The organism is Streptomyces sp. NPDC090106 (assembly GCF_044747265.1).
GTDB lineage: Bacteria > Actinomycetota > Actinomycetes > Streptomycetales > Streptomycetaceae > Streptomyces.
Window position 1 is genome coordinate 1 of the sequence record NZ_JBIVDS010000022.1, and the last position, 55,207, is coordinate 55,207.

Annotated in this window: 58 protein-coding genes and 7 pseudogenes (1 of these 65 cut by a window edge); 37 read left to right on the forward strand and 28 right to left on the reverse strand. The window is 67.9% G+C overall.

The window, feature by feature from the left end; genetic code table 11:
- The 4 genes and pseudogenes from ACIPSE_RS43445 to ACIPSE_RS43460 form a co-directional block, all read right to left on the reverse strand.
- A pseudogene (locus tag ACIPSE_RS43445) lies at positions 1-378 on the reverse strand (MerR family transcriptional regulator); the annotation flags it as partial.
- Positions 379-461: 83 nt separating this feature from the next.
- Complete coding sequence (locus ACIPSE_RS43450) at positions 462-839, reverse strand: GntR family transcriptional regulator (RefSeq protein ID WP_401674843.1); 378 nt, start codon at positions 837-839, stop codon at positions 462-464.
- On the reverse strand, positions 836-1,549 hold the full coding sequence (locus tag ACIPSE_RS43455) for a hypothetical protein (RefSeq protein ID WP_401674846.1): 714 nt from the start codon (positions 1,547-1,549) through the stop codon (positions 836-838). The genes ACIPSE_RS43450 and ACIPSE_RS43455 overlap by 4 nt, the downstream gene beginning before the upstream one ends.
- 446 nt (positions 1,550-1,995) lie before the next feature.
- Complete coding sequence (locus ACIPSE_RS43460; protein ID WP_401674848.1) at positions 1,996-2,445, reverse strand: hypothetical protein; 450 nt, start codon at positions 2,443-2,445, stop codon at positions 1,996-1,998.
- A 199-nt stretch (positions 2,446-2,644) separates the two neighbouring features.
- On the opposite strand from ACIPSE_RS43460, the gene ACIPSE_RS43465 reads away from it, so the two are divergent.
- Positions 2,645-2,830: a hypothetical protein gene (locus tag ACIPSE_RS43465; protein ID WP_401674851.1), complete on the forward strand. Its 186-nt coding sequence runs from the start codon at positions 2,645-2,647 to the stop codon at positions 2,828-2,830.
- Positions 2,831-3,146: 316 nt separating this feature from the next.
- Positions 3,147-4,169 carry a GNAT family N-acetyltransferase gene (locus ACIPSE_RS43470; RefSeq protein WP_401674853.1) on the forward strand — a complete coding sequence of 341 codons (1,023 nt, stop codon included), beginning with the start codon at positions 3,147-3,149 and terminating at the stop codon, positions 4,167-4,169.
- Between the two features lie 1,201 nt (positions 4,170-5,370).
- Here the strand turns inward: ACIPSE_RS43470 and ACIPSE_RS43475 are convergent.
- The gene (locus ACIPSE_RS43475; protein WP_401674855.1) at positions 5,371-5,958 is read right to left on the reverse strand and encodes a hypothetical protein; all 588 of its coding nucleotides are present in this window, start codon (positions 5,956-5,958) and stop codon (positions 5,371-5,373) included.
- Between the two features lie 228 nt (positions 5,959-6,186).
- Complete coding sequence (locus ACIPSE_RS43480; protein WP_401674857.1) at positions 6,187-6,414, reverse strand: hypothetical protein; 228 nt, start codon at positions 6,412-6,414, stop codon at positions 6,187-6,189.
- Between the two features lie 32 nt (positions 6,415-6,446).
- On the opposite strand from ACIPSE_RS43480, the gene ACIPSE_RS43485 reads away from it, so the two are divergent.
- The 6 genes from ACIPSE_RS43485 (at position 6,447) to ACIPSE_RS43510 (ending at position 15,587) form a co-directional block, all read left to right on the forward strand.
- Positions 6,447-7,340 (forward strand): S-4TM family putative pore-forming effector, encoded by an 894-nt coding sequence (locus ACIPSE_RS43485; protein ID WP_401674860.1) that lies wholly within the window; start codon positions 6,447-6,449, stop codon positions 7,338-7,340.
- Positions 7,337-9,964 (forward strand): AAA family ATPase, encoded by a 2,628-nt coding sequence (locus ACIPSE_RS43490; protein WP_401674862.1) that lies wholly within the window; start codon positions 7,337-7,339, stop codon positions 9,962-9,964. Before ACIPSE_RS43485 ends, ACIPSE_RS43490 begins: the two co-directional genes overlap by 4 nt.
- Before the next feature lie 907 nt (positions 9,965-10,871).
- On the forward strand, positions 10,872-13,076 hold the full coding sequence (locus ACIPSE_RS43495; protein WP_401674864.1) for an ATP-dependent nuclease: 2,205 nt from the start codon (positions 10,872-10,874) through the stop codon (positions 13,074-13,076).
- Between the two features lie 228 nt (positions 13,077-13,304).
- On the forward strand, positions 13,305-13,436 hold the full coding sequence (locus tag ACIPSE_RS43500) for a hypothetical protein (protein WP_401674866.1): 132 nt from the start codon (positions 13,305-13,307) through the stop codon (positions 13,434-13,436).
- Between the two features lie 38 nt (positions 13,437-13,474).
- Entirely contained in the window at positions 13,475-14,449 is a 975-nt protein-coding gene (locus tag ACIPSE_RS43505) for a hypothetical protein (RefSeq protein ID WP_401674868.1), read from the forward strand.
- A gap of 298 nt (positions 14,450-14,747) precedes the next feature.
- Entirely contained in the window at positions 14,748-15,587 is an 840-nt protein-coding gene (locus ACIPSE_RS43510; protein WP_401674871.1) for an IS5 family transposase, read from the forward strand.
- A 36-nt stretch (positions 15,588-15,623) separates the two neighbouring features.
- Here the strand turns inward: ACIPSE_RS43510 and ACIPSE_RS43515 are convergent, their stop codons facing one another.
- Positions 15,624-16,385, reverse strand: coding sequence for an SMI1/KNR4 family protein (locus tag ACIPSE_RS43515; protein ID WP_401674874.1), 762 nt, complete (start codon positions 16,383-16,385; stop codon positions 15,624-15,626).
- Positions 16,386-16,449: 64 nt separating this feature from the next.
- Between ACIPSE_RS43515 and ACIPSE_RS43520 the strand changes: the two genes are divergently transcribed.
- The 3 genes from ACIPSE_RS43520 to ACIPSE_RS43530 all read left to right on the forward strand — a co-directional run bounded on the left by ACIPSE_RS43520 (position 16,450) and on the right by ACIPSE_RS43530 (position 18,195).
- Positions 16,450-16,941: a hypothetical protein gene (locus ACIPSE_RS43520; protein ID WP_401674877.1), complete on the forward strand. Its 492-nt coding sequence runs from the start codon at positions 16,450-16,452 to the stop codon at positions 16,939-16,941.
- Between the two features lie 181 nt (positions 16,942-17,122).
- Complete coding sequence (locus ACIPSE_RS43525) at positions 17,123-17,470, forward strand: hypothetical protein (protein ID WP_401674880.1); 348 nt, start codon at positions 17,123-17,125, stop codon at positions 17,468-17,470.
- A gap of 236 nt (positions 17,471-17,706) precedes the next feature.
- Positions 17,707-18,195 carry a hypothetical protein gene (locus ACIPSE_RS43530; RefSeq protein WP_401674882.1) on the forward strand — a complete coding sequence of 163 codons (489 nt, stop codon included), beginning with the start codon at positions 17,707-17,709 and terminating at the stop codon, positions 18,193-18,195.
- Between the two features lie 75 nt (positions 18,196-18,270).
- Here ACIPSE_RS43530 and ACIPSE_RS43535 read toward each other — a convergent pair whose 3' ends face one another.
- Positions 18,271-19,233, reverse strand: a complete 963-nt coding sequence (locus tag ACIPSE_RS43535) for a hypothetical protein (RefSeq protein ID WP_401674885.1) — start codon at positions 19,231-19,233, stop codon at positions 18,271-18,273.
- A gap of 54 nt (positions 19,234-19,287) precedes the next feature.
- On the opposite strand from ACIPSE_RS43535, the gene ACIPSE_RS43540 reads away from it, so the two are divergent.
- Entirely contained in the window at positions 19,288-19,566 is a 279-nt protein-coding gene (locus tag ACIPSE_RS43540; RefSeq protein ID WP_401674888.1) for a hypothetical protein, read from the forward strand.
- Between the two features lie 498 nt (positions 19,567-20,064).
- Here ACIPSE_RS43540 and ACIPSE_RS43545 read toward each other — a convergent pair.
- A protein-coding gene (locus ACIPSE_RS43545) for an IS5 family transposase (protein ID WP_401674890.1) occupies positions 20,065-20,897 on the reverse strand; the annotation gives its coding sequence in 2 pieces (ribosomal slippage) (positions 20,065-20,550 and positions 20,553-20,897; 831 coding nt in all).
- 370 nt (positions 20,898-21,267) lie between these two features.
- On the opposite strand from ACIPSE_RS43545, the gene ACIPSE_RS43550 reads away from it, so the two are divergent.
- From ACIPSE_RS43550 to ACIPSE_RS43560, 3 genes are all read left to right on the forward strand, one after another.
- On the forward strand, positions 21,268-23,259 hold the full coding sequence (locus tag ACIPSE_RS43550; RefSeq protein ID WP_401674892.1) for a serine/threonine protein kinase: 1,992 nt from the start codon (positions 21,268-21,270) through the stop codon (positions 23,257-23,259).
- A gap of 276 nt (positions 23,260-23,535) precedes the next feature.
- A complete protein-coding gene (locus ACIPSE_RS43555; protein WP_401674895.1) occupies positions 23,536-23,937 on the forward strand; it encodes a transposase in 402 nt (133 codons plus the stop codon).
- Entirely contained in the window at positions 23,841-24,344 is a 504-nt protein-coding gene (locus ACIPSE_RS43560) for a transposase (RefSeq protein WP_401674897.1), read from the forward strand. The genes ACIPSE_RS43555 and ACIPSE_RS43560 overlap by 97 nt, the downstream gene beginning before the upstream one ends.
- 214 nt (positions 24,345-24,558) lie before the next feature.
- On the opposite strand, the gene ACIPSE_RS43565 is transcribed toward ACIPSE_RS43560, so the two are convergent.
- Positions 24,559-25,134: a class I SAM-dependent methyltransferase gene (locus tag ACIPSE_RS43565; RefSeq protein ID WP_401674900.1), complete on the reverse strand. Its 576-nt coding sequence runs from the start codon at positions 25,132-25,134 to the stop codon at positions 24,559-24,561.
- Between the two features lie 71 nt (positions 25,135-25,205).
- On the opposite strand from ACIPSE_RS43565, the pseudogene ACIPSE_RS43570 reads away from it, so the two are divergent.
- Positions 25,206-25,394: pseudogene (locus ACIPSE_RS43570) on the forward strand (IS5/IS1182 family transposase); the annotation flags it as partial.
- 36 nt (positions 25,395-25,430) lie between these two features.
- Here the strand turns inward: ACIPSE_RS43570 and ACIPSE_RS43575 are convergent.
- Positions 25,431-26,414 (reverse strand): phosphotransferase family protein, encoded by a 984-nt coding sequence (locus ACIPSE_RS43575; RefSeq protein WP_401674902.1) that lies wholly within the window; start codon positions 26,412-26,414, stop codon positions 25,431-25,433.
- 978 nt (positions 26,415-27,392) lie between these two features.
- On the opposite strand from ACIPSE_RS43575, the gene ACIPSE_RS43580 reads away from it, so the two are divergent.
- Together ACIPSE_RS43580 and ACIPSE_RS43585 are read left to right on the forward strand one after the other, a co-directional pair.
- Positions 27,393-28,310, forward strand: coding sequence for a hypothetical protein (locus ACIPSE_RS43580; RefSeq protein WP_401674905.1), 918 nt, complete (start codon positions 27,393-27,395; stop codon positions 28,308-28,310).
- Between the two features lie 522 nt (positions 28,311-28,832).
- Positions 28,833-28,955 (forward strand): hypothetical protein, encoded by a 123-nt coding sequence (locus ACIPSE_RS43585; RefSeq protein ID WP_401674907.1) that lies wholly within the window; start codon positions 28,833-28,835, stop codon positions 28,953-28,955.
- Here the strand turns inward: ACIPSE_RS43585 and ACIPSE_RS43590 are convergent.
- The 5 genes from ACIPSE_RS43590 to ACIPSE_RS43610 all read right to left on the reverse strand — a co-directional run bounded on the left by ACIPSE_RS43590 (position 28,937) and on the right by ACIPSE_RS43610 (position 33,006).
- Positions 28,937-29,521, reverse strand: a complete 585-nt coding sequence (locus ACIPSE_RS43590) for a YrhB domain-containing protein (protein WP_401674909.1) — start codon at positions 29,519-29,521, stop codon at positions 28,937-28,939. The genes ACIPSE_RS43585 and ACIPSE_RS43590 overlap by 19 nt on opposite strands.
- Before the next feature lie 328 nt (positions 29,522-29,849).
- Positions 29,850-30,530, reverse strand: a complete 681-nt coding sequence (locus ACIPSE_RS43595) for a transposase (RefSeq protein ID WP_401674912.1) — start codon at positions 30,528-30,530, stop codon at positions 29,850-29,852.
- A complete protein-coding gene (locus ACIPSE_RS43600; protein ID WP_401674914.1) occupies positions 30,422-31,279 on the reverse strand; it encodes an ISL3 family transposase in 858 nt (285 codons plus the stop codon). Before ACIPSE_RS43600 ends, ACIPSE_RS43595 begins: the two co-directional genes overlap by 109 nt.
- Before the next feature lie 448 nt (positions 31,280-31,727).
- Positions 31,728-32,039, reverse strand: a complete 312-nt coding sequence (locus ACIPSE_RS43605; RefSeq protein ID WP_401674917.1) for a hypothetical protein — start codon at positions 32,037-32,039, stop codon at positions 31,728-31,730.
- A gap of 262 nt (positions 32,040-32,301) precedes the next feature.
- The gene (locus tag ACIPSE_RS43610) at positions 32,302-33,006 is read right to left on the reverse strand and encodes a hypothetical protein (RefSeq protein WP_401674919.1); all 705 of its coding nucleotides are present in this window, start codon (positions 33,004-33,006) and stop codon (positions 32,302-32,304) included.
- Between the two features lie 104 nt (positions 33,007-33,110).
- Here ACIPSE_RS43610 and ACIPSE_RS43615 point away from each other — a divergent pair, with 104 nt between their 5' ends.
- The 4 genes from ACIPSE_RS43615 (at position 33,111) to ACIPSE_RS43630 (ending at position 35,931) form a co-directional block, all read left to right on the forward strand.
- Positions 33,111-33,641 carry a hypothetical protein gene (locus tag ACIPSE_RS43615; protein ID WP_401674921.1) on the forward strand — a complete coding sequence of 177 codons (531 nt, stop codon included), beginning with the start codon at positions 33,111-33,113 and terminating at the stop codon, positions 33,639-33,641.
- Between the two features lie 134 nt (positions 33,642-33,775).
- Complete coding sequence (locus tag ACIPSE_RS43620) at positions 33,776-33,955, forward strand: hypothetical protein (RefSeq protein WP_401674924.1); 180 nt, start codon at positions 33,776-33,778, stop codon at positions 33,953-33,955.
- 140 nt (positions 33,956-34,095) lie between these two features.
- Complete coding sequence (locus ACIPSE_RS43625; protein WP_401674926.1) at positions 34,096-34,740, forward strand: hypothetical protein; 645 nt, start codon at positions 34,096-34,098, stop codon at positions 34,738-34,740.
- Between the two features lie 864 nt (positions 34,741-35,604).
- Entirely contained in the window at positions 35,605-35,931 is a 327-nt protein-coding gene (locus ACIPSE_RS43630) for a nucleoside triphosphate pyrophosphohydrolase (RefSeq protein ID WP_401674928.1), read from the forward strand.
- A gap of 80 nt (positions 35,932-36,011) precedes the next feature.
- Here ACIPSE_RS43630 and ACIPSE_RS43635 read toward each other — a convergent pair whose 3' ends face one another.
- Complete coding sequence (locus ACIPSE_RS43635) at positions 36,012-36,416, reverse strand: hypothetical protein (RefSeq protein ID WP_401674930.1); 405 nt, start codon at positions 36,414-36,416, stop codon at positions 36,012-36,014.
- 74 nt (positions 36,417-36,490) lie between these two features.
- Here ACIPSE_RS43635 and ACIPSE_RS43640 point away from each other — a divergent pair, with 74 nt between their 5' ends.
- The 3 genes from ACIPSE_RS43640 (at position 36,491) to ACIPSE_RS43650 (ending at position 38,710) form a co-directional block, all read left to right on the forward strand.
- Positions 36,491-36,955 (forward strand): DUF2199 domain-containing protein, encoded by a 465-nt coding sequence (locus ACIPSE_RS43640; RefSeq protein ID WP_401675060.1) that lies wholly within the window; start codon positions 36,491-36,493, stop codon positions 36,953-36,955.
- A complete protein-coding gene (locus tag ACIPSE_RS43645; RefSeq protein ID WP_401674933.1) occupies positions 36,955-37,617 on the forward strand; it encodes a hypothetical protein in 663 nt (220 codons plus the stop codon). The genes ACIPSE_RS43640 and ACIPSE_RS43645 overlap by 1 nt, the downstream gene beginning before the upstream one ends.
- 226 nt (positions 37,618-37,843) lie before the next feature.
- Positions 37,844-38,710 (forward strand): hypothetical protein, encoded by an 867-nt coding sequence (locus ACIPSE_RS43650; protein ID WP_401674936.1) that lies wholly within the window; start codon positions 37,844-37,846, stop codon positions 38,708-38,710.
- 855 nt (positions 38,711-39,565) lie between these two features.
- Here ACIPSE_RS43650 and ACIPSE_RS43655 read toward each other — a convergent pair.
- Both ACIPSE_RS43655 and ACIPSE_RS43660 read right to left on the reverse strand, forming a co-directional pair.
- Positions 39,566-40,006 carry a GNAT family N-acetyltransferase gene (locus ACIPSE_RS43655; RefSeq protein WP_401674939.1) on the reverse strand — a complete coding sequence of 147 codons (441 nt, stop codon included), beginning with the start codon at positions 40,004-40,006 and terminating at the stop codon, positions 39,566-39,568.
- A gap of 31 nt (positions 40,007-40,037) precedes the next feature.
- Positions 40,038-40,532: pseudogene (locus ACIPSE_RS43660) on the reverse strand (ISKra4 family transposase); the annotation flags it as partial.
- Between the two features lie 161 nt (positions 40,533-40,693).
- Between ACIPSE_RS43660 and ACIPSE_RS43665 the strand changes: the two are divergent.
- Positions 40,694-41,077 carry a hypothetical protein gene (locus ACIPSE_RS43665; protein WP_401674942.1) on the forward strand — a complete coding sequence of 128 codons (384 nt, stop codon included), beginning with the start codon at positions 40,694-40,696 and terminating at the stop codon, positions 41,075-41,077.
- An 83-nt stretch (positions 41,078-41,160) separates the two neighbouring features.
- Here the strand turns inward: ACIPSE_RS43665 and ACIPSE_RS43670 are convergent, their stop codons facing one another.
- Complete coding sequence (locus ACIPSE_RS43670) at positions 41,161-42,231, reverse strand: protein kinase family protein (RefSeq protein WP_401674944.1); 1,071 nt, start codon at positions 42,229-42,231, stop codon at positions 41,161-41,163.
- A gap of 205 nt (positions 42,232-42,436) precedes the next feature.
- On the opposite strand from ACIPSE_RS43670, the pseudogene ACIPSE_RS43675 reads away from it, so the two are divergent.
- Both ACIPSE_RS43675 and ACIPSE_RS43680 read left to right on the forward strand, forming a co-directional pair.
- Positions 42,437-42,706: pseudogene (locus ACIPSE_RS43675) on the forward strand (hypothetical protein).
- Positions 42,707-42,779: 73 nt separating this feature from the next.
- Positions 42,780-42,989, forward strand: coding sequence for a DUF6207 family protein (locus tag ACIPSE_RS43680; protein WP_401674946.1), 210 nt, complete (start codon positions 42,780-42,782; stop codon positions 42,987-42,989).
- 97 nt (positions 42,990-43,086) lie between these two features.
- Here ACIPSE_RS43680 and ACIPSE_RS43685 read toward each other — a convergent pair.
- Positions 43,087-43,563, reverse strand: a pseudogene (locus tag ACIPSE_RS43685) (HNH endonuclease family protein); the annotation flags it as partial.
- On the opposite strand from ACIPSE_RS43685, the pseudogene ACIPSE_RS43690 reads away from it, so the two are divergent.
- A pseudogene (locus ACIPSE_RS43690) lies at positions 43,559-43,711 on the forward strand (ATP-binding protein); the annotation flags it as partial. The pseudogenes ACIPSE_RS43685 and ACIPSE_RS43690 sit on opposite strands and share 5 nt — an antisense overlap.
- 14 nt (positions 43,712-43,725) lie before the next feature.
- On the opposite strand, the gene ACIPSE_RS43695 reads toward ACIPSE_RS43690, so the two are convergent.
- Complete coding sequence (locus ACIPSE_RS43695; protein ID WP_401674948.1) at positions 43,726-44,109, reverse strand: YybH family protein; 384 nt, start codon at positions 44,107-44,109, stop codon at positions 43,726-43,728.
- A 197-nt stretch (positions 44,110-44,306) separates the two neighbouring features.
- Entirely contained in the window at positions 44,307-45,515 is a 1,209-nt protein-coding gene (locus ACIPSE_RS43700) for an MFS transporter (RefSeq protein ID WP_401674951.1), read from the reverse strand.
- Positions 45,516-45,569: 54 nt separating this feature from the next.
- Between ACIPSE_RS43700 and ACIPSE_RS43705 the strand changes: the two genes are divergently transcribed.
- Positions 45,570-46,313 (forward strand): AraC family transcriptional regulator, encoded by a 744-nt coding sequence (locus ACIPSE_RS43705; RefSeq protein ID WP_401674953.1) that lies wholly within the window; start codon positions 45,570-45,572, stop codon positions 46,311-46,313.
- 96 nt (positions 46,314-46,409) lie between these two features.
- Here the strand turns inward: ACIPSE_RS43705 and ACIPSE_RS43710 are convergent, their stop codons facing one another.
- Together ACIPSE_RS43710 and ACIPSE_RS43715 are read right to left on the reverse strand one after the other, a co-directional pair.
- On the reverse strand, positions 46,410-46,628 hold the full coding sequence (locus ACIPSE_RS43710) for a hypothetical protein (protein WP_401674956.1): 219 nt from the start codon (positions 46,626-46,628) through the stop codon (positions 46,410-46,412).
- 25 nt (positions 46,629-46,653) lie between these two features.
- Complete coding sequence (locus ACIPSE_RS43715) at positions 46,654-46,974, reverse strand: STAS domain-containing protein (RefSeq protein WP_401674958.1); 321 nt, start codon at positions 46,972-46,974, stop codon at positions 46,654-46,656.
- A 481-nt stretch (positions 46,975-47,455) separates the two neighbouring features.
- On the opposite strand from ACIPSE_RS43715, the gene ACIPSE_RS43720 reads away from it, so the two are divergent.
- From ACIPSE_RS43720 to ACIPSE_RS43730, 3 genes are read left to right on the forward strand one after another with little or no spacing between them, the layout of a single operon-like run.
- Complete coding sequence (locus ACIPSE_RS43720) at positions 47,456-47,896, forward strand: DUF6313 family protein (RefSeq protein WP_401674961.1); 441 nt, start codon at positions 47,456-47,458, stop codon at positions 47,894-47,896.
- Positions 47,893-48,207: a hypothetical protein gene (locus ACIPSE_RS43725; RefSeq protein WP_401674963.1), complete on the forward strand. Its 315-nt coding sequence runs from the start codon at positions 47,893-47,895 to the stop codon at positions 48,205-48,207. Before ACIPSE_RS43720 ends, ACIPSE_RS43725 begins: the two co-directional genes overlap by 4 nt.
- Positions 48,208-48,229: 22 nt before the next feature.
- Positions 48,230-48,892 (forward strand): pentapeptide repeat-containing protein, encoded by a 663-nt coding sequence (locus tag ACIPSE_RS43730; RefSeq protein ID WP_401674965.1) that lies wholly within the window; start codon positions 48,230-48,232, stop codon positions 48,890-48,892.
- Between the two features lie 215 nt (positions 48,893-49,107).
- Here the strand turns inward: ACIPSE_RS43730 and ACIPSE_RS43735 are convergent, their stop codons facing one another.
- From ACIPSE_RS43735 to ACIPSE_RS43745, 3 genes and pseudogenes are all read right to left on the reverse strand, one after another.
- Positions 49,108-49,767, reverse strand: coding sequence for an MSMEG_1061 family FMN-dependent PPOX-type flavoprotein (locus tag ACIPSE_RS43735; RefSeq protein WP_401674968.1), 660 nt, complete (start codon positions 49,765-49,767; stop codon positions 49,108-49,110).
- A gap of 60 nt (positions 49,768-49,827) precedes the next feature.
- Positions 49,828-50,460, reverse strand: a complete 633-nt coding sequence (locus tag ACIPSE_RS43740; RefSeq protein ID WP_401674970.1) for a molybdopterin-dependent oxidoreductase — start codon at positions 50,458-50,460, stop codon at positions 49,828-49,830.
- 184 nt (positions 50,461-50,644) lie between these two features.
- Positions 50,645-50,863, reverse strand: a pseudogene (locus ACIPSE_RS43745) (molybdopterin-binding protein); the annotation flags it as partial.
- A 264-nt stretch (positions 50,864-51,127) separates the two neighbouring features.
- On the opposite strand from ACIPSE_RS43745, the gene ACIPSE_RS43750 reads away from it, so the two are divergent.
- From ACIPSE_RS43750 to ACIPSE_RS43765, 4 genes are all read left to right on the forward strand, one after another.
- Positions 51,128-52,393 (forward strand): methyltransferase domain-containing protein, encoded by a 1,266-nt coding sequence (locus tag ACIPSE_RS43750; protein WP_401674973.1) that lies wholly within the window; start codon positions 51,128-51,130, stop codon positions 52,391-52,393.
- A 137-nt stretch (positions 52,394-52,530) separates the two neighbouring features.
- Positions 52,531-53,739, forward strand: coding sequence for a molybdopterin molybdotransferase MoeA (locus ACIPSE_RS43755; RefSeq protein ID WP_401674976.1), 1,209 nt, complete (start codon positions 52,531-52,533; stop codon positions 53,737-53,739).
- A gap of 299 nt (positions 53,740-54,038) precedes the next feature.
- Positions 54,039-54,656: a nucleoside deaminase gene (locus ACIPSE_RS43760; protein WP_401674979.1), complete on the forward strand. Its 618-nt coding sequence runs from the start codon at positions 54,039-54,041 to the stop codon at positions 54,654-54,656.
- Positions 54,657-54,717: 61 nt separating this feature from the next.
- On the forward strand, positions 54,718-55,207 hold the 5' portion of the coding sequence (locus tag ACIPSE_RS43765) for a M24 family metallopeptidase (RefSeq protein WP_401674981.1). It continues 203 nt past the right edge of the window; 490 of the gene's 693 nt are visible here — the first part of the coding sequence; it begins with the start codon at positions 54,718-54,720; the stop codon falls past the right edge of the window.

Here is a 55,207-nt window from a genome sequence, read left to right on the forward strand (position 1 = left end):
CAAGCATTCACCAAGCCCGGCCCCGCGACTTCCCCGTGAACCCACGGGTCCATCCCCTGACATCAGGGCGACAGACCCGTGAGTTCCCGCCGAAGCTCCTTGAGCTATCGCAAACTTACGGGCCGCGTCAGCCCGCAACGACAACACGCCGCAAAGGTCAGTAATGGCTCGTTTGTCGGTGTCGGTGTGCCCGGCGTCCCAGCACGGAAGGTGTTCGGTGATCCTCTGGCTGGTGGGACCGGCGGCGTACATCCGCTGGAAGAAGCGGACCAAGGGGACGGCGTCCTGCCGGTAGAGGCGCTGGCCGGAAGGGCTGCGTTCGAGGGCGAGCAGTCCCTGTTCCTCGTGGTAGCGGACGCCGCGAACCGAGACGCCGGCGCCTCGGTTGACGTGGTTGCGCCGGTGTAGCCTGTTTCGGTCCGGTGCGGCGGTGGCCGTCGTGCGCGCTTCCCGTGGGGCGGCTAATCGTGCAGTGCGTCGCGTACGGCCTGCTGTACGGTTTCGCGGTCCGCGCCCAGGCTTCGGGCTTCGGCTACGAAGCGGGAAGCCAGCTCCGCGAGTTGGGCCGCGGTCGGTGTCCGGGCCGGTGTCGGTAGCGGTGCCACCCGTGTTCCCGCTCCACGGCGGGTGCGGATCAGGGATGCCGTCTCCAGTTCACGGTAGGCCCTGGCCACCGTGCCCGCGGCCAGGCCCAGGTCGGCCGCCAGTTGGCGCACCGTGGGCAGGCGTTCCTCCTCGCGGAGGCGGCCTGTGGTGATCAGTGTGGCCAGTTGGGCGCGGATCTGCTCGTAGGGCGGGACGGGGCTCGCGGTGTCGACGCGGATGGCGGGAGCGTTCACCGGCGCACCCCGGCCTTGGGCGCGAGCAGCGTGAACAGGCACCACGGCACGGTGATGAGAGCGACCAGAGCTGTGGGCCACAGAACCCAGGTGGCTAGGCGCCCCACCATGCCGTCGCAGTCGGTGTCCATCAGTGCGCCCGACGCGGTCGAGGTGGCGCCGAGGAGCGGGGTGGAGACCAGCAGGCCCCATGCGGCGACCGTCGCCAGCGACCGGTTGTGGCGGGTCTGCTCGTTGCCGGGGCGGCGGGCGATCCTGGCCAGCGACCAAGCGCACGCGGCGGTGGAGACTGCGAGAGCGGCGAGGATTGGCAGGCTGTAGAAGAGGCCCGGCCAGGGACTTGAGCTCGTTGTTCTGTCGCCTGGGCAGGTTATGGTCAGAGAGCGCCCGGCGCGGCCCATGTCGTCGGGTGAGGCGACCGCGGCGGCCACCGTCAGCACGACGACTAGGGCGGCGGCCTCGGCGAGCAGCAGCGCGGTCATGCGGGGTGGCACGTAGTCGCGCATGCGGCGTGGCGTGAGACCGGCTGTGCGGACGGTTCCCCGCGGCGGCGCTGTCAGCGCGTCGCCGACCAAGACCCCGGCGACCGCGCAGAGCCCGAACACAGGGATGGCGTAGAGCATGCCGACGCCGAGGCCGTCGTTCGAACTGACCATGCGGGCGGCGAGAAGTCCCACGAGCAGCCCGGTCCAGCGCGCACAGCGATCCATGGCGGTGGGGCGTGGACCGGTGCGGAGTTCGTGCATGAGTAGCCCCCCGTGTGCTCGCATCTTGTACTCACCACTTGTATCAAGTGGTGAGTACAAGATGCAGCCCAGTGCAAGTTTGTGTCAAATCATTGATACAAATTGCGCGTCGGGCACTCCTTCGGCCATCGCCACTCCTAACCGTCCCCGGCCAAAACCGTGTCCGAAGTGTCGTGGGACTGGAAGGCACGGTTCACCGGCTGCGCGCGCCTTCACCTTCCACCTTTAGGAAGTCCTTGACGGCGATCTGGCTGCCACCTGGTTCACCCACGACGCTGCCCGCACGGTGATCGACTATCTCGACTCCACCCCATCTGCGGTCAGCCCGGAACGCAGGTCGGCGCCGACAGTGCTGGTGACGATCTCCGTCGTGCATCTCAAATGTTGGGGTCCGGGCCGATGGCTTCGGGTCAGGTCCGCTTGCGGCTCGCGATCTCGTCAGTGAGCTGCTGCACGTGGGCGGGGTCCGCGTCCCGGGCAAGGGCGACGTAGTGGTCCATGACGGCTGGCCTGTAGCGCACGGGGAATGTCTGTCCTGGGGCGAGTTGGGTGAGCTCGGTGATGGTGAGGTCTTCGTCTGCGATACCGCGGAACGAGATGCCGTCGGCAGTGTCCACGTCCAACATCAGGACCACGCGTGGATTGCTGTTGACTTCCCGCCAGTCGACGAGAACGCCTAGCGCAAGCGCCCCCGTGCGCAGTTCCGCGTTGCGCTTCCGTGCATCACTGCTCAGGAGCGGGTTCGGGGCGACGCCCGGGAAGCTGGGCCCGACGCCGAGTGATTCCCGACTCAGGTCGGGCCTGAGCTGCGCCATCAGATCGTTGGGAGATGTCCTGCGCTTCTTCTTCCAACCAAACATCCTGGCCCTTCCCTGACGCCGGTGCCGGAATCTCGGCTGGGCGCCTCGCTTTCACCGCGATTGAGTATCGCGGCCATTGCTCACCTCCGTTGCATCGCCGGCCCCGGTGAGGTCGCCGTAAGCGGTTCGCGGACGGGCCCGGTCGGTGCGCCTGTCTGTCGGACGAGCCGCGTCCGCACACCGGCAGGAGGAGTAAGCCGTGATCGATATGCACGGCAACAGTAGCGGGCCGTTGGGGATCGCACGGCTGTGCGGCATCGTGGGGGTGATGTCCGTCGGCCTGTTCTTGAGCGTGCTCGCGCACATCATCGCGGCGATCGCCTGGGGAACAGCAGTAGCCCCCTCATCTCGGGTCCCGCGGCAAGGCCGTGCAGTGCCGCGGTGATGACCGCGGCACCGTTGCAGAGCGATCCTGTGCGGAGCGGCGGTCACGCTGATCAACTCCTTCTGGATCATCAGCCAGGCCGTGGTGCCAGATCTCAGGATGAGAGTAGGTGTGGCAAGGGACGTTCATCAGACAGGCCACCTGTCCCGTGTCTTGGTGTGCAACGGTCAGAAGGAGGCAGGGCAACCGACGGGGCAGGCTGCCGCGTGGCGGTTGTCGGTCTGATTCGCTGGGTACGTTCCTTCAGTCCTTGACCGAGGGGAGTTGGCGGGTGGCCCGGTCACGTGGACTTGTTCTGCGTACGCGGAGGCTTGTCATGGAACCGATGGGCCGCGAGGACAGCGAGGATCTCTTCGAGGCTGTGGTGAGCCAGGACAGTGTGATGCGGTGGCTTGCGACCGGCCGTGCGGGGAATCGTTCCGCGGCCGATGCCATGTGCGACGCTCACGTCGCTCACTGGGCCAGGCACGGGTATGGCGATTTCGCGGTCAGGGATGCTGCCACGCGCGAGTTTCTGGGCCGGGTGGGCCTGCGCAATCGTCCCGAGTACGGCGTCGATCTCGGCTTCGCTCTGCACCCGCGGGCCCAGGGACGCGGGATCGCCCGCGAAGCGGGCCGTGCGTGCCTGAACCTTGCCTTCGGCTGCCTCTCGCTCCCCGCCGTGTACGCGTTCGTCCTGCCCGGCAATCAGGCCTCGATCGGGGTCCTGCGACGCCTGGGCGCCCAGCCTGACGGGACGGTCCACTCCAGTGGCTTGCACTGCCTGCGTTACCGGTTCGGCCCGATCACTGCAGCCGGTGCGGAGGAGGTCGTCTGCGACGGGTGGAAGGACTTCCGGCTGCTCCATTCCCGGGGTACTGGTTCCCCGGCTGACGGTGCCGCACTGTGCGACGGCCTGCCCAAGTCTTTCGGGATGAACGGGCTCGGCATGGTGTGGGCCGACAGACAGCACACTCTCACGGCTGTCTGCGATGGCCTGCCGGTTGCTTCTGCGGGATGGCTGCTGCGGGACATGGCTTTCGACGGATCACGGCGTCGCACGGCTGTTCTGAGCGGGGTGCTGGTGCATTCAGCCTATCGACGCCAGGGCATCGCCCGGACGGTGATCAGTGTGGCGGTCGAACACGCACGAGCGGCGGGAGCCCAGACGATAGTTCTCCACTGCACACCGGACCAGGTCCCGTTCTACAGGCAGCTGGGATGGAACTGCCTCACCGCGCCCGTCACCGAACAACAACCGGGTGACGAAAGGAGTTTGCCAGTGAGCACCATGATCTACGACCTGGCGAGCCTCCCGTATCCCACGGTCAGCGTGGACCTGCAGGGCCTGCCCTTCTGAACATGGTCAGGCCCACGCCTCGCCCCGAAGCGTGAGCCGCGCGGGCGGTGGAATCCAAGGCCGGCGGGGTTCGAGGGCAGCCAGCCCCAGTTCGGCGGGCACCTACGCGGTGGGCATGCCGAGCTGGATGTGGGCGGCGCAGACCGCAACCACCTACAGCCCGGCCACGGCCCCCTCGCCACGACGGGCCTCCGCAGGCGCGGTGGCAGTGGACGGTGCGCGCTCAAGTGTCCTCGGTCCGCTGAGACATGCGTGGCGGCCCAGGCCATGGTGGTCAGCTTCGGCCCTGGCAACCGCTGCCAGCCATTCCAGGGCAAGACAGCCTCCCTGGAATGCGGTTACCTCTGCGAGCCGACCTCCGTTCACGCCCCCGCCCACCGCCACACCGTCACTGCCACATCGATCTGGACCATCACCTGGCAGGCCAACGGTGCTGTCAGCGACGCTGGCACGGGGCAGAGCCCCGTAGCGGGGAGCAGAGCTTCGCTGCTGGCTCACCTGTTCATCGCGGAGACTTCGCCCCTGCCGGGACGGTCACGTGGGAGTGCCTGTCCGGGGGCGGTGTGCGCCGCGTCCGCCGTGGACGAGATCAATGACCGTCGCGTCCGTCGGCGTGTGCACGGCGTTGGACTCCTTCGCATGGTGGCGTAGTGGGAGACCTGCCGGTCGTGCTGTCTCTGGAGTCTTGAGCCCGGGTGGCGATGGTCAGCGTGGTGGGGGCTGTTGGATGCCGCCGCCGTGAAGGTGCGCAGGGAGGTGGCCTTTCGCTCCGGGTGGTAGGTCGTCGAGGCAGGCGGGGGAGCAGGCGTTGACCAGAAGCGGCAGAACGTCGGTCGCGACCACCTGGGAGAGCCAGGCCTGGTGCGGGCCTGTCGCCGGGATCGGTCCGGTGCAGATACTGCAGGGGCCGGCCGTAGTGGTTCCCCAGCGGTTGGGCGCCAGGTTCTTGAGGTTCAAGGCTGCGTCGCCGGGCGGGAGGAGCTGGGGGAACGGCGGCCGGTACTTGTAGTTCCCGTAGACCGAGCGTGTGCTTACAGTGCTGCGCGCCAGCCGAGCACACCGCGTGATCTCGTAGGGGAACCAGTGCAGCCGGTGGTAGCCCGGGAGTACAACTCCCGGGGATGCTCGGGTGTCTGACGCTGCGCGACTCTCGGTGACCGTCCTCTCGCCCGCGCCGGGTGACGACGGCTCTGCTGCCGCATCAGCTCCGGTGCATGTCCGCGGTCCCTAGCGCTTGCGGTAGCCGGATGCGGAAGGGGGGAAGGGCTATGTCCAGCAGGGTGTCGATGGTCGTGCCGTCTAGGCCGCTGTCCAGGTGGAAGGACCGGCGGAGCAGACTGCCGACCTGGGCGGGAGCAAGGCCCAGGCGCACGCGGGCCTTGAGGCAGATCGCCCCGAGGAGGTTCGCGCTGTCGCCGGGCCGGTGCTGGAGGTACCAGGTCAGCAGCTTCACCGAGCCGGAGGGCAGGTCGGACAGAGTGATGTCCTCCAGGCTTTCGTCCTTGCCGCGGTTTCGTTCGGCGTCTTCGGCCAGGCGGCCGAGGATGGCCTCGACCAGCACGTCACGCACAGGCCCGTGAGGGACGAGGCCCTGGTTGCTGCCGTACATGAGGGCGGCTGCCGCGTCCCACGCGAGATCGTCGGAGCCGCTCTGCGCGGGATCGCCCTTCATGTAGGGCGGCCGTCGTTTGCCGCCGCTGTGGCGTTGTTCGGTCAGGGTTTCGTGGAAGACGCGGCGCAGCCGGTTGTGGTCGGCCACGAGGCCAGCGGGCTGGGCGGTGTCGTACACGGTGGTTGACGACAGCAGGGCTGCGGGGCCGTTGTCCCAATTTCGCGCGGATGTGGGAACCGTCCACACACACCCTGGACCAGTCGAGCTCGTCGGCCGCGTTCAGCTCGGCAAGCAGGGTGCGGTGCAGCTGCTCGAAGACGCCGGTGGCCACACTAGGGCATCGCGAACGCCCGCCCGCTGCACCCGCTCCCCGAACCGATCACCAATCCGGATGAAATCGCCCGCCTACGAGCGTTCAGTGAGCAACTCCGCCAGGCGGTCGGCGAATTCGGTGAGCCAGTCCAGCTGTGGCCACTGCAAGGTCACTTCGCCGAGTCGGCCGCCGTAGAGCAGCGTGGACGGTACAACGATGATCTCGTGCGCGAGCGAGTCGTCGGCGGCCTGGCGGGCGCACCGTCGGTTACGGAAGAGAACTGACTGTACCGCCAGGGCTACCGGACGTGTGAAACTCACTACGTGGAACCGCACTCGGGGGAGGGGCGTTGGTGAGCACCCAGCACATCGCGGACCGGCAGGAGAACGCCGCGGCCATGCGCGTACTCAAAGCCATCGCCGTGGCTCACCTCCGCAATCAGCGAGCACAGACGCTGAGCCTGGGCGTTTCGATCGCTCTGGCCGTTGCAGGCCTGCTGTCCGTCTCGGGTGCGCGGTACGGCACCGCCATCACGCTCGGTGGCACGCTCTGGGCCGCGCTCTACATGGGGGTGATGGCGCCCTGGGCCGAGCGGTACCTGCGGATCGCCGCGACCCTTCAGGAGATGTTCGACTCCGATGTACTCGGCTTGCCGTGGAACAGCGTTGCGGTCGGGAACCGGATCGGTGACGACGAGGTGAGCCGGCTGAGCCGGCGCTTTCGTGGCGGTGAGGACCGGCTGCGGGGCTACTACCTCGTGCTGGATGCCGCCGCGCCCTACGACGTGCTCTTCTGCCTGGAACAGAACCTGGCCTGGGGGTCACGGATCCGGCTTCGCTTCGCCCAGCTGATGCTCGGCGTGCTGGTGCTGTGGTCCGCGGCGGGGGTCCTTCTGACCCTCGCCACCAGCGGGACGATGAGCCGACTGGTCACCGGGTGGTTTGTTCCCTCGCTCGGTCTGCTGCTCCTGTGCCTGGAGATGTACCGCACACAGATGACGAGCATTCAGGAGCGGCTGCGCGTCCTGGGGCTTGTGCGCGCGGTCATCGACAACCCCACATCGCCGGTGATCACCACACCGGAGGTGCTGACCTGCTTCGCCCGCCAGGTCCAGGACACGCTCTATCAGATGCGACGGCTCCAGCCCCGCCTGCCGGCCTGGTACTTCCGGCGCTATCACGACCAGGACAAGGGCGATTTCCATATCAGGAAGCAAGAGCTGGAATCGAGGTTCCCGCGGCCATGACCGCCCTGGAGGATCTGACTCGTGAGTTCGGAGACGCCGACGTCGCTTCGGCGATCATCGAGTCGTTGCTCGTCAGCGGCTTCAAGATCCGTAGTGGCACCATCGAGGCACGAAGTCGGGGCTTTACCGGAGCTCGGCTCGCGAAGGCGCTGTTGACCAAAGCCACGGGGCGGCCCGAACCGCAATGGTGCGTGATCAAGTTCTGCCCGCCGGTGCCGGTGAACCGCCGCCGGGAGAGTCAACAGCATGCAGCGGCCCTGCATGAGGCACCCCAGGAATTCCGCCTACAGCACCTCGCCGAGTTCGCCTTTCAACCGGTTGCCTGTCCCCAGAACGCCATTGTCGTCGGTCAGTTCATGGCGGACGGTATTCCCCTGGGGAACGTGGATCTCGATCGACTCGCCGACGCCTGCAAGACGATCTGGTGCGAGATGCTCCTGGGGTGGACTGGTGATGAGTACGACAACCAGTCGGCGACGGTGGCCGAGTTGCTGACGTGCGAGCTGGGCGACGGCTTCAGGACCGACGGGTGGCTGTACGACTGGGCGCGAAAGCGCGGCCTGCTCACGCCGGACCTCCTGGAACTGCCGGGCGAGAGCCAGCCGTTGCCCAACCCGTGGCGACTGTTCACCAAGGACATGCCCGCGACACTGCGGGAGATCCACTGTCTGGTGGGCCGGACACACGGCGACCTCCACGGTGACAACATCCTTGTACCCGCGTACGACGGGCGCGTCGAAGCGGACCGTTTCCGGCTGATCGACCTGGCCACCTACGACGCGCGGGCACCGCTCAGCCGGGATCTCGCCACCTTGCTGATCTCGCTCTGCTCGCGGGAGATCGGGGAGTCTTCCTCGGACAGCCAGGAGACGTTTCTCGCCTATCTGGAGCGCGACAAGCGCGACAAGCGCCTCGATGGCGGCATGCCGGGCAGGGTGCGAAAGATCATTGACGCACTTCGGGAACCCGCGCTCCAGTTCGTCGTCGACAAGCGCGGGGATCCGGAGCATTGGCACAGGCAACTGAAGGTCTCCCTGCTTGCCCAGGCGATGCTGCACAGCGCGTACAAGAGCGGTACGCCGGAGGCCCGCCGCTGGTGCGCACGGCTGGCGGGGCGGCTCACCAGGGTCCTGCTCGGGACGGTGGACCTGTCGGTGGCGCGCTCGGAGTCCTTCGACGCGGGAGCGATCCTAGGGGCGACCGGCACCGTAGTGGCGCGGCCGACCGGCCGATCGGCGCGGGACAGATCTGCCTTTGTGGACCGAGAGGGTCCGCAGAGCCGTCTTCGCGCGGCGCTGGACGATCAGGCCACCTCGGTCATCGTGGTCAGTGGTCCGGCCGGGATAGGGAAGACGGCGCTGGTGCGCGAGGTGCTCGCCGATCTGGGCAGGGCCGACCCGGAGGACGAGTCCTCGGCCGTTCGCTGGCACGACGCCACACCGTACGGAGAGATCGGCGTGGCGACCCTGGTCGAGGACATCGAACCACCTGGGTCGGGTCAGGCGGCTGGCCCCTTCGCACGGGCTCGTCTGGAGATCGCCCTCGACGGTCTCGATACGACTGGCGGCTTTCGGCCGGTGATCGTGATCGACTCGGCGGAGAATCTTCTCGACGACGAGCACGTCCTGCGTGACTCGGAGCTCGACCTGGCACTGGAGGCCGTGCAAAGCCGTCTGAACCCGCTCGTCAAGGTTGTTTTCGTGACGCAGCACGTGCCCGAGGCGACGACAGGCGTGGCGTGGACGGAGAACGCCGTCCACATCGGTCTCAGGGGATACAAGCCACTGTGGCTGCGGAAGCATTTCGCCGCACTGGACCCGAGCGACACGTACGGACTGGCCGTCCTGTCGGAGAGCGATCTACGGCGCGTTCACGGCCGTCTGGCCGGCAACCCGCGGCTCGCCGAGCTGCTTTCCGCGGGCATCAGCAGTGATCCGCCGGCGATGCAGGTCCACGAGATCGGAGCGTGGCTGTCCTCCGTGCCGACGAGCGAAGTGCATCAACGTCTGGTGCACAAGTTCGTCGACCGCCTCCCCATCGAGCAGCAGCGGGTGGCGGAGGGGCTGGCAGCGCTCGGCATTCCGGCCGATACCGAAGCCGTCATCGGCATCCTGGAGCCATATGTGCCAGCGTCCCGGATTGAGCCGGCCTTGCGAGCGCTCGTGGCGGCCGGATTCGTCCTGGAGCGTCGGGACGGCCGCAGCTATCTGCGCAAGAGCGAGATCGAGGCCGTGCTCAATCGTCTGCCCTGCGGTGACCGTCGGGCGGACGAGAGTGAGTCGCCGACCCGACGTGTCCTCCTGCTGCGAGCGGCCCAGTCCCTGACCGACGAGTTCGTGGATGACGACGATGCGGACGCCGCCGAATTCAAGGCCGCTACCCGCAGGATCAGGGCCCGGCTGGCTGACGTCGAGGCGCAGATGGCGCACCCGCGGCGGGCGCGCATCCTGGTGGACATCGTGACCGCCGAAGACCCCGCCAGGGCATGGAAGGATCTGACGCTGGACCGGCAGCGCGCGGTGGTCGAGACGCTGGCCACGGTAACGCTCCTGCCCGGCCGTCCGGGCAGGACGCCGTTCGATCCGCGATCGGTACGGATCGAGCCGCTCCAGGGGATGGGCTGACCCCGCGGGCGGAGCAGCCCGCGCAAGTGGTACGCCATGCCGCACCCTGCCGGGAGTCGGTGGTTCCGTGGTCCGCGCCCGCGATCAGGCCGCGGGCGTCACCGAGGTCGTTGTCGGAGTCCCCGCGCTCCTTCGGGGTCCAGGCCGAGGCGCCCGAGTCATAGGCCTCGGCTAGCGGTACTCGGTGGTCGACGTCCAGCTTGCTTGCATTGAAGAGGGCGGAGCGTCTGCTCGTTGGTCCTGCCGGGGATCCCGGTCCAGGCCTCCTTGCGCATCAGATGCAAGGGCGCCGGCAGTGTGAGCGCAGTGGCCTTGAGTAGGTCGTGGAAGTCGCCACCGGTCCCTCGTTCGGCCTGGTCTCCTTCGAGTTGGTGTCCCGATGTGCATCCGGTACATCCTGGTCCCCGGCTGGCCCGATGCCCTGTAGTAGTAGCCCGTTTCGTGTCCGAACTCGGCATGGTCGAACGGGTCGATGCCATGGGTTCCACACGCTGGGTGCCCCGAAGCATCAAGCTCCCGATGTTCCCTGTCCGTTGCGTGAAATCCGGCGCCTGCCCCCGCTCTGATCGAGAGGGTCCATGCATCCTTCAGGAAGCATGGAGCCAAGTCTTTTTGATCATCTCGGAATGAGGCGGATCCACGGTCACTCTTTCGGGTGGCTCTCATGGATGAGGCCGTAGTTGTGGCCAAGGACCATCCGTGCCTATACGTCACGAGAGTGGCTGCTCCGCTCGTGGGGATCTGTGGTGCACCAGCGGCGCTCAAGTGGAGCGGCGTTGTCGGCCACGCGACCCGAAATCTTGGCCTTGGCGTGATGCTGATGACGTCCTCAGCGTTGGTCAGCCGCGGAGGGGAAGTCACATGGCCCCTAGGATGTTCGCCCGGACTAAGCATCCCCTGGAGCACCATGCGCCTCGAACACATCAGGATCGACAACTTCCGTGGACTGGACCACGTGGACATGTCGTTCTCCATGTTCGGCTGCCTCATCGGTGAGAACAACGCCGGGAAGTCGTCCGTGTTCCAGGCACTGAACATGTTCCTCCGCTCTGGCGCCGCGATCGCCACCGACTTCCTGAACCCGGCGCGCCCCATCCGCATCCAGCTCACCTTTGCAGGCATCGGCGCGACAGATCTGCAGCGCCTGGAGGAGAACCACCGTTCACGCATCGAACCTGCGGTTGCGGACGGAACTCTGACCCTGGCACGCACGTACAAGGGGGCGGGCAAGGGCGAGATGTGGGTGGTTCGGAAGGTGCCGAGCGACCAGCGCTTCAGGAAGGCAGCCCTGGATGAGGTTCTCAAGCCCAAGATCTCGACCGAGGAGCTTGAGGCGAACGTCCAGCACACCTATCCGGAGATCTTCGCCAGGCTGTCGGGCAAGATCAACCGCACCGCGGTGAAGCGAGAATGGGCCGACTGTGTTGCGGCTCTTGAACCCCATGAGTACACCACCGGCGACGACCCGCTGATGACCGGCTTGGACAAGTCGGTGGCCCCCCTGCTCCCGGAGCCGATCTACATTCCGGCCGTCAAAGAACTCAACGACGACCTGAAGACCAGCTCGACAGCGACGTTCGGACGCCTGCTCTCCATCCTGTTCGAGGACATCGAACATCAACTGCCCGAGCTCGAAGCATCATTCGACAAGCTTCGAAGCCAGCTGAACGTTGTGGCCAAAGAGGACGGAAGTGAGTCGGACGGCCGGCTACAGGAAGTGCGCGAGATCGAGTCGCTGATCCAGCGCAACCTTCAGGAGTCCTTCCCCCGGGCGAGCGTTCGCCTCGAGATTCCTCCACCGCGACTCCGCAGCCTGCTCGAAGAAGCGCAAATCGCTGTCAACGACGGCATCAGCGGCCCGTTCAAGACCAAAGGCGACGGCCTGCGTCGCTCCGTGGCTTTCGCCCTCCTGCGAGCCTACGTGGATCTGAAGACCGCGAAGCCGACCCGGCCGGACAGCACTCAACAGCCCTGCCTGTTGCTGTTCGAGGAGCCCGAGGTGTTTTTGCACCCACAGGCGCAACGCAAGCTCTTCGAGGCCCTGACCGTCTTCTCCGACTACAACGATGTGCTGGTCAGCACACACTCGTCGGCCTTTTGTGCGCCTGGAGCGACCGGCACCTTCGTCAAGGTGGTCAAGGACCACACCTTGGATCCGCCAGCCAGCCGGACCTGCGTGATCGACCTGTCCGACATGGATGCCCGGGATCAGTTCGAGATCATTACGCATGAGAACAACGAGGCGGCGTTCTTCGCCACATCGGTGCTTCTCGTGGAAGGACCGAGCGACCGAACCCTCATCCCTCACATCGCGCGCACCCTCAGCCCGCAGTGGGACTTCGACAAGCAGGGGACGGCGATCGCCAAGGTCGAAGGCAAAGGAAGCATCGAGCGATACCGTCGCTTCTTCAAGCGCTTCGAGATGAGAGTTGCGGTCGTCGCGGACCTGGACGCCGTACTCGACGGGTTCGACAAACTCGGCGCGAGCGCCGACTGTCGGCAGCTGCGCGACAAGGTCGTCTCGAAGGTCAACGAACTCGTAGAAGACGAGGACGCCAAGGTGTCCGCCGGCACGCTCAAGAGCCTGAGCAAGAGTGGTAGTGCACGTGCCCTGTGGGAGCATGCACAGCTCAAGAGCGCGGAGCATGCAGAAGGACTGTGCGCGTTCGAGGAGTTGGACGCGGCGGTGAAGGCCTTCTTCGCCCGATCCGCCTCCGGCACGGCTCGGCGGATTCTTGAAGAAGCGGAGAACTCGGACCTGGAGAAAATGAAGCTGGAGTTGCTGAGCATGCTTCGCCGCGAAGACATCTACATCTGGGAGCGGGGAGCGATCGAGGCCTACTACCCGGAACTTCAGCCCAATGAGTCGAACAACAAGAACGACCGGGCCCGCATGTTCTGTGAGCACTACACCACGGCCGATGCCATCCGCGGGCTACCGGTGTTCAAGGAATCGACCATCTGCGAGTTCGACCTCGTCTTCGAGGCATTCTTCGGCACCTCTCAGCCGCAGTCAGCGGTGGTTCAGATTCCCGAGCAAACCACCGAGGGTAACCAGGCACCTGTGCTCGATGTCCTGACCAGAGACGATGAGGCGTGCAATCCCCTCTAGCGGGTGCCTCGACCCTATTGAAGTCTGTGCGCTGCTATCAGCGGGAGCGATCCCTTCTGGACGGCGACGAGCAGGGAACCGATCCTCGGAGCGCGACGAGGCCTCGACGAATCCGCCGGGGTCTCGTCGCGTCAGACGCATCCGTCCGTAGAACTCAAGCGTGAGCAGTTCTCTCGATGCTATGTCCGAGTTCCTGTTCAACGCCGAGATGGCCTTTGCGGGAGCGGTATGCTGCCCGCCGCGCGGCTGAGCTGCGTTCCGCACGATCCCGGCAGGTTCGCGGAGCAGATCGACGATCTGCTCCGCGACGAAGCAGATGCCGCGGAAGCGGAGTTCCGGCAGCTTCGAGACCTCGGCTGAGGCTGGTTCTCCGTCGGACGCTTCCGGAGAATAGTGCCGTGGAACGGCGGATTGACTTCTGGCGCGAGCGGCAGATGTCCTGTGGGCGCTGCGATCATCGGTGGCGCGTCGATCTGGACTGGATCGATCGGTGGGAGCAGGCGACGGAGACCTGCCCCGGCTGCGGCATGACCTGCGAGCACGAGGACTCGCCCCGGGTAACGGTCGACCCCGATGACCCGGCGCTCGACGACGACCGGGTCGCGCGTTTCTTCTGGTACCACACGAGCACGCAGGCGGACTGGCCGACGCGGGACTTCGACCCGGCAGCCGGCTTGACTCCCGAGACCCGCAGGATGGCGGGCGGAGAGCGCCGGGTTTCCGCGTGGGTCGCGAGCCAGCAGGCGAAGGCCCTCCACGTCGGCACGTACGAGGCCGCTGTCCACAATATGCTGCGTCGGAGCCGTGACCAGGCCGACCAGCGCAGCCAGTTCTATCTGTATCGGGTCCGTCTGAAGCCATCCGGCGTGGTGCGGAAGAGGTGGCTCGTCGACCCCGGCAACTTCGTCGGCGATGTCGTGCTCGACGAGGTCTGCCCGCCGGGCGTCGACGTCGCCCGCTACCTGAACTTCCACGAGGATCCGGGAGGGCTCTCGCTCGCGCTGGGGAGGGACGCGATCGCCAGTGTTCAGCGGATCGCGGTTCCGCTCCCCGACTCCTGGGATGGCGGGTGGGTGCGTGATGCCGTTGCGGCTCTCGAGGTCGTGAGCGGCACCGTCGTCCCGGCGAACGGCACGCCAGCCCGCCGCGTGCGGCCGTCATCGCCACGAGCCGTCCTGGGCCGAGAGCTCGGTGCGTCCCTGGCCGGCAGACTGCCGGTCAACCTCCAGGACCAGTTCACGTCGGCCTCGGCGTTCGCAGAGGGAGAGGATCCAGAGCAGTGGGCGCGACGGACCAGCGGCCTGGCCGGCCTGATCGCCGATCCGACTCACGTGCTGGCTGCGCTCGATCGGCAAGATCCCTGGCAGGTCTGAGAACGGCCTGTCCCCTCCTCAGGGGCAGGAAGCCCTGAGGTCGCTGTCGGGCTTCGAGGTTGACGCCGCCCTGAGAGGGTGTTTACGCAGGTTAGGCTCGATTAGAGCCTTTCATCCGTGTCATATTTTGAGGCGTATGGTCGGGTGAGCGACTATCGAGCCTCCTGAAGCTGCGAACTCGACTGTCCGCCTCATCCGATCTTGTGACCTGAAGTTTGTCTGGTTCGAAAAGATCGCAGAAACGCCTGAAAGGCGGCGGGATGATGACTTCCGGTGCAGTCCATGATCACGCTACGACGTGAGCCAGCGGAAGCCATACCCCAGCGACCTGTCCGACGCCCGATGGGCCCTGATCGAACCGACGTTGACGGCCTGGCGGAAAGCCCGGCTCGACCGCAGGCCCACCGGCCAGCCACCCAAAGTCGAGCTCCGTGATGTGTTCGACGCGATTCTCTACCTGAACCGCACAGGAATCCCCTGGAAATACCTCCCGCACGACTTCCCGGGCCACGGCACCTTCTACTTCTACTACCCCGCCTTGCGTGACGAAGGAATCTTCGCCCAACTCAACTACGACCTCACGGGATTAGCCCGCGTGAAGGAGGGCCGCAAGCCCGAACCCACCGCCTCCGTCATCGACACCCAGAGCGTGAAGACCTCCACCAACGTGCCCGTGACCAGCCAGGGAACCGACGCAGACAAGAAGATCGTAGGCCGCAAGCGCGGCATCCTGACCGACACACTTGGCCTCATCCTCGCTGTGACCGTCACCGCCGCCGGCCTCCACGAAAAGGCCCTGGGAATACGCCTCCTCGACCAAGCGAAGGAAACGTATCCGACCATCTCCAAAAGCTGGGTCGACACCGGTTTCAAGAACGCCTTTGTCGAGCACGGGGCGAAGCTCGGAATCGACGTCGAAGTCGTCAACAGGAACCCCGGAGTTCGCGGATTTCACGTAGTGAAAAGACGCTGGGTGGTGGAGCGGAACATCGGGTGGATCATGATGCACCGACGCCTCGCCCGAGACTACGAAACCCTCACCGCCAGCTCAGAGGCCATGATCCACGTCGCGTCCATCGACAACCTCGCCAAGCGCATAACAGACGAGACCACACCAACCTGGCGAGGAACCTACTAGGGCATAACCGGTAATTCGCCTAGATCAAACGCCCTCTCAGAAGGGCAGCGGCTCGGAGCTCAGCGAGTCGGCGTATCCCAGGGACCACCGTCCGGGAATGGTCGCGCAGATTGCATCCAAGTCCGTGCGGGTGCGGCCCCGAACATGAAGCCAGCTGTGGACGTCCAGGCCGTCTTGGCGCAGCAGCTTGCCCGGCGCGGAGAACCAACGCACGGGAAAGTCCTCTGGACCCGTCCACATCGGGTAGTCCGGCAGTGGAACCTGCTGGAATTGCTCAGGCACCTTCCTGAGCAGGTCAACAGGCAACTCGCAAGCGTTGTACAGCTGTGCCTCCCCGCCGAACAGTGCCTCGCTCAGTACGAGCTCGACGCAGGCCAGGGACACTCGGTCCATGAACGGCACCCAGCCGTGACGCGCCTGAACGAGCACCGGGGGATCCTCCTGATCAAGGTCAGTAAGGCGCACGCCCCAGAAAGCACAGCCCTGGTTCTCGCTACGGAACACGAGGACACCGCCGCACTCGTCATGCACGAACATCTCGTGAGGCGGCAGCAGGGGGTCCTGATTGGCGACCAGGTCGGGCCGAGTGCCTACGAGTGCATAGACCTCATGCAGCGCGGCCGGCAGCGAACAACCGAGCGTCGCCTCGGCCCGTGCCAGTTCCGCCGTAAGAGAGCCGACGCCTTCGACCAACGGCTCGCCCCAAGCGGCAGCAAAGCTGCGGATAAACGTCCAGGCCCGGTCCCGGTCGGAGACTCCGCCGTCCAGAGCTTGGGCCACGTCGAAGATGCCACGCATGCCACGACCGTATCGAAAGCTCAAGCCGCATCACCAAGCGGCCCTGAGGTTGCCGACCAAGATCGTGTTACGAGCTCTGAGCACCCTGCTCACCCCGACCGGCCCCGATTTGAGACTGCTGGCGTCCATGGCCGCCTGGACCTGGCCCGGCACTCGCTCGGACGGCCATGAGGCCGCGCACATCCTGATCACCCGCCCCCCGGCCCTGGCTGGCCAGGACACCGCCGAGACGGCCGAGACGTCCGAGGGCCGTATGCGGCGGCTGTCCGCCAGCCTGGGCGGCCTGGCCTGCGCTCGCGAGATCGTCCCGGAGTTGGAGTGCTGCCTGCAGATCGTCGGCGACCAGGTGCTGCTGCACGTGCCCGGCATCTCCCGCTGGCTGGGACTGCCCACCCGCCGGCCCTGGACCGACCTCGTGGCACGCACAGGAGAGGCGGTCCTGCTTCTGGGACTGGATCTGCTGCCGCTGTCCGCCGACGCCGCGCAGGTCGATGCGTACCTGGATGCTGCGCTCGCCGCGGACCGGCTGCTGTTCGGCCGCGCCCGTACCCGCTGAATCCGCAGCGTCCCGCAGCACCCGTCTGTACGCGGCACTGGCGATGCTGATCATGTGTGTGACAACCGCCGGGGCCTGTACCGGATTTGTGCTGAGCGGCCCGTTGGGTGCCGGAGCCGGGGCTCTCGCCGGTGTGGGAGCGCTGCTTCTGTGCGCGAGGATCGTGATCACGCTGTGCTCTTTGCAGACGGAGCGTCATCTCAAGCGCTTCGCGGTGGGCGACGGGAAGGCGGAAGCGGTCGCCGATGCCGTCCTGCGGACCGTCACCCTGTACGAGGCCGTGGTCTTCCCCCTGACGAGCGGGGGAGTGAGCACCGTGGAGCGGCAGGCCCGGCGTTCGATCGCCTACCAGTTCGCCGCCCACGACGACCTGCCCCTGTCCGTGCGGGTCACCGCGGCCGAGACACTCGAAGCCCTCGACCACGGCCAGGACGTGCAACGCACCCGCGTCGCCCTTGGAGCGCTGGCCCAGGCGGTCCGTGAGTGCCGGGCCGGCTACGTCAGCGTCCACGACGAACAGACTTCCTGACCGGCGCACAGCGAGCAGCTGCTCACGCTCGTACGGCGCTGCTGAGGCGACGCACACGATGGGGTCTGCCTGCGACGGCCGCAGGGGTTCCATCGTTCTCCGCCCCCCCCCGGCGGCGAAGGAACAGGCGCGTCAGTGCCTGACCTGTCGGGGAGCTTGGTGCCGTTCTGCCCGGCGGAGTGATGTGGCGCTGAATCGTGCTGCCAGATCACGTCTGGGCTGTCACTCTGAGGGCCGTGAGTGATGTTCAGCGTGATGGTGACGACTTCGTTGATCAGCTTCCGGCTCTTCGCCGGGAAGCGATGGATCGCGTCGCTGAGGAGCTGTATCAGTGGTTGCCGTTGGACAAGTACCGCGAGATGCACCTGTGGAACGAGTACAACGACGGCATCACAGCGCCGGAGCCTGCCGGTGTCCGTCTTACGGACACCGCTCTCGCGCTTTCAACGGCCAAGGACCCCGTCGCTGTGGCAATGCTCCAGGAACTCGAAGAGGTCGCGGAGGAACATGCAGCGGGCCGACTTGCTGAAGGAGTCGTGCAGGTGCGCCCAGCGTGGCCGCCCGGTGGCGACGTCACCCTGCTGTTGTTCACCAGCAACTGGTGGAGCCTCGCCGCTCGCCGCCCTCAGGGACCTGTGGTGGTGATGATCGACGGAATCCTCGGCCTGTATGACGTGACCAACAATCCCCAGGCCACCGCGCCGGTGGCCAGGTTGTCCGACTGACCCGGATCAGCGCCGTGTGTCGCCTGCGGCCTGGTGGTGAGGCGGGTGGAGGAGTTGCTGGCTGGCGTGACGTGTTCACGGGCGTGCCGCACATCCCTCACGCGGATGCGTCACGGTGGCAGGGGGTCGGGCAGGCCGTGCGACGCGGTCGTTACGGCTGGGCGTTCGGATTCGTCGTACTGCGGGTGGGCGTGCTGGCAGAGGGCCTACCGCCGCCTGGGCAGCGTACCCCTCGCTGTTGGCTCCGCGGGGGCAGCCGCGCGATCCGGCGGGGTACTCCCCGAAGGTGATCTTCTCGTCGTCGTAGGCGAAGGTCATGGTGGCGGCGAGCGTTTCCCACCGGTGGGTGCTGCGCTCGCAGCGGTCCAGCAGGATTTTCAGGGTGACGTCGGGTTCGTGGCTGGTGAGGACTTCGTCGGCGGGGATCTGGCGCAGGTGGTTCAGGGTGCGGTAGCGGGACTTCACGACGGCGCGGTAGACCTCGCAGCGGGCGGTGATTTCCTCAGTGGCGGGGGAGTTGAGCCAGGACTGCAGGACGGCCGCGGGGTCGGGGTGTTTGCGGAGTTCGTCGTCGACCAGCCGCACCACACCGTCGTCCTCGTCTTCGGGCACCGGGACGGCGGCCGCTGCGGCCAGGAACCAGTCGGGGCCTCCGGCCTTTTCGGCGATCCAGGCCAGTTCGGCGGGGTGCAGCGTGTCCAGGATGTCCGCGACGGCGGTGTGCGGGGTGTTCGGGTTGGAGGCGAGGGCGGTCAGGGCCTGGACCCGGCGGTGTTCGTGGTGGCGTTCCAGGAGCCGGGCCGGGCGGTCGTGGTCGGGGTCGACGTTGTCGAGGACGCGGATCAGGGTCCGGCTCGGCGTGGGGGAGACGACAGCCGGTTGACCGAGCCGGGCGAGCTGTGCGCAGGCCCTGGCGAGGTGGTCGGGGGTGGCGAGAGCGTCGGCGGCCGAGTGCAGTTGGTCGGCGGCGAGGTCGGCCAGGCGCGGGTTGTTGTGGAGGCGGTGGGCGATGTGGTGCAGGGTCCGGCGGGCGGTCACCTGCGGGTTGGGCAGGTCGGCCAGCTCGGGCAGGCACAGGGCTGGAAGGCAGGCGTGCAGCAGGTCCTCGCTGAGAGCGGGCGCCGGGTCGGCGGGGAGGTCCTCGCCATCGAGGGCGGCGGCGCGAAGGCGGGCGTCCTCGAGGGCCCGCGTCTCGGCCTAGTCCAGCAGCAGGTGCTGGACAGCTGCCCCGAACACGGGGTGCGCGGTGAGCTGCGGCCACCGCTGGGGGCAGCGGGCCAGCATCGCCCAGCGTGTGTGGTCGCCCAGCTCCAGCGACAGTCCTTCTGGTACGCGGACACGGCCTCCCAGCCCGCTTCGGGCTCAGGGTGAAGGAGGTATGCGGCGAGCGGCGTGAGGCATGATTCCAGGACGGCGTCGAACAGTTGTGGCGGTACGGGCGGGACCAGCGCTGTGTCCTTGGTGCGGGTGTAGCGGTCGGGCTCCCAGTCCCGGACGACCCGCTCCACCTCGTGGTCGGGCAGGCGCGGCAGAAGCGCGATGGCCGCCTCGACCTGGCCGGGGTGCCGCGCCAGCGCGGAGATCAGCCCGGCCCAGACCCGGCGGTGCCGCAGGATGGCGGGCACGTCCGCGGCGGTCACGGGGCCATCGGCCGCCAGCGCGGCCAGCGCCTTCTCGTCCGCCTGCACCAAGAGCCGGCCGCGCAACCGCTTGGCAATGGTCCGGGTCAGCAGCGCGGCCCTGAGGGCTTCCTCCCGCCACCGGTCAGCCTGGTCGTCGAAGCTGCCCTGCCTCGTCGCCGAGGGTGGCCCGGCCAGGCGCCCCCTGCCCGTTGAGGAAGCTTCCGGTGCGGCTGAGCAGTAAGAACTCCTATCGCAATGACTTCAGGCGTCGCCAGCAGATGAGTGCGCATCCGAGGGTGAGGAAGGCTTCGTGGATGTCGTCGCGTATCTCCCAGCGGATCCGCAGGCGGCGGAACCAGTGCAGGTGGGCGAACGCGCGCTCCACCACCCAGCGTTGGGTGCCCAGACCGGAGCCGTGTTCGGTGCCGCGGCGGGCGATCAGCGGTTTCACGCCGAGTTCCCGGACCAGGCGACGGTACTTGTCGTGGTCGTAGCCGCGGTCGCCCAGTACCACGTCGGGGCGGCGCCGGGGCCGGCCCACCTTGCCCCGCACGGGTGGCACGGCCTGGAGGAGCGGGATCAGCTGGGTGACGTCGTTGCGGTTGCCGCCGGTCAAGGTGGCGGCGAGCGGGATGCCGGTGGCGTCGGTGATCAGGTGGTGCTTGCTGCCCGTCCTGCCCCGGTCGACGGGGCTTCGTCCGGTCTTGGCTCCCCCTTTAACGCCCGGATGTGGGAGCCGTCGACGGCTGCCCGGGAGAAGTCCAGGGCGTTCGCACTGCGGAGCTCGGCGAGGAGCACCTCGTGCAGCTGGGGCCACACGCCGGTCTCGGTCCACTCGGCCAGGCGGCGCCAGCATGTCATGCCCGAGCCGAAGCCGAGTTCCTGCGGCAGGTGTTCCCAGGAGATCCCGGTGTGCAGCACGAAGAGGATGCCCTGGAACACCAGCCGATCGGGATGCCGCTTGCGTCCTGGATGCCGGGTCCGACGCTCGACTTTGGGCAGCAGCGGCTCGATGACCGCCCACAACTCGTCATCGACATCCCACGGCTTCGGCCGAGCCACCCTGCACCCCCGGATCATCAGTCCCGCAATGATCCAACCACCTCGAAGATCATTTCGTTAGGAGTTCTAACTGGCGTCGGCTACGTCGCTTTCGTCGTGGTCATGTTCTCCCGGGCGATCGTCGGCTGGTTCGCCCCTGGCGCGGGGCAAGCGGGCCCCTGACGCTTTATGCTGCCGCGACCGTGCTGGGGCTCCCGCTGGTCCGAGCCTGTTCATCATGCGGATGCGTGCCGGGAGATAGCATCCAGCCTCACGCACCTCGCCACGCTGATCGATCGGACAACCTGTGAGTGCTGCTGGTTCCGGCGGGCGGATCCAGCCCGCTCGCCCCGGTGACCCTTCTCTTATCGGCCCCTACCGCGTAGTGGGTCGGCTCGGTGCAGGCGGCATGGGAGCCGTGTATGCGGCGCTCGCCGACAGCGGGGAACGCGTGGCGGTGAAGGTGATCCATCCCGTTCAGGCTGGCGACCCGGAATTCCGGGCCCGCTTCCGCCGTGAAGTGCGACTCTCCGCCCGCGTCCAAGGCCCGTTTCTGCTGCCGCTTCTCGCGGCGGATCCCGATACCGACGCTCCCTGGCTGGCCACCGCCTACGTCCCGGGCCTCACTCTGGCCCAGCATTTGACCACCCACGGCCCGCTGACCGGTGGCACCCTGTACGCCTTCGCCACCGGGACCGCGCAGGCCCTCGCCGCGATCCATGCCGCAGGTGTCGTGCACCGGGACGTCAAACCGCAGAACGTACTGCTGACCCCGGCCGGACCCCGCATGCTGGACTTCGGCATCGCGCACGCCGCCGACGGCACGAGCGTCACCCGGACCGGCATACTGACCGGCACCCCGGGCTGGATCAGCCCCGAGCACTACCAAAGCGGCGTCACCGCAGCAGAGGGCGATCTGTTCGCCTGGGGCGCGCTCGTGGCCTACGCGGCAACCGGCCGCCTTCCGTTCGGCAGCGGCGCTCCCGAAGCGGTGGCCTACCGTGTCACCTTAGGCCAACCGGATCTGAACGGGATGCCCGAGGCGCTCAAGGAGATCGTGGACCGGGCCCTTGCAAAGGAACCCGCCGAACGGCCGGACGCTACCGAGGCGGCCGAGGCCTGTGCACGGCTGCTGGCCGCCCAGCCCACCCAGATACTCAACAACCCCGCCTCCACCGAGGCGGGCAACAATCCGACGCTGAGCGGGGAGCTGGTTACGGCACAGTGGTCCGTGCCCACTCCGGAAGACCTCCCCTGGCCCCAGCCTGCTGGCGCCCCTGGGAAGTCCCGGCGCCGAGCCCTTGTAGCAGTGCTGGTCACGGCAGCCGTCGTCGGTGCAAGCGTGGGCGCAGCCATGGCCTTCCGCCACGATCAGAGTCCAGTGACCGCCGGTTCCGGCGAGGACTCTTCGGCGGCCGCCGCGGGAAATCGTGACCCCAACACCGCAGTTGGCGCATCGCCTGCGACCGTGCCCGATGCCGGTGTAACTGGCCAGGCTGCTCCCGACCCACGCGCGGTTCCCGTCCCTGCCGACCCGCTGGCCGGCGTGGCCTATCCCGCCTTCACCCGCTCCGACGACGAAACCCAGCCCGTCCCCGGAGAGTGGAGCGCCAGCCAGGGCGCCGGCGGCACGGCGGAAGTCAACGCCGCGGCGGCCATACGCGATCGGATGACGGCCATGCTCGCCACCAAGGACATGTCCTTCATGACACCCACGGTGACGTTCAACCATGAAGCGCAGACCGTGATGGTGACCGGCGGTCCCATCTCCACCCTGACCGATGACTACAAGGAAGTCTTCCGCCGGGCCGGCGAGATGGCCGCCTGCATCACCCTGGCCCACCAGCTCAAAGACGCACCCACCGGCTGGCCGTACGGCCGGTTCTCCGTCTACTGGAAGGACTACGACGGCCAGGACGAGGCCACCATCCTTGGCTTCGGGAAGGCCACCGACGGCTGCTACACCGAGGAAGCCGGACAGCGCCAGGGCACAGACGAAGGCATCGTCACCGCCCAGATACCCAGCACCAACAAAGACGAGGTGCGCATCGCCGGCAGCCTGGTCAAAGCAATCACAGCCGCCTGGAACACACGCGTCTCCGAGGGATACGGCCTGGAGCCCTTCGACCGCGACGACGCCATCACCCTCGGCTTCGACCCCGTCCAGAGGATCATGTACGTCTGGGCCTTGGATGGTTCAGGCGCCCTGGCCGGCCGCGCCCAGCAAACCCACTTCCAGGACGTCGTTACCAAGACCGCCTGCCCCCAACTGCTGGCCGAGTACAACACTAACAAGCCGTGGGACTACACCCACTGGGCCATCGCCGCCTACCAGGGAAACAGCGCATGGCCCCAGCTTTTCACCTCCGGCAACTGCCTGCCCACCGATAGCGGTCCGTGACACCCCTCAGCCCGTAGCACCTGCTGCCGGGGCGGTAGTCGGCGAGTCCCGGAAACGCTGAACGGGTTAGGGAGAGGGTGTTGCGTCGATAGGTGCTGTCGGGGACGTGCGAGATGTAGACGACGGGCTACCTGCCCTCCATGTGGGAGTGTTCGACTCGTTCAGCATCGGGCTCGCCCTCTGTTTCCCCGTCGAGGGCATAGAGCTCGTAACACGATCTTGTAGAGGTGTCCTGGTCGGGCGTGACCGATGTGATGATTCGGCCGTTCGTGATGTGTGAGCACCCGGCCGTGGATCGTGGACGACGACTTGTGGGCGTTGGTCGAGCCGTTGCTGCCGCCCTGGCCGCAGAAGGCGCCGGGCCCGCGGCCGGTGGACGACCGGCTATGTCTGCAAGGGATCCTGTACGTGCTCCACAACGACATAGCCTGGCAACTCCTGCCGCTGGAGCTGGGGTTCGGCTCGGGGCAGACCTGCTGGCGCAGGCTGGAGCGGTGGCAGCAGGCCGGGGTCTTCGGCCAGCTGCACCGCATCCTGCTGGCCGAACTGAACGCGGCCGGCGAACTCGACTGGTCCCGCGCGTGTGTGGACGGCTCCCACATCCGCGCGAAAAAAGGGGAGCCGACACCGGCCCGTCGCCGGTCGACCGGCGGAAGACAGGCAGCAAACACCATCTGATCTGCGACGGACGCGGCACCCCGCTCAAGGTCATCACCACCGCGGCCAACGTCAACGACGTCACCCAGACCCTCGCCCTCGTCGACGGCATCCCGCCCGTGGCCGGACGGCCCGGCCGTCCGCGCCGCCGCCCCGACTCTTTCCTCGGCGACAAGGGCCACGACTCCAACCCCAACAAGCGTGAGCTGCGCAAGCGGCGGATTCTACCGGTCATCTCCCGCAAGGGCGCCCCGAACATCCAGGGCCTGGGCAAGCTCCGCTACGTCGTCGAGCAGACCTTCGGCCTGCTTCAGGTGTTCGACGGCGTCGGAGTGGATCAAGTTGAGTCCTGGCAGGCTGCCGTAGCGGGAGAGGGCGCGTTCGTGCTGGGTGGGGGAGGCCTCAACGGCGTCGCGCGTACCAGGTAGGCGGCGTACTCGCCGATCCCGGAGCTGATGGTGAGGACTCTCTTGCCGGAGAGGTCGCCCAGGACCTCGGCACCGGGGCCGGCCGGCCAGAATCCCCAGCTGATGCGGTCGGCATCGACTACGGCGGTAGCTCGGTGGATGTGGTGCCTGCCGTACGCGGTTCAGGCAGTCAGGTTCTGCTCGCTCGCTGAAGACTTCTCCGATCGAAATGGGGCTACGGGCGCAGGGCGAAACAGGCCAACCGGTCGAGGTCGACGACCGTCGCGGTGGACCAGCGGGAGGTCAGTAGTTCGACGTCGGACGCGGTGATGCCCAGGCGCTTGAGGGGATCGTCGTCGGTCCGCCGGTCGGCGAGCTCGGTGACGACCCAGAAGATGCCGCCGGGGACGAGGAGTTGACGGAGCCGGTCCAAGAAGGCGTTCTTGTCGGTGATGAAGCGGAATGCGAGCCGGCAGGTGATGACCGCGTACGCCGGATCGGGCAGCGTGCCAAGGTCGTCGGTGGCGAAGTCCATGACCTGGAACCGAGGTTGATCGGTTGTCCCCGGCCCGGTGCCGGAGGCGAGCGCGATGGCGCTGGGCGCGCAGTCGATGCCGGTGGTCCGGTATCCGAGGCGATTGTGCAGATGGCGGGCCAGGGATCCGTCACCGCATCCGATGTCAAGGGCCGGCTGGCCGTGGCCTGGGTCAAGGTGTTCGGCAAGGAGTCGCACTTCGGTGTCGTTGATCTGCCGGTAGCGGCGTCCGGCCGCCCACAACGGTTCCCAGTAGGCGGCGGGGGAGGCGGTCACTGGTCCGTCCCTTCGGGTTGATAGGCGGGGCGGTCCTGCTGGAGGCGCCACAACTCCTGCATCAGACCCCCATCGAGCGCTGCACCGGCTGGCTCATGTACCACCGACGCCTCGCCCGCGACTACGAGACGCGCCCTCACCGATCCGAAGCCATGATCCACCTCGCCATGATTGACCTCATGGCCCGCAGACTCACCGGCGAAGCCACCCCCAACTGGCGCGGGACCTGGCCCGGTACCAAACACCAATCACAGGACTAAACGCTCGCTTACTCGGGTGCCCTGGGGTGGAGACGATCAGCCGAAGCGGCGGAAGAGCTCTTCAAGGTAGTCCTCCAGTCTGCTTGTGAGCAGGGCTGATGTCAGGTCATTGCGTCCCAGTTCCCGCCAGGGAACCGCGACCTTTTCGGCATCCGGGGCGAACGCGAGCGCATCCAGGACGCGCCAGTACAGGTGAGCGGCCGGGTCCTCGCTCAGCGTGCCGCCGGAAGCCAGATATCGATCAGCCAGCAGCATTCCCTCCTGCGCGCCGTGCAGGAGGGCCAGAGCCGTGGAACAGTGCGCCACGTCCAGATCGGCCGGTCCCCAGGACGTCTCCACCCAGTCAACGACACCGGTGATCTCCAAACGGGCGCCCTGCCCGCTGAAGAGCACGTTGCCGGGGTGGAAATCACGGTGCAGGAAACAAGGCCGGTAGTCAGGGGCATCGCACCGGATGATGTCCACTGCGCGCTGCCACACGTCCGGCCGCCCGGTAGATTCGGGGAGCCGCACCCGGTCAGGGGAGGTCCAGGCCTGGTACACCCGCGGCCGTGCCTCGACAGGGACGTGTATCTGGTGAATGCGAACGAGTTGGCGGGCCAGTAGTTCGGCCCGAAGCTCCGCTCCCTGCTCACCCAACCGCACAGTGCCGGGCAGCAGCGACATCAGCAACGACGGGTGGTCGCAGTGCACCGACGTCGCATCAAGACCGCGGAAGGCTGCCACCGGTACGTCGGTCTCGCTGAGCAGACGCAAGATATCCGCTTCGCGAGTGAGCAACCCCTTCGCATGCTGAACGAAGAATGGCTTCACGAACGATCTCAGCACCAGCCACTGCGGCTCTCCCGTTCCGCTGATGCGCAGACGCCGCATCTCCGAAGTCCATCCACCACGCAACCGCTCGACAGCGTCAACGCGCGCGCCTCCGCCTACACGTTCCTCCACCCAGGCCCGCGTGTTGGACCAGCCTCGGTCATCAACGTCCGCGCCCGCGACGGCCGCACCCTCGTTCGCAACCATGCACACAACCTATCGATCACCGCAGCCACGGTCCCTGGGATCACAAACACGCACTGGGCAACCTGAATCTCGCCCGCACTGTGGTGCTCCGTCTCTGCTCCGGCCGTGGTTGGGTCGGATTCGGGCATGCGGCGCATCCGCTATGCGGGGGGAGTGTCCGTGACCGCGGGCGGAGCCGTTTCCGTTGCGGGTGCCGGAACATCGTCTGTGGGGATGTGTTCCTGTCTCCATGGCAGGAGCAGCGTGCTCGACCCGGCAGTGTGGGCGGTGCGGGGAGGTGCGGTCCATCATGCAGCGTGCCTGCGGGGACGAACCCGACCTGTGTGCCCAGTGCTATCGCGTGTCCGACCGCACGTGCTTTCAATGCGGCCGTACTCGCCGCGTGGCGGCGATCGTCCGCGGCAAGCCGCTGTGTCCGGGCTGCCACGAACGCCGACCGCGGTCGTGCGCGATCTGCCACCTGCCCCGCAAGGTGCAGGCTGAATGGCCCCTCGGCCCGGTCTGCAACACCTGCTACACCCGGGTCCGCCGCGCGCCGGCCACGTGCAGCGAATGCAGCCAGAAGCGCCCACTGATCGGCCGCAGCCTGGACGGAGCTGCCTGCTGCGGCCCGTGCTCCGGGGACGGCCCGGCCTACGAATGCCGAGGTTGCGGCAACAGCGGACTGCTCTACCGCCGCGGATTTTGTGCCCGCTGCGCCCTCGACCAGCGCTTAACCAGCCTGCTGGCCCCCGACGCACCCTGCGTCCCGGAGCAGCTTGCCCCCGTGCGAGCGGCGCTTCTGGCTGCAGGCCGACCCGTGACCGTGCACCACTGGCTCGACCTCGACGGTGTCGCCGACCTATTCGCCGCCCTGGCAACAGGACGGACAACGATCACACACCGGGACCTGGATGAAACCTGTCAGACAAGCTGATCACCGCATACGCCCGCGATCTCCTGTCGACCGCCGGTCTTCTGCCGACCCGCCATGAAGAGGTGGAACGTCTGCCTCGCTGGGCCGACCATGCCCTCGCGCAGGCCCCAGCAGGGCACCGGCAGATCGTCAGCCCTTTCGCGCACTGGTATGTCATCCGCCGCCGCCACCACCGCCACCGCGACCGAAGCCGCCGCGGCCAAGGGCTGGGCGCTTCGTCCCTGGCCCGGACCTGCTCCCTCATCCAGCGTCCGCTGGAACTGCTGGCCTGGCTGGTCGGCCAAGGCATCGCCCTGGCCGACCTCAACCAGCCGGCCCTCGACCGCTGGCTGTCCCAGGGCAAGCGCCACCGCGGGGACATCCGCCAGTTCCTGCAGTGGGCACACCGCCACAAAATGACCCGCGACCTGAACGTTCCCAAGTGCCGGGTAGAGCAGCCCAGCGTCTTCATCGAGGACGATGAGCGCCTGCAGCAGCTCCGACGCCGCGTGCACGACGAGACCATCCCGCTTCCCGCGCGAGTGGTCGGCAGCCTCGTCCTCCTCCTCGGCCTGCAGATCAGCAAGATCCTCCGGCTCACCACCGAGGATGTCTCGGTGGACGGAAGCACCATGCGCCTGCATCTGAACGGCCACTACGTGGAGTTGCCGCCCCGTATGTCAACCCTCGTCCGGCAGCGCCTGGAGCAGGCCGAAGCCGCTTGGGAGAACAACCGCTCCGCCAGCACCACCCCGTGGCTCTTCCCGGGCCACAACCCGGCTCGTCCGCTGTGCCTGCAGTTGATCCAGCTTCAACTCCGCAAGCGCGACCTCAAAGGACTCGCCGGTCGCAACACCGCCCGCCTCGCCTTGGCCGCCAACGTTCCTGCGTCAATCCTCGCTGAAGTCACAGGCACCAGCGTGAACAATGCGACCCGGTGGGCGACCCTGGCCAAGCGCGACTGGACCGGCTACATCAGCAGCCGGCGAATCGGCGGCTAAGAACTCGGTTTCTCTCATGGGTGAGCCCCGACATCATGGTCTTCGGTAGGTTCATGCGAGAGGACGAGTACAGCGGGTGTCTGGAGACTGGCAGACAGATCTGACGGAGTTGTGGCAGCAGCGTTGGCCCCGTTGCTCTCCGGTCGGGTACAAGCTCCGCGACCCGTATCGGGATGTCTGGGTACGTTTTCACAGCCTGCCGGAGTCGAAGCGCTACCCGGAGGACGAGAGCGAGTATGCCGTCGTCCTGGAGCGTTACAACACCGTCCTCGACGAGTTGTTCGCTGGTGCGGACGTGTACGTCATCACTCCGCTCTGGACGACCGAGGCCGAGGTTCCGGCAGTGAAACCCGGGACGGGGTATTGGCAGAGCCTGCTGGTGGAGGACGATCCCGACCCTGAGTTCCGCACGTACTGCCACCTCTTCGCCACCCGCCGGCCCTGGCAGCGCGGATGCATCGACGACTTGCTCCGAGATACCGCCGACGACAGGGTGGCGGGATTCTCATCACCGACACCCGCATGCAGCGCATCCACCACCCCTACGACGGTGGCGCCGACGTCTTCCTCACCACACCCGAAGAACGGGACCGGATGCGCAATCGGCACGCCGACTGGCTTTCCAGTCATCCCTCGGGCCTCTGACCGGCTCGGATCGCCGCCCCGCTCAAAACGGTCTTCACTGCAAGTAACGGGTTGAGAGGCTCCACGAGTTCCCTGGTGGCGACGGCCACGAGGCGGGCGGGTGCATCACCCTCCAGCAGCGCGCTAACGTACTCAAGGGCCTCCGAGGGCGAAAGCACAGGCAGCCTCTGGCGCAATGTCCGCACAGCATGCATCCGTCCGCGCGTAGCGGCGACTCCGCGGAGCGCATCGTGTAGATCGTCCACTGCAGTGCGCACCGGCAGGCCGCGTATCCGAGCCCGGTAGTCGGCCTCCCACTCCCCGGTCACCGAGGAGACGACCCCGATCTGGTGCAGTCCCCCGTCGACGCGGTCGACCAGATACGGCCCATTGCCAATCAGCGCGTACTTCGGGTTCCGGGTGCATACGAAGTCCTCGGACTGCCAGGAGACGATCCACACCAGCTCGTGCTCCTCGACACGGACCACAACCATCTTCACCGAGTCCGTGCTCACAGCCCGCCACTGCTGATAGTCGCGCTCCAGCTGGTCCTCGACTGCCCGAACGGCGGCTTCTCGCTCGATCACGCGTGCAGCATCCCGTACCGATCCGGTTTCGACCAGCGAATTCCAACAGCTCAGGGCTACGCAGAAGGGGCCAACGGGCCTTCTCGCCCAGGAATACAGCAGCTGAAGAACAAGTGCTCTGCGCCAGTAGCAGGGCCCTCCATCGAGTCACCGAAGACGGATCCGAGCTAACGCAGGGCTGGGTGGACAGCAACGACGCCATCGCATGGCGCCAAGAGGTGCAGTTGATCCGTGAAGCGCTGGACACAGGCGACTGACGACGGTCACGCATAGTGATGGAACCACGGAACTTGGCTCTGTCGCTGATTTGGGGTCGGCACCCAATTGATCAAGGTGACAGGAGTATGCGCCGTCGCAGGAGGTCGAAGTTGGCCCGGCCGTACGTCTGTCTCTTCAGCAGCTTGATCCTGGTGACGTTGCCCTCGACCGCTCCCGACGTGAAGGTGGTGGTCAGGGCAGCGAGTACTGCTGCGCGGTCGCGCCGTATGCCGGCGGCCAGGGTGCGGAGTTCTCGTTGTCCGTCGAGGCGGACGTTGGCGAGCCAGACGTCGAGGGCCAGGTGCTCGCTGCGGCGTTCGCGCACCATCGCGGCCAGGCGCCGGGCGTATTCGGTGGTTGTGGCCAGTGCGGGGCTGCGTTCACACAGTTCGTCGAGGCACTTGGACTCAGTGTCGGTGAGGTGCTCGGGTCGGCGCATGATCCAGTCGGTGACCCGGCGGACGGTCAGGTGGGGAAGCGGAGCATCGGTCGGGATCGTTCCGGTGCGGTAGGGCCGCAGGTGGCGGCGGACGGTGTTGATGTCGCCGCGGTAGCCGAGCTGCTGGATCTCCCGGGTGAGTGCGGCGGCGTTGGTGCAGCCTTCCATCCAGCGGTGATGCAGGTAGAGCCGGTAGTCGTCGATCACGCTGGGGCGGTGGGTTGCCGCGACGAGGAGCTGTTCGACATCGGCGGCCCGGGCGAAGCGCAGGACGGTGCCGCGGCTGAGGCGGAGTTCGCGGGTACGGGCCACCAGCGGCCGAGGCCGTCCGTGCACTCAAGTTCGCCCAGGGTGGCGCCCTGGACGGTGTCCTGGTCGGCCTGGACGGTGAGAGGTTCTCGCAGGTCGGCGCGGTGTCGTCCGACGACGCGTTCGACGGCCTCGGCGAGGTTGTGCAGGAGGTGCCAGGCATCGGCCACTTGCCGGGCCTGTGGTGCACCGGCGTGGGCGCCGTCACGGAAGGAACCGGCACGGTCTCGGCAGACAACCCTCACCTCGGGGTGTTCGTGCAGCCAGACGGCGAAGGTGTGCGCGGTTCGGTCCGCGAGGACGTCGACGGGGCGGTGGGTGTGCATGTTGACGAGGATCGTCGCGTAGGTACGGCCTCGGCGAACGGCGAACTCGTCGACACCCAGACATGGGACAGACTCCGGCTGCGGGACGGACAGTGCGCGAAGGAGGCGGAGCAGGGTGTCCTTGCCGGTGGTGACGGCCAGGCGTCCGCACAGACTGGCGTCGGCGCGTCCGCCCAGGAACAGGGCGATGTCGGTGAGCTGGGCTGTGAGGGCATTCGTACGGCGTGCGTGCCGACGCGTCAGGCCCGGGATCTGCTCGGCGAAGGTCCGACGCCCGCAGCTGCCATTGGCGCACACAAGACGACGTGCCCGCAGGTCCAGTCGTACCTGCCGACCCGCAACGGGACGGTCCGCCAGACACCGCTGGTAGTAGCAGTGCACTCGGGAGGCTCTCCATCCGCACCCCGGACAGGCGGCCGACCCCACCGTGGACCGCAGGGCAAGACGGACCTCAGCGTCCCCAAGAACAACCTCTTCTACCTCGACCTCCGGCCCCCTGACAAAGGAGGTCAGCGAGGCGAACTACATCCCCCACGCCAAGGTGATGCCCACCCGGCCTTGATCGTCACGGACCTCTAAATCAGCGACAGAGCCCAGGAAGTGGATCAGAACCGCTACTGCTTGATAAAGCCACCCTTGTCGAGGAGGCGGGACACGGCGAGGTGCTGGACGCCTGGGGCGACGACCTTCACCTGATGCGCCAGCCAGAGGCAGCCGGCGGCACTCCCTGAGCCCTGGCCTCTCTGCCCTACGGGCTTCGCCCAGCCGCCTGTGGGACTGCTCAAGTCCGTGCTGTGCGGTGCTCCGACGGCGTGATCGCCCAACGCTCTGAGCGCAGCGGCCACCTGGTTCGCTGTTCTTTCGGCGGGGGCTGTTACGTGCGCTGGCTTTCGATCTCGGCGGACAGCATGACCATGGTGTGCAGATGCGTGTAGTACGTGGCCGCGTATTCGTCGTGGATGGCGGGAAGGACTTTCGCGAATGCCGATGTCAGCCGCGTCAGCTGTCCGTGGGTCTGTTCGCTGGGCATACCGTCGTGGACGCAGGCGGCGTAGGCGTAGGCGTCCGAGTCGAGCATCACCATGTCCCGGCCCTCGACGTCCAGGCCGCGGAGGCCGGGTGGAAACGGTCGGGCCATGTGCGCGGCCATCATCTGCGCAAGAGCGTCGAGCTTCTCATCAGGCATGGGGAGATCCTGTCAGACAACCAGGTGAGCTCTGCGGTTGCAGCGTGAGAGCTGGCTGGCGACATCCGAGCTTGAGGGCAAGAGTGTCAGCTCCCTGCGCCGCGTTCATGCTCGGGTCCGTGAACGGGCCGACCACGCACCAGGAGGGCTTCCCGGCCGCCTCAGTGCGAGGCGTTGGGGTCTGACGCGTGAGGCCGGAAAGTCCTGCCCTTCCCGCTGGGCAGGTGCCTGGTGGCCGGGCCCGGCTGAGGCGGCCCGTCTGCTATGCGTCTTGCGGGGGTGAGGGCTGTGACCGGCCGGCGGGGATGAACACTGCGAGGCATCGGAACTCGCCTGTAGGGCCTTCCAAGTGTGAGTACGGGCGCCAGGTGAGTGTGTAGGAGCCGCGCAGTTCCCGGGTGTTGGCCTTGTAGGTCCCGCCGGCCCACAGCAGGGTGCCGGCCAGTTCCCGGCCTTCGTGGATGCGGAATTCTTCGTCTCGGGTGGGGATGGTGCGCTGGCGGGGGCGCCACAGCGAGGCTTCGTTGGTGATGAGCAGTGCCAGCCCGTTCTGGTCGGCACGGTCGCAGAAGCGCTCCAGCCTGGCGATGTCCCGAAGGAAGTCTCTGCGTGCCACATCGGGGGCGTTGTGCCCGCGCAGGGCGTACTCCTCGGGGGGTGCCCCTGCGGTGCCTGTCCACTGTCTGGTGACGTACTTGAATTCGATGGCCGTGCGTCCGCTCTGGCCCAGGCACAGCAGGTCCAGGTACTCCGACGTGTCGTTCCGGCGCACTGGAACCTCCAGGCGGCACCTGATCTCCTGTTGTGCCGCCTCGCTGACCGCGAGAGCGAAAGAGTGCTGGAGATCGGCCTCGGAATGGAACACCGGTCGACGGGCCCGCAGGCGTTCCAGGACGTCGTTGAGGACGACACTGCCGGCGATCGTCTCTTGGGCGTCAGGCCGAGTTGAGGACATCGGAGTGGTCACCCTGCCATTGAAGCCTGATCGGACATGAGCCCGGTTCCTTTTGAAGGGAAACGCACGGCATCGGCTTGCTTGCGGATGATCGCGGAGCCTGTCAGGGTCCCGACGTGACCGTACTTCTGGGAGACAAGAACCGGTTCGCCGCTGAGGTCGGTGAATGGGAGCACTCACTGCGCCGGGTGGACCTGTGGGCCGCGGGGCAACGGCTGACCTGCGACGACAACATGGCGTTCGTCGGGCAGTTCCGCTCCGACGTGGTGGACACGGTGGCGTGGCTGCGCTCCGGAGCCTGCTCTGCGTTGCCGTTCGACGGCCTGTCCCCGGAAGCCACACACCAGCGTCTCATGCACCGTGCTGGCGCTGGCAACGAGACCGAAGAGGAGTACCGGTTCCGCAGCCAGTTCCGGGTCTTGGGCTGGGGACCCACCACCGACAACGTGACCGCTCATCTTTTCCGTGACGCGGACCGCTTGGTGCTCACTCTTCAGTTCTGGCGCGAGGAACACCTGGTCAGGCATCCAGGCCATGCGGGCAAGGTCTTCGTGGCGGAGGTCCCGGCCGAGGAGTTCGTCGGGATCCTTGAGGATCTTGCGGCTGTGCTCGACGACAGCCAGGATCCGTCGCCCTTGAGCGGCTGAACTGCCCGAATACCGGCCGGGGCTGTAGTCCTGGCTGCTGGTCTCTACCGTGGTGGTGGAGGAGGGCTGGTGGATGGGCTCACTGTTCGAGGAGTTGGAACCTATTCGATCAGAGGAGCAGAGCTCGGCAGGCGATGTACCGCGTCCTGTTGCTCACCGGCGATCCACGCGTGCACCGTCTCGCCGAGGAAGCCTTCGATGCTGCCCGCCGTATCTATGATGCCGCCACTTCCGAAGAGTCAGAGGAGCTGACCCGCCTGTGTCGGGTTGCGGTCACAACGTTCGTGGATGCCACCCGCGAAGAGATCAAGTAGGTCGCCGGGACGCGCGTTGCTGCCGGTCCTCGTCGACGGCCGGATCAGGTCGGCCAAGGGCGGTCGCCGGACGTTTCTGGACCGGGGATGGCAGGGAAGGGTGCGTGGTACGAACACCGCCGCCCCACCGGTGGACCGGAGTGTCGAGCCCCATCGAAGACGCTCGACTGGCACATCGCAGCGGCTCTGGCCGCCTGGATGATCCGGAGGCCGGGGTGAGTGTGTCGACCGTCTTCAATCTGCTCGCCATCACCGTGTCCGTAGCGGCTCTGGTGGCGTCGCTCTGGTTCGGTGCACGGCAGGTGCGCACAGCACGGCATGCCAATCATCTGCCGGCCCTGATGGACCTGCTCTCGGAGTTCCGCAGTGTGCGCCTTCACGACCAGTACCAGTACGTGTGCACCCGCCTTGTCCAGGAACACGATCCCGATGCCGGGCTGCGGGGGCTGCCGCACGAAGTCCGCGAAATCGTCTACAACGTGGCCTACTTCTTCCAGACCCTCGCATCCCTCTACGCGATGGGCATCATCGACGAGTCGACCGCGACCCTCATGGTGCGCCGGCGCGCCGCCACCGTGTGGAAAGCCTTGCGCCCGTTCGTGGAGCGGGAGCGTCGCTTCGAAGACGTAGACCCCAACCTGCTCTCCCTCCTCGAAGCGTATGCGGAGGTCTCGGCTGGCTTCGACGAACTGCCGCCCGCGGGCGACCTCATCCGCGAACGTCACCGCTCAGCACGCCACCGACTGTGGAACCGTCGCTACCGACGAAACCATCACCTGCCCTAGAAGCGGCCGTGGTGGCCGAGAGCTCGACTGGGGCGGCAGCGGAGTAGGCGGCTACTCGACCTGCCAGCGGTGAGAGCTCGTGCTGCGTGCGGTACGAGAGTCCTGGTGGCGATCGGCTGCCGCTGCGCCCGTCGGTGTGCTGTGGTCACCGAGAGGGTCCCCACGGTGCCGTGCTGAACGGCGCCGTCGAGCCGTCGAAGGCGGGGCGGTGGCTTGCTGTCGTACACGGACGATGTGGTCCAGGTCCTCGCGGTGGGCGGTTGGGGCAGTGAGGAAGAGGTCTTCGTGTCTTCGCTGCATGGCTCGGTCGTGGGCTTGGTCGAGGGCTTGGGACATGGCCGGGATGAACGGGGGAAGCTTCGGCAGCGCCGCCACCACCCCCGGCACCACCTGAAGACGCCCCCCCCGCGTCGGCGGGGGCCACGCCCGGTTCGTCCAGTGCAAGACGGCGAGGGCCGAACCATCCCCGCGTCAGCAGGGACCACACCTCCACCGTGCGCCCCGAAGCCTTGTTGTGCGAACCACCCCCACGTCGGCGGGGACTACCTCCCCGGGCGCATTGACGCCTTGCCTATCTGGAGAGTCTCATCGCCGAGCATGAACGCGGGCAGCCCGATGGAGGTAGGGCATGAGCCCCGAGCCGGATCTGCCGGAGGAGTTGTGCGTCAAGCTGTGGACGGCCGCAGCCCGGCTGCTGGCCGGCGGAGTCGCCGCCTGCTTGCGCTGCGGCGGCACGGTGCCCCTCCGAACGGGTGGGATTGGAGGTTCTCATGGCGAGTGATGAGGCGTCTTCTCTAGGCTGCGGCGGCATGAAGAGGCGGCGTTTGGCAACCGCCTTGCGAAGACAGGTGCGGGAGAGTTCGGGTGGAGTCTTACAGCGGGCGCGGCAAGTTGGTGCGGGACCGGATTCCGCAGATCATCCGGGAGGACGGGGCCGAGCCGGTCACCTACACCGCGGGCCGGGAGGAATACCGTGGCCGGCTGCGGGACAAGCTCGGTGAGGAGGTTGCCGAGTTCCTTGAGGCGGATGAGGACTCGGCGCCGGAGGAACTGGCGGACGTGCTGGAGGTGGTGCGCGCGCTCGCCGCGGACTTGGGGGTCGCTGCGGATCAGCTGGAGAAGATCCGTGAGGCCAAGGCGGGTGAGCGGGGCGGCTTCGCGGACAGGGTCGTCTGGATGGGCAACCGCTGATTGCTGGCCGTCTTCGCAGGTTGGTACACGACTTGGTGCACAACTGCGTACGCGACTGGGGACGTTGGTGGGCACGCGGTTTATGTCTGGGGTTTGGTCAGGATGGTATGGCAGATTCCGGGCAGCGGCAGCACGGGGGCATCGGTGGCGGGGGCGAGGCCGGCCCGTCGGGCGAGGGCGGTTATCTCGTTCGGGCCGATGCCGCGCTGGAAGCTCCCCTTGCTGTGGCTGGACCAGAAGCCGTCGTGGTGGGCCGTCCAGCCGCCGTCCGCGGCGGCTTTGGTGATCTCCTCCGGTGAGCGGGTGACGGCCACGACATGGCCGCCGGGGCGGGCGAAGGACGCCGCGTCCTTGAGGGCCTGGATCCGCTGCCAGGGGTCGGGCAGCACGTTGAGGACGAACATCGAGGTGACCAGGTCGAAGCCGGTCCGCCGCGAGGTGGGTGAGGACTGCCTCCTGCCCGAGGCGGTGTCGGAACCCGTCACTAGGCTCCAGTGCCATGACCAGTGATCTCGGGTTCACCTGCTCGTGCTGCGGTGCCCACCACTTTGAGCTGCCGATGAACTACTCGGCCGAGGCCCCGGCTGCGTGGGATCCGGTGTTCGCCGACGCCGACGACTGCCTGCTCTCCTCGGACCAGTGTGTGGTCCATGCGCAGCACTACTTCGTGAAGGGCATGATCGAGATACCAATCGTCGGTAGCGACGAGCTCTTCTCCTGGGGTGTCTGGGTCTCGCTCAGCCGCGAGAACTTCTCCCGCTCGGCGGACCTGTGGGACACGCTCGGCCGGGAGGCCGAGAAGCCGTACTTCGGCTGGCTGACCACTGATCTGCCGGTCTATTCGCCCACGACACTCAATCTCAAGACCCACGTCCACACCCGCCCGGTTGGCGAGCGCCCCTACGTCGAACTGGAGCCCACCGACCATCCCCTCGCCGTCGAACAGCACGCAGGGATCACCATGGATCGGGTGCGAGAGATCGCGGAGGCCGTGTTCCACTCCGGCAGCAGCAAGGAGCGCTGATGGCCCGCACATCGATGCCGTCGATCCCGGTCGCGCCTTCCGGCTTGACCCGCAGAGCCCAGAGGTTCGTCGAAGTGGACGGCATCCGCGTCCCGATGCAGGACATCCGGCACCACCGCGACGCCTGGGCCGGGCGCGGGATTCCCGCAGCGGAGATCGACCGGGCCATGGAATTTCAGGACCGCTGGGGCGGCCTTGCCCTGCCGCCGGCTCCGTTCTACGAGGGCGGCCCGCGCATCCTGGACGCCGACCATCCCGAAGGCTCGGAAGCAGAGGGCTGGTCGTTCCCGGCCGGGAGCGGTCGGGTGTCCATGGCCTACGGATTCATGATCGGACCTGAAGGCGAGTTCGGGATTGATGCCAACCGCTGGACCCCCTTGCACGCCAACACAGATGGATGGGTGGAGTCCCTGGCGCTCGCCGCCCATGCCGGACGTTGGGCCAAAACCGTCACCAAGATCAGGGGCAGGGCCGTCGATTCCCTGGACCTCGGCGGGTACGAGCCGGTACCTGAAGTGCAGGGCCTGATCGACACGTGGTGGCGAGGCGAGGACTCGCTGATCGCCCTCTACCGCGGCGAAGCTGTTGGCCTTGACGCACCTCAATGCCTTGAGGCTCACCTCTACGCAGGCCTCGACGAGTGGGGCCTCCACGGCGGTTAGCCGCTCGCCAGCGCCTCCGGGTCTCCTTGCAGCGCAGGGGCCGCGCAGGTTCTGGAGAAATGGCTTGTTCCTAGGTCGGATGTCGACCATGATCACCCCATGGCGACCAGAAAGGGCCATGCCGTCTAGGCACCCTGCTCCGCTCTCCACTGCTCGTGCACCGCCAGCCGCCGCTCACCGCAGCGCCCGATGGCCGTGACCGACCGCCCACTCAGGAGAGCCCACCGTGCAGAAGACCGTCCTCGTTCCCTACGCCCACCTACCCCGAGCGCACCACGACCGCCACGTCCTAACCAGTACCGTCGACGTTTGCGGCACTGCCCACTGGCTGCTTGCCGAACGCGCCCCGCAGCCTGGCGGCGATGTCCGGTCCTTTGGCGCGCTGGTCGTTTCCGTCGATCCGGGCGGCAACGTCGAACTCACCGAGCTGAGCGCCGTGCGGGCCCGCTGGCCGCACCTAGACCGCCTGCCTGACGGCGGGTTTGTCGTCGCCGCGACTCGCGCCCGCCGATACGAGGACGCGAACCAGGTCCAGGTCTTCGACGCGCTCGGCCGCGAAACCTCGTCCTTCTCCGTCGGGGACGCCATCGAGCACCTGCTCGTGGACGAGGCCGGCTGTATGTGGGTCGGGCACTTCGACGAGAACCCGGTGGGAATCCGTTGCTGGAGCGCCGCGGGCCGACTCGCTTGGACGTCAGACGACGCCCACATCCCCGGTCTCTTCGACTGCTACGCCCTGAACGTGTCGGGCACCACCGCCTGGGCCTGCCCATACACGGACTTCCCGCTCGTCGAGATACGTCCCGACCGCACCGATCGGCCCGTGAGGGTGTGGGCGAATTGCGTACGGGGCGCCAAAGCGGTGGCAGTCCACGGTGAGCGGGTCGCTTTCTACGGTGGCTACGGCGAGGAGCGGGACCGACTCGCTTATGGAGAGATCAGCGAAACATCAGTCGAGCCAACGGACGCCGGGCTGCTCACCCTGTCCGATGGCTCTGGCCCTGGCCGTCGGCGGGTTGTCGGCCGGGGAAGCAGGATCTACGTCCAAGCTGAACCGTTCACCACCTGGGGCGTGTTCAACCTCAGCAGCTGATGCCCAGCGCTGGAAGGGTCACTTCCAACGCTGGCACCCCTTCTGACCGCGCAGGGAGCAAATCTCCAGCCGGTCGATGCCCCGTCCAGTGCCGTCAAAACTCGTCGACATGTTGAGGCCCAGTGATCACCGATTGCTGCCCAAAGTCATCGACAAACGCTGTCCGTCTTCATGAGCGAAGCCACATAGTTCTGCCGAACTGGCCGAACCACCCCCGCGTAGGTGGGGACCACTGCGCGAGCTGCTGGGCCGTCCACCCGCGGACCGAACCACCCCCGAGTCGGCGGGGACCACCCGAACAGCAGGGCGGGGATGCCGTCGATCCGCGAACCACCCCCTCGTCGGCGGGGACCACTCGATCACCTTGCGGATCTTGCGGGCGATGGTCGAACCACCCCCGCGTCGGCGGGGACCACTTGAACTTGGCCGGGCGGAATCGCCAGCGCCCGCGGCGCACGTACCCAGGTACCGCCGCCCGCTCTCCTTGGTACAACGACGCGCCTGCTCTCCGAACTCTCAAGCGATGAAGCCGAGAAGATCGCCCAGCTTCTCGGTGCCCAAGGTCCACCCCCCGACCAACCATGGAGCCAGCCCAGCTTCGACGATGTATAGGTTCTGCGCGAGGTCGCCGACAGCGCTGGCGCTGACAGGACCCGGTGACGGTGGCAACGGCACCGAAGCTCCTCCAAGAAGCTGACTGCCCGCCGTGACGACAGTGGAGCCCTGTCTTGAAGCACTCCGGAGCGGGTGTGCCGTGTGGAGACTTTGCCGTGCTCCAAGACGAAGCGATGAGCCCGGCTCCTTTGCAGGGAACGTGTGGATCAGGCCGTGAGGCCCGCATCGTGCCTGTTCCTGTCAGGAGAGCCGCAAGTCGATCCAGGGGATGGTGTCTCCGGGCAGCAAGTATCGCTCGGTCTCGACGAAGCCGTGCCTCAGCGCAAACCGCAGTCCGTCCTCGTTGGAGGACAGGACGACGGTCTCGATCACCTCGGCTCCCAGTTCCCGGGCCCGATTGAGCCCGCGTGCATAGAGTTCCTCGCCGAATCCCTGTCTGCGGTGAGGGGCGAGTACGCGGGCGATGACTGTGGCTGTGAGTGTTTCGTCCGTCGGCGGGCGCACGGTGCTGCAGCCCACGAGATCGTCATCGAGATACGCGATTTCCAGGTGGTTGCGCTGGGCACGTTCCCGTACCTCGTCCAGGGACAGGGAATGGGCAGGAATGATCACGTTATGGGCATGCTGCCAGTCTCTGAGCTTGGCGTCGCCGTCCGGCTGCTGGATACGAAGATCAGACATCGCAGCAGGAGACCCGAAGGCACTGCGGACATCAACTGCGTTGATGTGTATACAACGCCAGGGAAGTTCCTGATCCGGCGGTGAGCTGGTAGCGGTGCTGGTCGGGGGTGGGGTAGAGACGCTGGTGCTCGCGTTCGCGGTGGTGGGCCCAGTAGGTGTCGAGGTCGCCGTTGTCGATGAGTGCGCGAAGTTTGAGGACGGCTTCGGCGCCGTCGAGGCCCCAGTGGGCACCGGTGACGTCGAGGCGGTCGCCGATCAGGTGCCGGCACGCGCCTTCGATCGCTCCGGTGGCGATCGGCCAGCCGGCTTCGAGGGCGGTGTCGTAGCGGAGCTGGTCGAGGTGGCCGGTGAGATAGCGGACGCAGGCGTCGACTCCCTCGTGCTTGTTCTTCGAAAGCTGCTGCTGGTCGGCCTGGGCGTTTATCTCGGCGGCGGTGCGGTCGGCCTGGCCGTGCAGGACCGTGGTGAGCTGTCCGGCGACCCACGTCTGGGCGTCGGTCGTGCCGGGTTGGTGGAAGCAGTGAGCCTCCACCAATCTGAAGCAGCACGTCAGCGGTCTGGTGTGACCGGCTCTCGAAGTACTCGCGCTGGTCGTGGGCGGCTGTCTGCGGAGTAGATCGTCTGACAGAGCCGGAGGTTCGCTGGTTTCTACTCGCTGGGGTCAGGTGGCCATTTGCGGTCCGGTGCATGGATCCCGAGCTGCTGGTACGGATCACCGCGCGGCGCGCGGAACTGGATGAACTTGAAGAACAGCTGGCCAAGGAGCTGACGGAGGTGCGGGCAGAGCGAGATGAACGTGCTGTCGCCGAACGGGTTCTTGAGCGGGTGAGCGGACAGATCGCTGATGAGCGTGTTTTGGCCTCGTCGGTGCCCGCGCAGGTGGGTGGGCGGGCGGTCATGCTGATCCCACACCGCGCCTCCGATGTGAAGGAGAATGTGCTTCCGCCGGACTGCCAGCGCATTCTCGCCGCCGTGCGACAGGCCGCTGGACCGGTCATGGCTCGGCAGGTCGGCGAGATGCTGGGCGTGGACATCAGCATCCGATCCAAGCTGGAACCGCTACGCGGATAGCTGGTCCGACTGGTCGACCGGGGTGGGCTGCGGAAGCTACCCGATGGCTGGTTCACCGCACGCCTGTGGCCGGCTGCTGCTGATCACGCACTTCGTCCCGTCCGGCAGATCGTTGCCAGCGGATGGGGAGCTGCTCGGCTCTCCTGCTGGAACTCGCGATAGAAGTTGCCCATCACCGCGGCGACGGGTGCGTAGCGGACAAGGAGCGCCGTGACCGACGCGGGAACCTTTTCTGGGGGCGTCCCTTGGGCGCACGCGTTCACAAACGTCTTGCGTTCTTCCGGTGTGTGTCCGTAGAGAGCGACGGCCAGCCAGTTCACCAGGTGGGTGACGGCGTAGTGCTGGTCGTAGGTGCGGTGCTGGTCGAAGAAGTCGGCCTCGTCCCGTGTGAGGTCGAAGCGTGAGGAGAGCGCGAGGCCGTAGTCGGTGAAGAAGAGCCGCTGGCCGTCGGTGAGGATGTTCTCGAAGTGGGCGTCGAAGTGCAGAAGCCCACGAGCGTTCATGAACGCGATGCCGGCTTTCAGCTCGTCGTCGACCATGGCGCAGGCCCGCTCGGCCGCCTCGTCGCCGGCCCCGGTCTGGACGCCCAGCCAGTCGTGCAGGTTCTGCGGGATGTACTCCAGGAACAGCACCAGGCTTGCCGTGGAATGCTGGAGAGCTTCGATTCGCCGACGTACCGCTGATCCGCCTCCCCAGTAGGCGACAGCTCGGTCCACATCGGCCAGTTCCTCGGGCAGCGCCTGGCCAGAGTCTGGGATCACCCGCCAGTGGTACATCAGGGGGAAGCCCTCGTAGTCTCCCGCGACCACCCAGTTCGTCGTCATGGTGTGCGCGGCCAGCTCCCGCCAGGCCCCGAACCCCGGGCTGCCGATGGTACCGATGCCGTAGTGACAGAAGGCCGGGAGTCCGAACAGATTCGCGGTGGAGTGAACATGCTCCGGCTGTCGCTCCAGACCGGTCAGTCGTACCTGCTTGACGAAGACCTGGGTTCCCTCGACCTCCAGCAGGACCGTTTTCCCGCCGATGCCCGACCCCAGCTGTGCGCCGGCGTCCACGAACTCGCGCAGACTGCGGTCACTGCGCAGCGCCAGAGATGTGGAAACGGCGCCGTGGGCGGCCAGACGAGCATCGCGGGACAGGTCAGGGCCCTTCACTCACGCCTCCTACCGTGCCCCACTTCCTGCTCAACGGCTCCAGCAGACACCGGGACGGGGGCAAAGACCACCCTCCCACGTTGGAGCCGGTGAGATGTGGCGTAACTGGATGTGTTCCACGTGCCGTTGAGGCTGTGTGACAGGGCTTGCCCGGGATCACCTGGGCAAGCCCTCGTTGTCGGTGGCGGGCGCGAGACTGAAAGGCATGGGCAGCGACGATGAGCAGTTGCTGCGCGGCCGGATCTACGGAGCCCACCACGACCACCCGGACCCCAAGGGGACGCAGCTACGCCGAACTCGTGGGCGGACCGCTGGACAGACTGCTGCTCGGCATCACCGGCTGGAGGCCGGAGGAGATCGACGACGGGGTCTCCCTCCTCACGGAGCTCGGGCAGTTCGGCCCCGGGCCGGGGCGCTGTATGACCCGCGCTCCGGCGACCCGGCACGCTGGGACTGGGGCGGCGACAGCCCCTGACCGCCCGCCACTCCGTCGGGTGAAGACACGCCGGCGACGGAACTCTCCCCGGCCGCCCGGCGTAATGCCGTACATGGATCCGATCAACGAGGTGCACGTGCGTGAGCCGGGCCTGGTCGTCGTCGACGTTGCGACCGCCGACGACGCCACCGCGCTTGCCTTCCAGCAGATGCTCGCCGATCGGTGGGCGACGGCAACAGCCGACCGCACGACGCGGGACGTGAGTGAGCCCGGAGTACGGCTGCGCTGCTACCTGGACCTGCGCCAGCCGCTCGACTCGTAAGCGGGTGCCGCTGCGGGCACAGCGCGTCGGCATCCTCCGCAGCAGGACGGGATTCCGCGCGCCGCCCCGCCGAAGCCGGTGGGACAGCGCACTTTCGGCGGGCGAGGGTGACGTCGACCGGTGTGTTGGGGCAGTCGGCGAGCACGCTGGTGAGGGTGGTCTGTTCGGCTGGGTCGATGGTGAGGTTCCAGCGGGTCTTGATGGTGATCCAGTCGGTGGCGTAGGTGCACGTGTAGCCGGGCGAGGGAGGCATCCAGGTGGCGGGGTCCTGGTCGGCCTTGCTCCGGTTGGAGGCCGCGGACACGGCGATCAGGGCGCGTGCGTCGTCCAGGTCGTTGGCGTACGCCTGCCGCTCAAGGGCGGTCCAAGTGGAGGCGCCGGAGTCCCAGGCTTCGGCGAGGGGGACCAGGTGGTCGATGTCGAGGCCGCCCGCGGCGTCGAAGTAGCGGTCGCCGTAGGGGGAGTACCACCGGCGCCCGGTGAGCGCGCACCGGGCGCCTTGCTCCGGCGCGAGCAGCGCTTCGGCCTTGAGGGCCTCGGCCCGGGTGGAGCAGCCGTCCTTGTCGGCGTCGATCACCGGCTGGTCAAAGACGTTCACCGATCCGCGGCTTTGCGAGGCGATCGTGGGCCGGCTCACCTTCAACGTCACCCTGATCGAGACCGGAACGGAGTCTTACCGGCTGGCCCGCAGCAAGGCGAACAAGACCAACGTGCTGAGTTGAGCGCCTGCCAAGGATCAGGAACTCAGATGCTCATGCAGCATTCTCCATCCGCCTTCCTGCTGCACGATGAGGTTGGTGCCGCGCCCTTGGCCAGAGCGTTGTTCACCATCGACGACACCGCTCCAGGTAAACCGATATCGGCACACCGCGACGTCCGCGGTGACCACAGGCCACTCCAGGTCCCGGATCTCATACACCTCGTCGAGGATCTTCGTGAACGTCTTCTCGATCGCAGATCGGATCTCCTCGATTCCCCGATGCGAACCGTCCGAGAACCAGTACACGGCGTCCTCGGCGATGAACGGCATGACGCGTGAGATTTTGTGGCTGTTGTTGGCCCGTTCGTACTCGCCCATGAACGCAGCGAGCTCAGATTCCAAAGATGTCCGGTCTGTCATGCGGCCATCATGCCGACGCTCGCGTGCAGCCGTCACGCCTCTCTCGCTGCTTCGGGTGGTCCCAAATCAAGGCGCCGCCCTAGCCACGATGGCGGGGCCCGCCGCCTTCCCGGTCCTCCCCGCGGGAGGGCTGGCCGTGGATGTTGTGCGCCCCTGGTGGATGATCCGCCAGGGGCGCGGGCACGCACTCTTGTTGTTCAGTGGGTGGTGGGCTGCGGGGTGTCGACGAGGTCGGTGACGTCGAGCGGTTTCGGCTCCGCGCGGGAACGCGGTGCGGTGGGTTCGGTGAGGTTCCGGAAGAAGAGCCAGCTCAGCAGGGGCATCAGGGCCAGGGGCGCCAGGGCGGTCTGGAGGGACGTGGCGTCGGCGAGGGTGCCGATGGCGGGGCTGGCCAGGCCGCCGATGCTGACGGTCAGGCCGAGGGTGATCCCGCTGGCCGTGCCGACCCGGGAGGGGAGGTAGTCCTGGCCGAGGGTGACTTGGAGGGAGAAGGGCACGTAGAGGCAGGCGGAGGTGAGGGCCGTGAACAGGTAGAAGACCGGTCCGGGTACCCACACCACGCCCGCGATGGCCACGGCTGTGATCAGGTTCGCCCAGCGGGTGACCGTCACGCGGTCGAAGCGGCTGGCCAGGCTTCCTCCCAGCACCGAGCCGATCACGCTGCCGCCGTAGAGCACGGACAGGGCGACGGTACCGACCACCTCACCGCCGTCCAGACGCTCACGGGCGTACAGCGCGATGAAGGTGCTCAGCCCGATGAAGGCGATCGAGCGGAAGACCACGGCCAGGGAGAGCTTCACGAAGGAGGCGACGTCGTCGCTCCCGGCGGGCACCGCGGCCGCAGTCCCTTCGGCCTCCTTCTGCTGCAGGGCACGCACCACCGGCAGGCACAGAACAGTGCCGGCGAGGGCCGGAAGCACCAGCAGCGGTGTCCAGCGCAGTCCGCCGGGAGCCACCACGGCGGCGACCATCAGCGGGGCCAGCGCGAAACCGATGCTCCCGCCGCTGGAGAACCAGCCCATGGCCCGGTGACTGCCCTGGCTGGCGATCCGGGCGACGCGGGCGGATTCCGGGTGGTAGGCGGCCACGCCGATGCCCGAGATCGCGACGAACACCAAGGTGAGCGCGTACGAGCCGCCCAGACCGCTCAGCGCGATGCCGACACCGCCGAGCAGAGTGCTGGCGGGCAGCAGCCAGGGCATGGCCCAGCGGTCGGTGAGCGCACCGAACACCGGCTGCGCCACCGAGGACAGCAGCGAGGCGGCCAGCACGATGCCCGAGGCGACCGCGTAGGTGTAGTCGCGTTCCGCGATGAAGAACGGCACCAGGGCGGCCACGGCGCCTTGGTAGATGTCGACGCAGGCGTGGCCGACGGACAGCAGAGAGATCGATGTTTTGCTTCGCACCACTTCATGCTGGCCGCCGGGAGGTGCGTCGCGCTTTCGATAGAATGCCAAGTAATGCAGAAAATCCGCCACGAGTCCGTTGCACCGACCCGCACCCAGCATCTGCCGTCGGGCGGCGAGATCGATGCCCACCGCCACGACGGCCACCAGATCATCTACGCCAGCCGCGGCACCATCGCGATCACCACCGACGCCGGCTCGTGGGTCGCCCCCGCCACCCGCGCCCTGTGGGTCCCGGCAGGCACCGTCCACCAGCACCAGGCCCACGGCGAACTCGACCTCCACCTCGTGGGACTGCCCGCAGCCGAAAACCCCCTCAACCTCGCCACACCGGCCGTCCTGGCCGTCAGCCCCCTCCTGCGCGAACTCATCGTCGCCTACACACAGACACCCCAGGACGACGGCCCCGCCCGCCGGCGCCTGCGCACCGTCATGCTCGACCAGCTCAAAGCCGCCCCCGAGCAGCCGCTGCACCTGCCCGTCCCCACCGTCCCCCTGCTGCAAGACCTGCACGACATCCTGCGCGCCGACCCGGCCGACAACCGCCCCCTGGACGAACTCGGCAGGCAGCTCGGCGCCAGCTCCCGCACCCTCTCCCGCCACCTGCGCACCGACCTCGGCCTCACCTACCCGCAGTGGCGCACCCAGATCAGGCTCCACCACGCCCTGGTCCTCCTGGCCAACGACACCCCCGTCACCGTGGTCGCCCTGCGCTGCGGCTGGTCATCTCCCAGCACCTTCATCAGCGTCTTCCGCCGCACCTTCGGCCACACCCCCGGCGCCCCTCCCACCACCTGACACGGACCCACTGCTTTCAACAAGGGATCAAGTTGGAACAGTCGCGGCACGGGCCTCCCGGTCCTCCCCACGGGAGGGCCGGCCGCGCTCTGTCCCCTACCGCGCCCCGATGAGGGCGCGGAGGTCGACGACCGCCTGTTGCAGCTCGTCGAAGGCGCGTTCTTCCTCCCGCGGGCCGACACGGGAGGAAGACAGGACGCCGGCCCGCGCCGCCCGGATCCGGGCGTAGACGTCGAAGCGGGTGAGGACTTCCCGGACCGCACGCTCCTGCGGGGTGGGCGAGGGCACGGAGGAGGGACCGGTCGGAGTCGGCATCGTCAGGCTCTTGTCTCTTCGAACGTCACGGAAGGGGGCGAAGGGGCGCGTCGGCAAGACGCTGCATACCCAGTTCCTCCAGCACCCGCAGGACACGGGGCGAGGCACCGGTGATGAGGAAGGAGACACCACGACGGCGCGCGGTGGCCGCGGCGGCGAGCAGCAGCGCGCTGGTCTCCGGGGCGAGGCAGGTGACCTTGCCGAGGTCGACCTCCACGACGCCGGGAGCCCGGGCAAACGCCCGCAGCAGCCTTCTGCGAACCCGGGGTGCTCTGCGGGACGTCAGCTCTCCCCGCAGCCGGACAACGGTGCGGCCACGCTGGCGTGAGAGGGGTCTGAGCTGCACGGCAAGCCTTCCGGGCGCGACAGATACGTCGCCGACCAGGCTTCCCGGCACACCACCCACCCCTTGACACGGGCCGGGCCGGGACCACAATACGCACCGCCACAGCCGCCCGCACCACACGGCCGGCACTTTCCGGCCCCGGCCGTTCACCGTCCGGGTACAGCCATGGGCGGGCAAAGAAGTCGCCACCGCCGCCACCGTTTTCGGCAAGGGATCAAGCGCATGGTCCAGGAGCTGGAACAGTCGCGCGGGGGAGCGCCGCCCTCGTCGGCGGGGGCGGCCCGCCGGAGGCCCGCACGCACGTCCCCGTGCGGGCTTCCGGCCGCAAACGGAGACGACTGCCCCTCAGTCCGCCGGAGCGGACGGCACGAGGTAGCCGCCAGCGCAGACCGGCACCGCGGCGGAAGCGGGCACACCAAGTTCCCCTGCGGAGGCGCCCGTTCACCTGCCGTAAGGGTGATTCATCCCCTACCGTGATCGTGTGTCCGCACCGCCGCAGCCGCCGCCCGGAGGGCCCCCGCCCCCGAACCGGCGCCAGCGCGCGCGAGCCTGGTGGGCCGACCGCCACGCCCTGCCCCGCTTCGGGTTCTGGCTCATCAGCCGCGGCGCCACCGTCATCGGCATCTGCCTGCTGCTCTACGTCCTCAACGTCGTCCTGAACGGCTGGACACCGGCCTACGAGGTCATGACCGGCATCACCTCACCCGCCGACGACACCGTCCCCGCCCCCTGGTGCGCCTGGCCCCTGTCCCTCGCAGGGTGGGCGGTCGTCCCGGCCGTCATCGGCGCAGCCGCCGGCTACGTCATCACCGAACAGATCCAGGCCCACCACGCCCGCCAGCTCTGCGACGTCCTGGCCGAACTACGCCGCCTCGCCGAACACCCCGGCCCCCCGCCCGGCTCCCCCGGGAGCGGCCCGTGATCACCCTCCACGACGCGTACGACCGGGGCAGCGACGACCTGAAGGCCGCCATCCGGGCCTTCGCCGCCCGCCACCCAAGCGCCGGAACGTCAGCTTCAGGAACCGAGCCGGAGCCGGACTGGAAGACCGCAGAGAAGCACTTCATCCAACTGACCGAGGTCATCATGGGCGCCGCGATCCCCGAGCAGCCCGACAGGAATGGCATCGTGCGTCGCGCGGAGCAAGAAGCCCTCGCCTTGCTGCTCGCGGTCAACAACCGTCCTGACTTCCGCTGCCCGATCTGCGCCATGCCTTACCGGAGTCCACAGTGAACTCCCGGCCTACCCTGGAGGCGTGGTGACGGACGCCGAACACGAGCGCGACGCACACGCAGCCCGCCTACGCGGACTGCTCTACCTCGCCTGCCCCGACGCCTCACCCGAGGGAATCGAGAACACGGCAGAAGCCATTGCCGATTCCGCAGACAGCCTCCCTCAGACAGCCGTGCCACCAGCCGCACAGCTTTACCCGAATACGTCTCAACAAGGAACGCTGAACCTGAGCCGCGCGGACCTGAACCGCGCGGACCTGAGCGGCGCGAACCTGAGCGGCGCGGACCTGAGCGGCGCGGACCTGTTCGGCGCGGACCTGCACGGCGCGGACCTGAGCGGCGCGTACTTGCGTGGCGCGTACCTGATCGGCACGGACCTGAGCGGCGCGAACCTGAACGGCGCGCATCTGAACCGTGCGCATCTGAACGGCGCGAACCTGAGCGGCGCGAACCTGAGCGGCGCGCACCTGAGCGGCGCGAACCTGAGCGACGCGGACCTGCACGACACGGACCTGAGCGACGCAATGATCGTAGGCACGGTTTGGTCTGTGCACACGGCGTGGCCCGTTGGTGTTGCCGAGGAGATGCGGGAGCGCTCTGTGCCGATCGGCGGCGGGCGGTGGCAGGTGCAGGGTTCCGGCACCAGCGGAGCCGAGATGTCAGTACCGCTCGTGCCCGTCAGCTGAACTCCAGCCGCGAACAGCGTGACATCGCGAGGGCGACGTACGTAAGGGCTTTGGTGGCTTGGCTGTGCCGCGGTCATCGGTTTCTGGTGCCTCTCGTGCGAGTGCGAATGGTTGCGCCGGAGTGATGCGGGTGAGTTGGCGAGGGGTGAGGTCCTGCCCCGTGAGTGATCTTGTCGCGTGCTGGCCTGGTGGTTCGGCAAGCGCAGGTGGACCTCTTACTCGTACCGGTACTTCAGCGTTTCCGCCTCCGCCCGCTCGTTGTCGGCGATCGTCAGCTCCGGCAGGCGCAGCTGGGCCAGGGGCACCTCGGCCGAGGTCGGCTGGGCGTCCGCCGGGAGCCACTGCTCCGGCTGCCAGGCCGCGCTGCGCAGGAGCGCCTTGGGGCAGCGCGGGTAGATCTCTTCAATACCCACCACCAGCGCGCTGGCCAGTGGCTTGCCCACGGCGGTCAGCTGCGACAGCAGCTCCGGGTGGGTGGAGACGCAGGCCCGGCCGTTGACCCTGAGGGTAGTGGTGCGCCCCGGGATGACGAAGAGCAGTCCGGCCTGTCCGTTGGCTATGACGTTCTGCAGGGTGTCCAGACGCTTGTTGCCCGTCGCGTCCGGTGTCGCCACTGTCCGCGCGTCGAGGACGGCGTCGAACTCGGGGGGACCACTGCGCGGGGAGACGTCACAACGGCCCTCGGCGTCCGCGCTGGCGATCAGGACCAGCAACGAGCAGCCGATCAACTGCCGGGTCTGCTGGGTGAGGTCGGTCATCTGCTTGCGCACGGCCGCGGCGCTGGCGAGTCCGTACACCTGGCGAAGTGCTTCCCGGTCGTGCATAGCGTCGAGGTGAAGCGAGTCGAATGCACTGCCGGTAAGGGGTGCCGTCATGCCGCCGACCTTATGGGGCCGACCTGCGATCGCGGCGTCGGCCGTGGTCGACGAGCGCTGTCAGCCGGCCTGTTCCGGGCCGTTGCTCTCGTCCTCCTGGTAGGAGTAGCGCTGCTGCTGCCAGGGGTCGGCGAGGTTGTGGTAGCCGCGCTCCTCCCAGAAGCCGCGCCGGTCGGCGGTCATGTACTCGATGCCGCGCAGCCACTTGGGGCCCTTGTAGCCGAAGAGGTGGGGGACGACCAGGCGGAGCGGGAAGCCGTGTTCGGCGGTGAGGGGTTCGCCGTTGTGGTGGGTGGCCATGAGGGCGTGGGGTGAGGTGAAGTCGGCGAGGCGGAGGTTGGCGGAGTAGCCGTACTCTGCCCAGGCCATGACGTGGGTGACCCTGGTGGCTGGCGGGGCCAGGTCCAGGATGGTGGTGGCGGGGATGCCGTACCACTCGTGGTCGGTGGAGGTGGGGCCGCTCGCGCAGTGCAGGTCGGCGACGACGGTGGCGCGGGGGAGCGCGGCGAGGTCGTCGAAGGTCCACTCGTGGGTGTTGCCGGAGGCGGTGGCGCCGAAGACGCGCAGGTTCCAGCGTTCGGGGCGGAAGCGGGGGACAGGGCCGTAGTGGGAGACGGGCCATCCGTGCACAAGGCGCTGTCCGGGAGGAATCCGGTCGGGAGCCCCGAGCCCGGGGGAACGCTCATCGGCCACGGTCCGCGCCCGCTTTCTTCATCTCATGCTGTGGGCCTACTTTCCCGTGCAGGGTAAGCGTTCACTCCTCGTGAGGCCGTGGCCGGGGCGAATCACGGTGAGTCGCGGCGGGACCGGCGAGGGGCCCGGGCTCTGTGCGAGGGTGCCGCGCCGATCACCGCGTGACGTCGGCTTCAGCCAGAGGTCATGCGGTCGCTAGGGACACCTCGGTCGACTTGACCAACGCCACGACTGGCGAATCAGCCGTCAGGCCGAGATCGGTGACGGCGTCCTTGGTGATGGCCGCGGTGAGTTCGGTGGAGCTGATTCTGTCGGCCGTGACCTTGACCGTGGCCATCGCCCCGCCGGTGGCTACGTCGCTGACCGTGCCGGGGATCTGGTTGCGGATGCTCAGGCTCATAACGGACAAGCTAGTCCGCTTGGCGAAGCCCGATTCCAGCCGCGTCGCATCCGCCAGCTGGGAGTCTGCCTTCCGTGGCAGATCAGAGAAGCCGCGATTCCGCGCACCGGGGCACCGGGACTCGATCTCGGGTGTCTCGGCTGCCGCATCTGCTATGACGAAGCGGAATGTGAGATAGCGCATGAGGGGGTGATGCGACGTGTGGTCTGGTATCTGCGTTTGTTCGCAGCCGTCGTCCGGGTACGGTCGTGCGGGAGGTGGTGGCCGGTGATCCAGATCGTGGAGCACGCACCGCAGGAGGGGCCGTACGCCATCGGCGACGCGCTGGAGAAGGCCGGACTGCCGTTGCGGGTGTCCCGGACCTGGGCGGGCGATCCGGTGCCGGACACGGTGGACGACATCGTGGCCCTGGTGGTGATGGGCGGGCCGATGGCCGCCTACGACGACTTCCCCAGCCGCACGGCGGAACTGGCGCTGCTGCGGGCCGCGCTGGAGGCGGAGGTGCCGGTGCTCGGCGTGTGCCTGGGCGCGCAGCTGCTGGCGGTCGCGGCGGGCGGTGCGGCGAGGCCCGGCAACGGAGCGCAGGTCGGCTGGAGCGGCGTACGGATGACCGGTACCGCGCACGACGACCTGCTGTTCGCGCCCGTGCCGGAGCAGCTTCGGGTGCTGCACTGGCACAGCGACACGATGGATCTGCCGCCCGGGGCGAGGCTGCTGGCGTCCTGCGACCGCTACGAGGCGCAAGCGTTCCGGGTTGGCGCTTCGGCGTGGGGGATGCAGTTCCATCTGGAGGTGGACGAGGCGGCGGTCGGGGCGTTCGCCGCCGCTTTCCCGGAGGAGGCCGCTGCCGCGCCCGGTCTGGTGGAGTCGGCGCCGGTGGAGCTGGCAGTGCTGGCCCGGCACCGCGACGGCGTGTTCGAGCGGTTCGCGGCCTTCGTCGCGGCCCGCGCCGGGCATACGGCGACCCGGGCCTTTTTCACGCGGCGAGCGGCCGGCTGGGAGGAGCGGTTTGCCGACGACGGACCCCGATATGCGGCGGCCGTCGCCCGGATGGACCTGCGGTCCGGCGGGCGGGTCCTGGACGTGGGTTGCGGCAGCGGCAGGGCGCTGCCCGCGCTGCGCGCGCAGGTCGGTGCAGAGGGTGTCGTCCTCGGAGTGGATCTCACCCCGGCGATGCTCACGGCCGCCCGGCGCGAGGGGCGCGGCGGTCTGCTGCTGGCCGACGCCTGTCGGCTTCCGTTGCCGACAGGGGCGTTGGACGGGATCTTCAGCGCGGGTCTGGTCGATCACGTTCCCGACTCTGCCGCCGCCCTGACCGATTGGGCGCGCGTGACCGCCCCAGGCGGGGTCCTGTTGCTCTTCCACCCTTCCGGCCGCGCAGAGCGCGCTGCCCGCCACGGCCACCCGCTCGACCCCGCTGACCTGCTCGCTGAGCAGAACCTGCGGCCGGTGCTGCGGGCGACCGGGTGGGATCTGGCCTCCTACGAGGACGCCTCACACCACTTCCTGGCGCGGGCGGTGCGCGCTGGCTGAACTTGTGGTGCCGCACCGCGGCAAGCCCTTGTGCCCGTGGACCTCACGTCCGGGCCGGGGTAGACGTGAACGCCCCGTGTCATGGCGGCAACGCAGCGTGCGGTGGACGGTAAAACGGCGGCGCCACGGTGGTCGCCATGACCGTCCTCGCCGCCGTTGCCGCCCCGCTCGCCTCCTGCCGTGACCTGCCGTGGCCGAGCGCACGCGAACGCGCCCACGCGGCATCGGCCCCGCTGCCCACCCGGCACGTACCGCTCGCCAGCGCGGCGGGTCTGACCCTGGCCGAGGTACTGCGCACCTCGCAGCCGATGCCGGGTTTCGACACCGCCGCCATGGACGGCTACGCGGTCGGCCCCGGCGCCGGCCCGTGGCAGGTACGGGGCACCATCCGGGCCGGCGGCGGACGGACGGCACGGCCGCTGGGAGAGGGAGAGGCCGTCGAGATCTCCACGGGCGCACTCGTTCCGGCGGGCGCGCGGGCCGTCGTTCCGGTGGAGCTGACCGAACGAACCGGCGCACGCGTCCACGGCCCCACCCCGACTGACGGCAAGCACATCCGCCGCACCGGAGAAGACGCCCCGGCCGGCGCGCCCCTCGCCCCGGCGGGCACCCGCATCGGCCCCGCCCTGCTCGGCCTGGCCGCCGCGACCGGCCACGACACCCTTCCGGTACGGCAGCGCCCTCGCGTCCGGATCCTGGTCACCGGCGACGAGCTCACCCACACCGGCCGCCCCGCACCTGGCCAGGTGCGCGACGCCCTCGGCCCGCTCCTGCCGCCCCTCGTCCAGGCCATGGGCGGCGAGACCACCGACCTCCACCACGTGCCGGACCGGCCCGCCGGGTCCCTGGCCACGGCCGTCCATGCACTGCCGTACGACGGCGCGGAGGTGACCGTGGTGACCGGCTCCACCTCAGTCGGCGCCACCGACCAGCTGCGGATGCTGCTGGCCGACGCGGACGCCCGCTGGGTGGTCGACGCGGTCGCCTGCCGCCCAGGCCACCCCCAACTCCTGGCTCAGCTCCCGGACGGGCACTGGGTTGTTGGCCTGCCCGGCAACCCGTACGCCGCGCTGGTCGCCGCCCACACCCTGCTCACCCCGCTCCTGGCCGGCCTCACCGGCCGCTCCCTGCCTACACTGCCCCGCATCCCGCTCACCGGCGACATCCGTACCGCCCCCGGGCGCACCCGCCTGATCCCGGTGTCCTGGGACGGCAGCACCGCCCACCCCGTCGGCGGCCACCGCCCCGCCTTCCTGCAAGGCGCCGCCCTCGCGGACGCCCTGGCCGCCGTAGGGCCGGACTGGCAGCCCGGACAACCGGCACCTCTCATCCATCTCATCTCCTGACGCGAAGGCCACACCATTACCGCAGCCTGGTGATCATCGGGAAACCGCGCCGCAACCCGCGAGACACGCAGCCATGGCAGGCTGGACGGCGAACTTGCAGGTGAAGAGCCCCCGAAGCAGCGAGGAGGAGGTCGCCGTGGACGCGTTTCCCGTACACAGCACCGACCTCCGACGCGGCGCCCGCCAGCGCGCATGGAGCAGCGGGCGCATCGCCCACGGCCGACGAGACGCCTGAGCCCGCCACCGCGCGCTCACCCCGCCGCCACTCGTCTCCGCTCGCCGCCCCTGTGAGGACCGCCATGCCCGCTGCCCTGCCCACCCACTTCGCCGTCCAACTCCCCGACTGGGTGACCTCCGAACTCTCCGACGTCCCCGACACCCTGCCCACCGACGAGGACCGTGTCCGCGTCGTCAACCGCCTCGCCGCCCGCAACTACCAGGAAGGCACCGGGGGTCCGTTCGCCGCCCTCGTCGTCGAGACCGAGACCGGCCGCCTCCGCTCGGCTGGCGTCAACCTGGTCCTGGCCTCCGGCCTGTCCTCCACCCACGCCGAAGTCGTCGCCCTGTCCCTCGCCCAGGCGGGCCACGGCACCTGGGACCTGGGTGCCCCCGGCGGCCCCGCGCTGGAACTCGTCGTCAACTGGCGCACCTGCGTGATGTGCTACGGCGCCGCGATGTGGTCAGGGGTGCGGCGACTGCTCATTGCCGGGCACGGTCCCGAGGTCGAGGACCTGACCGGCTTCGACGAAGGCCCCATGCGGGACGACTGGATCGAGCAGTTCGACCAGCGCGGCATCGAGATCGTCACCGACGTCCTGCGCGCCGAGGCCGTGGAGGTCCTGCGGGCCTACGGCGAACGCCCGGACGTCGTGGTCTACAACGCCCGGGGCCGCGGCTCGATCCACACCTCCGCCTGAACCCGCCCGGGCCACTCCCATGCGATTGATCAAATGATGGGCTGAAATGTACGTTCCGCTCATGGCAAACGATGATGAGCCCACGCGCGCGACACGACTGCTGGACGCCCAGGCGAAGGCCGTACGGCTCTTCGCGGAGATCGAGGACCGCGGGCTGGTGGCGCCGGGGCGCGGCGAACGCGAGGTCAGCGACAGCGTGCGGGACCTGGCGAACGAGCTGTTCGGTACGACCCGGCACTGGCACAAGCGGATCGTGCGCTCCGGCCCCAACACCCTCAAGCCCTACCGGGAGAACCCGCCGGACCGGGCGATCGGCACCGACGACATCGTGTTCGCCGATTTCGGGCCGATCTTCGAGGAGTACGAGGCCGACTTCGGCCGGACCTTCGTCCTTGGCGGCGATCCCGTCAAGCACCGGCTCCGGGACGACCTGGCCGAGATCTTCGGCGCTGGCAGGCGGTTCTTCGAGGCCGACCCGGAGATCACCGGCGCACAGCTGTACGCCGAGGTGGAACGGCTTGCCAAGGACGCTGGCTGGGAGCTGGGCGGCT

Excerpts from the sequence above, each read along its gene's own strand:
- ACIPSE_RS43455 (WP_401674846.1), bottom strand. The coding sequence starts at position 1,549 with ATGGATCGCTGTGCGCGCTGGACCGGGCTGCTCGTGGGACTTCTCGCC.
- ACIPSE_RS43460 (WP_401674848.1), bottom strand. The coding sequence starts at position 2,445 with ATGTTTGGTTGGAAGAAGAAGCGCAGGACATCTCCCAACGATCTGATG.
- ACIPSE_RS43470 (WP_401674853.1), top strand. The coding sequence starts at position 3,147 with ATGGAACCGATGGGCCGCGAGGACAGCGAGGATCTCTTCGAGGCTGTG.
- ACIPSE_RS43490 (WP_401674862.1), top strand. The coding sequence starts at position 7,337 with ATGACCGCCCTGGAGGATCTGACTCGTGAGTTCGGAGACGCCGACGTC.
- ACIPSE_RS43495 (WP_401674864.1), top strand. The coding sequence starts at position 10,872 with ATGCGCCTCGAACACATCAGGATCGACAACTTCCGTGGACTGGACCAC.
- ACIPSE_RS43500 (WP_401674866.1), top strand. The coding sequence starts at position 13,305 with ATGCTGCCCGCCGCGCGGCTGAGCTGCGTTCCGCACGATCCCGGCAGG.
- ACIPSE_RS43515 (WP_401674874.1), bottom strand. The coding sequence starts at position 16,385 with ATGCGTGGCATCTTCGACGTGGCCCAAGCTCTGGACGGCGGAGTCTCC.
- ACIPSE_RS43550 (WP_401674892.1), top strand. The coding sequence starts at position 21,268 with ATGGGAGCCGTGTATGCGGCGCTCGCCGACAGCGGGGAACGCGTGGCG.
- ACIPSE_RS43575 (WP_401674902.1), bottom strand. The coding sequence starts at position 26,414 with ATGGTTGCGAACGAGGGTGCGGCCGTCGCGGGCGCGGACGTTGATGAC.
- ACIPSE_RS43585 (WP_401674907.1), top strand. The coding sequence starts at position 28,833 with ATGCAGCGCATCCACCACCCCTACGACGGTGGCGCCGACGTCTTCCTC.
- ACIPSE_RS43605 (WP_401674917.1), bottom strand. The coding sequence starts at position 32,039 with ATGCCTGATGAGAAGCTCGACGCTCTTGCGCAGATGATGGCCGCGCAC.
- ACIPSE_RS43620 (WP_401674924.1), top strand. The coding sequence starts at position 33,776 with ATGTACCGCGTCCTGTTGCTCACCGGCGATCCACGCGTGCACCGTCTC.
- ACIPSE_RS43640 (WP_401675060.1), top strand. The coding sequence starts at position 36,491 with ATGAACTACTCGGCCGAGGCCCCGGCTGCGTGGGATCCGGTGTTCGCC.
- ACIPSE_RS43645 (WP_401674933.1), top strand. The coding sequence starts at position 36,955 with ATGGCCCGCACATCGATGCCGTCGATCCCGGTCGCGCCTTCCGGCTTG.
- ACIPSE_RS43655 (WP_401674939.1), bottom strand. The coding sequence starts at position 40,006 with ATGTCTGATCTTCGTATCCAGCAGCCGGACGGCGACGCCAAGCTCAGA.
- ACIPSE_RS43665 (WP_401674942.1), top strand. The coding sequence starts at position 40,694 with ATGGATCCCGAGCTGCTGGTACGGATCACCGCGCGGCGCGCGGAACTG.
- ACIPSE_RS43680 (WP_401674946.1), top strand. The coding sequence starts at position 42,780 with ATGGATCCGATCAACGAGGTGCACGTGCGTGAGCCGGGCCTGGTCGTC.
- ACIPSE_RS43695 (WP_401674948.1), bottom strand. The coding sequence starts at position 44,109 with ATGACAGACCGGACATCTTTGGAATCTGAGCTCGCTGCGTTCATGGGC.
- ACIPSE_RS43705 (WP_401674953.1), top strand. The coding sequence starts at position 45,570 with ATGCAGAAAATCCGCCACGAGTCCGTTGCACCGACCCGCACCCAGCAT.
- ACIPSE_RS43710 (WP_401674956.1), bottom strand. The coding sequence starts at position 46,628 with ATGCCGACTCCGACCGGTCCCTCCTCCGTGCCCTCGCCCACCCCGCAG.
- ACIPSE_RS43735 (WP_401674968.1), bottom strand. The coding sequence starts at position 49,767 with ATGACGGCACCCCTTACCGGCAGTGCATTCGACTCGCTTCACCTCGAC.
- ACIPSE_RS43755 (WP_401674976.1), top strand. The coding sequence starts at position 52,531 with ATGACCGTCCTCGCCGCCGTTGCCGCCCCGCTCGCCTCCTGCCGTGAC.
- ACIPSE_RS43760 (WP_401674979.1), top strand. The coding sequence starts at position 54,039 with ATGCCCGCTGCCCTGCCCACCCACTTCGCCGTCCAACTCCCCGACTGG.